Origin of the sequence: Dyadobacter sp. CY347, from assembly GCF_021502655.1 — a bacterium.
GTDB lineage: Bacteria > Bacteroidota > Bacteroidia > Cytophagales > Spirosomataceae > Dyadobacter.
Map to the genome: position 1 here is coordinate 230,687 of NZ_JAKFFT010000010.1, position 57,671 is coordinate 288,357.

The window sequence follows — 57,671 nt, forward strand, 5'->3', positions numbered from 1 at the left end:
AACGCGATATTTTTTTGAGATCGAATTTAAATTCTCTCCTCTTCTAACGGTATGTGTAGCTCTTTTTGTACGTGTCTTTTGTAAAACTATTTCGTCACGTTCCTCGTCCTGATCTTCATCATATTCAGACGTAGATTCCTGGCTGACCATTGTGGCATACGGGAATGCAGGATTTTTGCCCATTGAATCCAACGCAGCACTATCCAGCTTTGCCACCATCACATTCGGTTGCAAAAGCAGCCTGCGCGTGCAGGAATCCATAATGGAATTCCGGTTACTAACCAGGTAAGTGTATTGCATACTCGGCACTTTAAGTACGAAATCCCTGGTCTGATCTGGTAATGATGTTTTGGTGATCTGCGGGTTTAGTTTCTTAATGTCGTCAAAATTAATGTTGCTGTTTTTGCAGAATGCCAGCAAATCAATGTAGCCGTTGATGTGAATGGTGTCGTTCGGAATTTGGAACTCGGTTTGAGCCGGGTAAATGCCGTGGTCGTTACCGTAGTTCATCATGTAGTTCATCGCCACATATTGCGGAACATAGGAGCGGGTTTCGCGGGGAAGAACGTTGTAAATGGTCCAGAAAGTAGTTCCGCGTGAGCGGCGCATGGCGCGTTTGATATTGCCCGGGCCTGTATTATAAGAAGCTAATGCTAGCTCCCAGTCGCCAAAAATATTGTAAAGTTGTTTCAAATAACGGCAAGCCGCTTCAGTTGCTTTTACCGGCTCGAAGCGCTCGTCAATGTATTTATCCTGATATAGACCAAATTCGCGGCCGGTCGCAGGCATAAACTGCCACAAACCGCCTGCTCTTGCGTGAGAGATAACAGTGGGGTTAAGGCCGGATTCAATCATGGACAGATATTTGAGCTCTGTCGGCAAACCGTATTTTGCTAATGTCTTTTCAAAAATGGGGAAGTAGAGCGGCATCTTCTCCATCATTGTCTGAGTGAATTCTGCCTTTTTATAAATGAAATACTCTACAAACTCGTGGGAAGTTTTGTGGTAAGTGAGGGGAATTGATTTTTCCAGCTTGGCAAACCGTTCTTTCAACAGTTCTTCCGGAATCGCCGGTGTATTCCCAAATTCTTCAACAGCGGGCAAGGCGGGGATCGCCATTTCTTCTGCTGCTACTATTTTCTCCAGTGTATCCTGCTCGAATGCTAACTTCTCTTGTGGAATTATTGCCATAGCCGGCGCATATCCAAATCCTACACACATGGCTCCGAGCCACAATACTTTTTTCGAAATCCTCATCAATAAATGTTTTTTGAAGGTTATCAATTCCCGGTTTTCAATGGCTACTATTTGTAAATCAAAAGCTTACAAATAAAATTTCCTTGTTAAGATTTTCAACGTCCTGAAAATCTGCCTGATGAACTAGAATAATCTCTAATACATTTTACGCTTTACTCACAAAATTTCGCTTTGGAACAACAAATCTCAAATCGCCTGTCATCCCGGCACGATTATTTACTATTCAACTTGGAGACAGATACAAATACTTCTCAAAAAGCAAGAGCGTAAAAAAAAATGCGAATGCATTTATTTGACCCTCAATGATTTATATCTGATATCACTGCCGCTTTTTTGTTCAAATCGGTTAAATAATTGGCGAAAGCCAGCATTTTCAACTCGCCAAAATAAGGAGCCATTACCTGAATTCCAATAGGCATCCCGTTTTCATCCTGTCCATTTGGAATTGCAACGGCCGGATTTCCCACCACATTGGCCTGCACTGTGAAAATATCTGCAAGATACATTTGCAATGGATCTTCGGTTTTTTCACCGATCGTAAAAGCGGTGGTAGGCGTTACCGGTGAAATAAGGAAATCAAACTGATCGAAGAATCTGTTCGTTTCTTCCTGCACCAATCTTCTAACGCGTTGCGCTTTGGTATAGTATGCGTCATAATAATTTGCGCTCAGAACAAAAGTCCCCAGCAAGATCCGTCTCCTAACCTCCGCCCCAAAAGCTTCCGTACGCGTTTTTTTATATAAACTTTCCAAATCCGTCGCTTCCCCACTTCTGTGCCCATAACGGACACCGTCGAAGCGAGATAAATTGGAACTGGCCTCAGCAGTAGTCAATATGTAATAAGTAGGAAGCAACGAATCGACCAAAGGAATTTCTACCGGCGTCACCTCATGTCCCTCCGCACGCAAACGGTTAAGCAAATCCGAAGTCTGTTGGCGAATCTCCAAAGAAATTGCCTCGCTCTCAACACTTTCACGAATATAACCGACCCTGGCCTTTCCCGACCATTCCAGGCTTTTGGAATATGCAGGCACATCCTTATTAGAAACCGTGCTGTCGAAATTATCCGAACCAGCCATGATCTCGATCAGCAATGCTGCATCTGCAACGCTTTTGGTAATCGGGCCAATGCAGTCGAAAGAGGATGCGTAAGCAATAAGACCATATCTTGAAATCCTTCCATACGAAGGTTTTACACCCACAACGCCACAAAAAGCCGCAGGTTGCCGCACAGAACCACCCGTATCGCTTCCCAAAGAGGCATGACATAACCCGGCTTGCACCGCCACCGCCGAACCACCGGAAGATCCGCCCGGAACTTTGGTATTATCTGCAGCATTCAGAACCGGCCCAAATGATGAATTTTCATTAGACGAACCCATGGCGAATTCATCGCAATTTTGCCGCCCAATCACGATCGCATCTTCATCCAGCAGCCGCTGAACCGCTGTGGCCGTATAAGGAGCAATGTATGTATTGAGGATTTGACTGCCGGCTTGTAAACCGTGTCCTTTGTGCGAAAGTACATCTTTAAGTCCGATCACCATTCCGGCCAGCCTTCCGGCTGTTCCGTTGGCCAATTTTTCATCAACTGCAATGGCTGCTTCCCTGGCTTCGTCGGCATAAACATCAACGAATGCATTCAGGTGTTGATTGGCCTCTATATTCTGCAAATAATGACTCACTAACTCGACGCACGTCAAATTGCCTCCACGCAAATCTTCCTGAATCTCGGCCAGCGTCAGATACTCTTTCAATGTAATTTCTTTGTGGGGTTGTAAATAAAGAATCAGAGCCAATAAGTATACCTTAAAGGCTCTGTGTTATAACTTCAATAAGATGGAAGCGTTATTTGGGGTCTTCCATGCTTTTTTCAATATTTTCCTTAACGTCTTTAGTAGCGTTCTTGAATTCATTGATACCCTGCCCCAAACCGCGCATCAACTCAGGAATTTTCTTCGCACCGAAGAAAAGTAAAACGAACAAGGCAACCAAAAAGATTTCTTGTCCACCTAATCCCATAAATGCCAAAACGGTTACTGATTCCATGTCTGTTTCTTTTTTAATGTTTACAAAAATAAAAATTCTTTTCTACAGAAACTACTAAACGGTTCTGTTTTATCCTATGTTAATCGTTTTTTCACTCTTTTCCCACTGGCTGAATTTTGCAATATCACTGCCCAATGTCTTGATCAGCCAGGCGATCAATGCAACGTCGTCTGCGATGCCGATTACAGGCAGAAAGTCAGGAATCAGGTCAATGGGTGACACAAAGTAGATCAGCACCGCAACCACTGAAATTAAACTTTTCCATGGCAAGCCCTTATATTCTCCGGAAGCATAAGCTCGTACCATCCGGATCAAAACCTGGACACTGCCGGCCACTTCGGCCAGGCCGCCTTTGAACCCAACCTGATTCATTTTGCCCATTACGTCCTTCGCAAGTTCAAACAGCCGCGCTGAGTTTTGCACGTAACGGCCAGCCTTTCCGGTTGCCTTTTTGAAAAAAATTGACTTTAATATTCTAGATATCATTGACTCGTTGCTCATTGTATACAGCAAGAAAAAGTGGTTAATAATGCCGATATAACTATTAAGATACGTAAAAAATTGCATTTCGGATTGACCCCAAGACTTTTCAGGCAAAAAATTACATTCCGCTTGGTTTAAACAAATTATGTGTCCTACTTTTAGGAGAAAATTTAAAAAGCATTAATTTCTATACAATTAACCATATTTCTTTATGAAGATTACTGTTGTGGGAGCAGGCGCCGTTGGTGCAACTACTGCCGATAATATTATTCGTCGTGAGTTGGCTGAGGAGGTCGTTCTACTGGATATAAAAGAAGGCGTAAGCGAAGGAAAATCGCTGGATATGTACCAGACAGCAGCATTGCTGGGGTTTAATACCAAGCCTGTGGGCTCAACCAACGACTATGAAAAAACCAAGGGTTCCGACGTTGTTGTGATCACTTCCGGCTTGCCGCGTAAGCCCGGTATGACACGTGAAGAATTGATTGGCATTAATGCAGGAATCGTAAAAGGAGTTACTGAAAATATACTTAAGTATTCGCCTGACGCGATCATTATCGTTGTTTCCAATCCAATGGATACAATGACTTACCTGGCGCTGAAAGAATCGGGCATAGCAAAAGAAAAACTGATCGGAATGGGCGGAGCGCTGGATAGCGCGCGTTTCAAAACTTATCTGGCACTGGCCATGAATGCTTCGCCGCTGGATATCCACGGAATGGTGATCGGTGGTCATGGTGATACAACGATGATCCCGTTGACAAGATTGGCTACTTATAATGGTCTTCCGGTTAGCAATTTCCTGTCTACGGACGAACTGGAAAAAGTAGCAGCAGACACAATGGTCGGCGGCGCAACGCTTACCAAACTGATCGGAACTTCGGCCTGGTACGCACCGGGTGCGGCTACATTACTTTTGGTTGAAAGCATCGTGCGCGACCAGAAACGCATTGTTCCATGCAGCGTTTATCTGGAAGGCGAATATGGCCAGAACGATATCTGTATGGGTGTTCCGGTTGTATTGGGAAGAAAAGGCTGGGAAAAGATCATTCAGCTTGAATTAACGGATTCAGAAAAAGCTGCTTTCGAGAAATCAGCCGAAGCGGTTAGATCCATGAACGGCGCATTAAATTTATAATGCCAAAAAATTAAAAATTATTTTTAAACATTTCCGTCATCTTAAGATGACGGGTAAGCAGCGGTTAGATCCATGAACGGCGCATTAAATTTATAATGCCAAAAAATTAAAAATTATTTTTAAACATTTCCGTCATCTTAAGATGACGGGTAATTTTTTTGGGGATGTCATCAATGCGGGAATTGGGTTTCTGCATTGATGACATTTTTTTATTTAAAATTCATTAGATTGAAATCTGATATTGCAGCACGAATGTTCCTCGGCGCGTGTACGCAGTGAGCTCATTGGCCAACGTGCTGGCTTGGTAGACAGGCCGATTTTCGTAATTGAGTGAGATCTTGCCGGTATGTCCTTTGATCAGCCAGTTTACACCCACATTATAAACATTCAAAGCATCCTGCAAACGTTCATAATCAGCACGTTGCAAGGAAACATAAGGCATTAATGTGCCCTGACTCCCTAATAATCCGTCCTTGAATTTATAACCCGCCTGCGCATACACGACGCTCCCTGTCCCAAACATCGGGTAAGCATTGCCGTGCGTAGCGCCGACGCCCGGGATCGGTTGCGTAGTGCCCGTCGCTGGGTTCATGATTCCGTTATAACGCAGGTAACCTTTTCCATAATCCGTACTGAAATAGCCCAGGTAAGCCGAAACGGCTGTTCCCTTATCTTTATCCAAAGGCATGTCCATGAATGCCGCCACAGACCATAGCGTCATATTATTGTAAACCGTATCCGCATTCTCCCTGCGCCAGGTCGCATTTTTTTGAGAGATAATGCCCGCTTCAATGTTCAGGACTTTGCGCTTGCCGAGATAGGTTCCGGTCATATAACCCGGCGTGGTATTGTCTTCTGTGTCGAAAATGTTGTAAATCAATAAACCCTGGAACTGCTTGTGGTTCTTACGCTGGGCAAAAACGGAATTCAAGCCCGGTGCTGGCGGAACGGATCCGTTGGTTTCGACTGGGAAAGGATCCGCAACATCGACGCGGTAATTGAATTTACCAATCTGACCACGGCTGTAAACACTTAATTTCCTCGAAAACTGGTCAGTCTGATCGACCGTTGCCTGTGCGAAAACAGGGACGTCCATCGTCATAATGGTCCCGATGCTTGGCTGGGAAAAGCGGGAAAGACCGTTAACAACGGTCAGCCCGCCCCCGAAACCGATAAAGTTGGTCCCTTTTCGCTGCACTTCATATTCTCCCAAAGCATCATGAAAAAAAGCAGCGATTTTGCGGTTACTGGGCGTTCCGGCATTGTTATAGGAAGGGAATGCGCTAACCTTATTAAAATTGTTCATTCCAAATTGCGTGTAGAAGAAGATCCTATCGGTAATCTGGCCAAACAGCTGCACACGCGTCCGGCGCAGGCCAATGTCAAAAGTATTGGACTTGGCATCGCCTAAAACAGTCGTTCCGGGATTGCTTTCATCGAACCGGAGCCAGGTTTGGTTGGTAAAAGTGAATTTGACATAATGTGAGCCGGAATCGTTAAGATTGTAGCGGATATCGTTCCTAATATTGTCGTCGGATGGCTTCACTTGCGCCATGGTTACGGAAGCGCTGAGCAAGATGAGAGAGAGTACTTTTTTCATTAATTGACGTTATAGTTTCCAATAGCGAATAGCACGTTAAAAAGATGACACACTACCCATTTTTATATTTAACTAAAAATCATAAGGCTGCATTATGGACAGCTTTACTCCTTTTTTTTGTAATCATATTCGCCGCAAAGGCACAGGAAACCCCTCCGCTGATCAATTATTCGTCGGCAATTTACAAGGCGCATAATCAGAATTGGGCCATTGACCAGACTTCCGATCAGATCATTTATGCGGCCAATTCGGATGGCCTTATGGAATACGACGGAGCCGCGTGGAAGCTTTATCCCCTGCCCGACAGGCAAATAGTAAGAACCGTACTCTGCGATGAAACCGTTCCGAACACGCTTATGGGCAAAGATTTCAAACAAAATAGTCCCAAAGAGCAACGGATCTATGTCGGCGGCTTTTCGGAGTTTGGCTATTGGAAAAAAGAATTTGATGGCCAGCTCAGATATCATTCCCTCAGCAAGCGCGCGAACTTCGCCAGCCTGAAAACCGAGGAAATCTGGCACATTACCAAAACGCCTACACACATTTACTTCCAGTCCTTTTCCAGGATCTATCGCTATGATGGGCAGAATATTACGGAATTAAGCACGCCGGGTAACTTTATGTTTTTAAGATTCGTGCAAAACCGGCTTTTCCTGCCCACAATAGGCAAAGGAATTTATGAGTTGAAAGGGAAGAAATTTGAGAGGTTAGCAGGCACAGAACCGCTTTCGGCGGTCATAGTTTCGGCCATTTTGCCTTTTTCCAATGGTCAGATCCTGATCACCACATTCAAACACGGTTTGTTTTTATGGAAAGATGGCGTGCTGAATCCATGGAAAATCCCGCTTTCGGAAGAGCTCAAAACGAACATTATCAATAGGGCAGTCATGCTCAGGCAGGACAGCAGCCTTGTTTTCGGCACAATTCAGTCGGGGGTTTATGTGATTGAAAAAACCGGGAAGCTGAAATATCATTTCAACAAAGAAACCGGGCTTCAAAATAATACGGTTCTGGCGCTCACCGAGGATCGTCGCAATCAGCTATGGATCGGGCTTGACCAGGGAATTGATATGATCAAAATGTCGTCACCCGTCATTTCATATCAGACCAATGATAATCCGCTCGGGTCCACATATGCCGCTGCGATCTGGCGGGGCAAATTGTATGTTGGTTCTAACAAAGGTGTATTTGTAAAAAAATGGCTTTCCAATGATCCGTTTCAACCTGTTCCCGGCCTGGAAGGTCAGACCTGGAACCTGCAAGTTTTTGATGATCAGCTCCTTTGCGGACATAATGATGCCACTTACCGGATCGACGAAAATGGCATTACCAAGCTATCCAACATTACCGGCGGCTGGGTAATGCTGCCCATTCAATCCGGAAATGAATCGCTTTTATTACAAGGTTCTTATAATGGATTGCACGTTTACAAAAAGAATAACAATCGGCAATGGGCCTATGCTTATCCAGTAAAAGGCATCCCACCGATCCCGGTGAAGCAGATCGTTCAGGATCAAAAAGGCGCTTTTTGGCTCGGACATGCATATAAAGGCTTATTTATGGCCAAACTCACCCCTGCCCTGGACTCCGCCTATCAATGGAAAGAATTCAGTGCGCCAGCAGACTTGCCTGGTGAATTTGCTGTTGAAATTTTGCAATGGAAAAAGCGCTTATATGTTCGCTCGGGCTCCGTTTTTCTCGAACCGGATGCGAACAACAAACTGCAAGTCTCCCCGGATTTTGCCCAAAATAATGAAGATGAAGCATTCAAAGTCCGGACAGGCGTGAATGGTGACTGGTTCAAAGTTTTTATAAACAGAATTACCTATTACGCTTCGGATAACCAAGTCCATAACCTGCCGCTGGCGCTCATCAGGAACAGCGAAACCATCATTCCCGTGTCCGAAGATTACTATTTTTTCTGCCTGGATAACGGATATGCGCTTTATAACCGATCGTCCGGCGCAAAAAACATTGAACCGGCAGCTTCGCCCATTGTCAGAAAAGTTGCTAACCTCAGGAATTTGTCGCAATCATTCAGTATAACCGGAAAACCGGCGCTCCCGTCAAATGTGCGGTCGTTGCGGATCAACTTCGCATTGCCGGTTTATGGGCAGAGCACACAATATAAATACAGGCTTCGGGGACTTTCGGATCAATGGTCGGAATGGACGGACCAGAATTTTGTGGAGTTTACGAACCTCGAATCGACGAGATACATTTTTGAAGTTAAAAGCAGCTTGAATGATCGTATAACGGCATATCAGTTCAGTGTTCAGCCTTACTGGCGGGAGACAGTTATTGCCAAAATCATTTTCATTGCATTGATAGGCCTTGTGTTTGTAGGGCTGATCTTTTACCAGGAAAAACGCCTGCGCAGGCATAGGAACAGGCTAATGCAGGAACAGGAGGAAAAACTGCGCCAGCAACGCCTCGCCAGTGAAAGGCAGATTATGCAAATCCAGAATGAGAAATTGCAAAGTGATATTCAGGGTAAAAGCCAGCAACTCAGCAACATTGCCATTAATGTTGTGCGAAAAAATGAAATCCTGGAAGAGATCCGGGATGAATTAAAACAGGTAAAAGCCGAGATGGGCCAGCAGCTGCCTAACATTCACTATCAGAAATTATTGAACAGCATTGAGCGAAATGTCGCCGGAAAGGATGATTGGATGCTTTTTGAGCAAAACTTCGACGAAGTCCATGAGCAATTCTTCAAACGCCTCCGGCAGATCGCTCCCACCATTTCCCCTTCCGAACTTCGCCTTGCGGCATGTCTTCGTATGAACCTCTCGACCAAAGAAATGGCTCCTGTTTTAGGAATCTCGATTCGGGGTGTAGAAATAAAGCGCTATCGCCTGCGAAAAAAACTGGAATTAGGCTCAGATGGGAATCTTGTCCAGTTCATGATGGACATTTAAGCCCATTGTACTAATCTCCGATGAACCTTCTTTATTACCAATTATCCTTGCATTATTCTCATTGATGTAGTTGTGATGTAGTCCTTTATTTGATTCCTGGTTGTCTTGGAACTTAAATTTGAAGACAATTAAATCTTATAATAATTCAATCAACCAAATTATAACCTAAATGAAAACTATTGTACGATTATTGTACATGATGGTTTTCCTGTCTGTCAGCTTCGTTTGCTATGGACAGGAAATTAGTGTGTCAGGGAAAGTTACGGCTGGTGCTGACGGCTCCATCCTTCCCGGAGCCAGTGTTCTCATAAAAGGAACAACTACGGGAGTTCCGACCGATGCCGAGGGGAATTTTGCGATTTCGGTTCCTTCACCGCAATCAGTTCTGGTTTTCTCGATGATCGGAATGACGGCGCAGGAAGTTACTGTTGGGACACAAACGACGATTAATGTGGCGTTGGTAGAGGACGCGAAAGCGCTGGGTGAGGTTGTCGTGATCGGATATGGTACGGCCAGTAAAAGAGACCTTACCGGATCTATTGTAACGATTAAAGGCGCTGAGATCGCTGATAAGCCTTCCGCTAACCCCATTACATCATTGCAGGGAAAAGTGGCTGGTTTGTCTGTTGTAAACTCAGGACGCCCTGGCGAAGAACCGGATGTGCGGATCAGGGGAACGAACTCGATCAATGGTGTGAAGCCTGTCTACATTGTGGACGGGATTTTGAATGACAACATTAACTTCATTAACCCCGCTGATATTGAGTCTATTGAGGTTTTGAAAGACCCATCATCACTGGCCATTTTCGGGGTAAGAGGTGCGAATGGTGCCATCGCCGTCACCACGAAAAAAGCCAAAGCGGGCCAGCTGAATGTTAATTTCAACTCGTCCGTCGGTTTCAAGCAAGTTGCCGACCGAATTAGCATGACCAACGCGGCCCAGTTCAAAGAGCTTTACAATGAACAGCTCGCAAACCAGGGCAGTGCGCCATATAATTACACCAACTGGACCGGCGACACGGATTGGCAGGATCAGATTTTCCAGAGCGGTTTCCTGAACTACAACAACGTTAGCATATCAGGCGCGACAGAAAAAAACCGCTTCTATATGGGCATTGGAACTGTGCAGGAGGAAGGAAACATCAAGCATGAAAAATACGGAAAACTGACGCTGAACATTAATGACGAACTTCAAGTCAACAAAAACCTGAAATTCGGGCTTACGTTCAGCAGTTACCGCGCTACGCCTTTTGGTGATAAAAAGAAAAACGTGGGCGGCGCAATTCTCGCGGCTCCTATTGCACCGATTTTCAACGACCAATATGGCCTTTATCATACATTGCCCGATTTCCAGCGTGCGCAGGTGAACAACCCGCTTGTTGACGTAGAATTACAGAAACGCACAGAAATTCTAAGGGAATACCGCGCTGTCGGAAGCATTTATGGCGAACTTACTTTCCTGAAAGACTTCACATTCAGGGCATCGTTGTATGCGGATTACGGTTTCAACACTATTCGCAACTATCAGCCACTTGTGAACACATATAATCCGGAGATTGTAGGTGATGACAAAACGGATGCCGTTGTAAGACAAACAGTTGTCAACCAGAAGCAGAACATTTTCCCGAAGCTTCAACAGGATTATTTGCTGACCTATAAAAAAGCTTTTGGAGACCACGACCTGACGGTTTTGGGCGGTATAACCACTTATTACAGAGGTTTTGAAGAAACTGCCTCCACAGTAAGACAAGGAAGCAGCTTTGCCATTCCGAATGATCCGCGTTTCTGGTATACGGATAATGTTGGTGATGCAGCAACAAGAACTGGCTCTGGTTCTGCCTGGGAATCAGCAACATTGTCATATTTAGGACGTATCCTTTACAATTACAAAAGCAAATATCTGGTTAATGCATCTTATCGGAAAGATGGAAGTTCTGCTTTCCTCGGCAAAGGCAGATGGCAGGATTTCGGCGCAGTTGGTCTGGGATGGGTTGTTAGTGAAGAGGATTTCTTCAAAAACCAAAGTGTTTTCGATTACCTGAAAGTGAAAGGATCTTACGGTATTTTAGGTAACCAAAATATTGACGATAAATATCGTTACCCCGCCTACCCTACGCTTACGGCTGCCAATTCAGGCGTTTTTGGAGATAATATCGTAGCAGGACTTCAAAACGAATACATTGCCGATCCGAATCTGCATTGGGAAAAAGTGCTTGCATACGAAGGTGGCGTGGAGTTCAATATGCTGAAAAATCGATTAACGGTTGAAGCGAACTATTATAACAAACTTACAAAAGACATTCTGGTGCTGGTGCCCGGAATAGCAGGCACAATTCCTGGTCTAAGCAATCTTGGTGAAGTTAAAAACCATGGATTTGAATTCGCTGCAACCTGGAACCAGGACGTTACAGACGATTTCTCCTACTCGATCAGCGGTAATTTAACCACCATCAAAAACAAGGTTCAGAAGCTATCCACCAAGGGCTATGACATTATCAATGGTGCTTCACGGACAACGGAAGGCTTCCCGATCGGTTATTTCTGGGGCTATGTGCATGACGGGATTTACCAGTCGGAAGCTGAATTCATCAAATCTCCGGTAAGCTCGATTGGGGAAGTTTCACCGGGCGACATTAAATATAAGGATGTAAATGGTGACGGTTTTATCACAGAAGCGGACAGAACATTAATCGGGAACCCAACACCTGATTTCACCTACGGAGCGTCTGTTTCTGCGAGATACAAAGGATTTGATATGGGCGTTGATCTCAACGGTGTTTATGGAAACGAGATATTCCGTCAATGGAACCGTGGCACGTTCGCCCAATTCAATTACCAGACCGAAAGAATGGATCGCTGGAACGGGCCGGGCACTTCCAATTGGGAGCCGGTTTTGAACACTTCACGCGCCAATAACTATCTGCCTTCGTCGTACTGGATCGAAGACGGCAGCTTCTTCCGGATCAGGAATGTGCAGCTCGGTTACAATTTCTCATCACAGACGCTGAAAAGCCTGCGATTGAAATCCTTACGCCTGTATGTGAATGCGCAAAACCTGAAAACATTTACCAACAGCACTGGATTTACACCCGAAATCGGCGGTAATACAACTGCTTTCGGTGTGGACAACGGGACTTATCCTGTGCCAGTCATTTACACATTCGGCATCAACCTGAATTTCTAAAAATCTTATCTCATTGAAATATGAAAAGTGCATTCATAAATAAAATCTCTATTCTGACGGTTTTCAGCCTGCTGGTTCTGTCGGGTTGCAGCGACTTCCTGGATCGCGAGCCTTTGGGACGATATGTCGAAAAGGACATTCCCGCAGGATCATTTGACAGCCAGGTTTTTGGTGTATATGCCAAAATGCGCGCCTTCGGTGTTTCTTCCATGCCTTACCTGGCCATCCATAATTTCCGCTCGGATGATGCCGATAAGGGCAGCTCAACTACGGATGGCGTTGGGCAGGAAAGCTTCTATGACAACTTTCAATACACCCAGGACGAATGGCTGCTAAACAGCTATTGGTCTGACCATTACGCATTGATTATCGCTGCTAATGCAGTGATCTCTGACATTGATTCCGTGGGTGCTCAGGATGCAGGAACAATGGTTAATAAGGCCGAAGCGAAGTTTATGCGTGCAAATGCCTACTTCAACCTGGCCAGAACTTATGGTGATGTTCCAAAAATCGATTTCAAAGTGCGTGAATCTTCTGAGGCGAACATTCCTAAATCTCCTGTGGCTGAAATATTTACGCTTATTGATTCTGACTTGACAGAGGCGTCTGCACTGCTTCCGGTTTCCTGGGAATCCAAATACATTGGCAGGCTTACCAGCGGCACGGCTCATGCATTGCACGCAAAAACACACTTGTGGCGCAAAAACTGGCCTGCTGCACTGGCAGCGGCAAAACAGGTGATTTCATCCGGCAAATATTCCCTGGTAAGCGACTATGCGGGCATTTTCCGGGAAACGGGTGAGAACAATTCGGAGTCTGTATTTGAATTACAAGCATTTTATTCCATTACACAAACCTCATTGGGCATTGAAAACGCCATGCATCAGGGTGTTAGGGGATCAGGAGCATGGGATTTGGGATGGGGCTGGAATACGCCGAACAAGTCATTGGCCGATGCATTTGAAAAAGGTGACCCAAGAAAAGATGCTACTCTGCTTTATTCGGGACAGGTGAATACGCCTTATAATGAAAATGTGCCGCCTGCTACAACGAGTATTCCAAGAGCATATTGGAATAAAAAAGCATATACAAATCCTGCGACGAGAGAGGCAACCGCAAGCCGCTTCGGACAATGGATGAATGTCCGCATTATCCGTTATGCCGATGTGCTGCTGATGGCAGCCGAAGCTGCAAACGAAGTGGGGGGCGAGCAAAATATTACGGATGCGCTGGCATGGCTGGAAATGGTCCGTGGCCGTGCACGTGGGACGAATCCTGCTATTTTACCAAAAATTGTCACCAGAAATCAGGTGCAGCTTAGAAATGCGATCCGTCAGGAACGACGTGTGGAGCTGGGGATGGAGAATGAGCGGTTTTTTGACATTGTCCGGTGGGGAATCGCGGCGGACGTTTTGCATGCTGCCGGTAAAAATCTTTACCAAAACCGTCATCGCTATCTGCCGATCCCTCGTCCGGAAATTGATAAATCGGGTGGTGTCTTAGTTCAAAATCCTGAATATTAATGCAGCGGTTTTCCTGCAATTTTTTGATCACTATTAATCGCATTGAAATGAAAAATATAATATCGCGGCTATGGTTCCTGGGTTTGGCCATATGCATCTTTTCATGTCAGAATTTTGAAAGGCCCGAGCTGGTCCTGGTTTCTGACGATGATCCGTCCTTTAACGGGCCGCTGCAACGGTTATGGGCTTTTGAAGGCGTTGCGACCGATAGCATCTGGGGCAGCCGCGGCGTTGCAAACGGCGTTTCCTATGTAGAGGGCGTCAGCGGAAAAGCCTACCAGGGCTCTGCCAGCGGACAAATTGAATATGCTTCTGCGGGCAAGCTCGCAACGATGGAAAGCTTCACCATTGCTTTCTGGATGAACACAGAAAAACACGATGGCGGTGCGCAAAGTGTGTTTATGCTCCCGAATACCGAAGATTTTTGGGGAAACACCTTCATGCTTATTGAAGGAAATACTTCTAAAAGTGACTCGATGCTTGTGAAATTCAATTTCGCAGGAAACTGGATCACATTTGACGGGACAAAAAATGCGAATGGCTTGAATAAGTGGCCAAATGCATATGGCAAATGGAAGCACGTTGCGTACACATATGATGGAACAACTTCAAAATTTGCAGCTTATGTGGACGGACAGAAACTAGCTCTTGCCGAATCCGTAACCAACATTATGAAAGACAAACAGCCTTTCGGACCGTTGAAAATGACTAATGCTTCGAAATTTGTGCTGGGTGGATTTCAGCAGCACATTGGCATAAAAGCGCCTGCGGATGCCTGGATGCTGCATTATACAGGAAAACTGGACCAGTTCAGGGTTTATACAAAAGCATTGACTGACGCTGAGATCACAGAAATCTTCACGAAGAAAATGTAATGTTAGCGGGAGAGAAGCTTCGTAAACTTCTCTCCCGTTTTTCTATTCAAATCTGTATATCATGACCAAATGCTTCATCAAGCACGGGCTTTTATTGCTTATACTTTTTTTATCAGGTTGCGATAAAAAAGATTCTTCCGGTTCGGTAACGACGCCTGAAAAAGTCGATTCGACGGATAAATTTCCAATAATATCTGACGATGAGCTCCTTACACTTGTTCAAAAGCAAACATTCAAGTATTTCTGGGATTTCGGACATCCGGTTAGTGGACTTGCGCGTGAGCGGAATTCTTCGGGTGATATAGTAACCTCAGGCGGAAGCGGATTTGGCATCATGACCATTCCGATCGCGATTGAACGCGAGTTCATTACGCGGGAACAGGGTTTGGAAAGAATGCAGAAAATAGTGGCTTTCCTCAAAGACAAATCACAAAAATTTCACGGCGCTTTTCCGCATTGGCTCAATGGTGCAACCGGCGCTGCTGTGGCATTTAGTCAAAAAGATAATGGGGCTGATCTGGTGGAAACCTCTTTTCTGGTTCAGGGCTTGCTAACAGCACGGCAGTACTTTTCTGCGTCAACGCCAGCTGAAACGGCTTTGAGAAAAGACATTAATGTGATTTGGGAAGGTGTTGAGTGGGATTGGTTCAGGAAAGGCAATGAAAATGTGCTTTACTGGCATTGGAGCCCGGATTATAAATGGGAAATGAACCACCAGATCAAAGGCTGGAACGAATGCCTGATCACATATGCCCTCGCCGCTTCATCGCCTACGCATGCAATTCCTAAGATTGTGTATGACAAAGGCTGGACCAATGATGGCAGCTTTATGAATGGAAGCGCTTATTATGGACTCACGCTTCCGCTCGGCGAGCCGTCCGGAGGGCCGCTCTTCTTTTCGCACTATTCGTTTCTTGGGCTAAACCCGACCGAACTTACTGATCAATACACCAATTATTTTACCCAAAATAAGGCACATGCCTTAATCAACTACAATTATTGCAAAGCGGATCCAAAAGATTACGGATACAGCGACCAATGCTGGGGCTTGACTGCATGCGACATCCCAAATGGCTATAATGCCAATTCTCCAACCAACGATAGAAGCGTCATTGCGCCTACGGCTGCACTTTCCTCGTTCCCATACACGCCGAACGAGTCTATGCAGGCTTTGAAATACTTTTATTACAAACTCGGCGATCAGCTTTGGGGTGATTATGGCTTTTATGATTCATTTTCCATAAAAGAACAGTGGGTTGCCGACTCCTATCTTGCCATTGATCAAGGTCCTATCATCATTATGATTGAAAACCACCGCAGCGGCTTGCCCTGGAAGCTTTTTATGAGTGCGCCGGAAATCAAGTCCGGCATGAAAAAATTGGGATTTAGCAGTCCAAATCTCAATTAGACAATTATTTAATCAACGAAATCATGAAGATATCCTGCTATTGCCTTACCTGCATATGCCTGCTCCTCTTGTTTACACATGACGGTTTTGGACAAAAGAAAAAAAACAATGTTACCAAGTCAACTGCTTTTAATCCGGCAGAACGACCTAAAAATTTATCCGATACAGCACTATTAGAGTTAGTACAAAAACAAACATTCCGCTATTTCTGGGAATTCGGGCATCCGGTCAGCGGAATGGCACGGGAGCGGAGCAACATTGCTTATGACTATGGCGATGAAGTAGTAACAATCGGCGGGACGGGATTTGGCATTATGGCCATGATCGTGGCGGCAGAAAGAGGATGGCAACCGCGGGATTCCGTCTCAGCAAGGCTTTTGAAAATGATGAAATTCCTGTCAAAAGCAGACCATTACCACGGCATATTCCCACATTGGCTCAATGGTGCAACCGGCAAAATTGTGCCTTTTGGCCGCAAAGATGATGGCGGGGACCTGGTAGAAAGTTCTTTCCTTTTCCAGGGAATGTTAGCCGCCAGGCAATATTTTGACCGGGATAATGATGTGGAAAGAGATCTCAGGAACCGCATCCAGTGGATATGGAGCGAGGCTGAATGGAATTGGTATACAAGAGGAAATCCCAACCAGCTCTATTGGCATTGGAGCCCGAACAACGGCTGGGCGATGAATTTTGAGTTGAGAGGTTATAATGAGACATTGATCACATATGTTATGGCCGCTTCTTCGCCCCGCTATCCCATCACAGCGCAGGTTTACGACAAATGCTGGGCGCAAAGTGACCATTTCAAAAACGGCAAAGAATATCATGGTATAAAACTTCCCCTGGGTTTTGAATATGGCGGACCGCTTTTTTTCGCACATTATTCATTCTTAGGCCTCGACCCAAGAAAACTGAAAGACCAGTATGCTGATTATTGGGAGCAGAATGTGAATCACTCTTTAATTAATTACAAACATTGCGTTGCCAATCCCGGCAAGTTCAAAGGTTACGGCGAAAATAGCTGGGGACTCACAGCCAGTGACACCTACAACGGCTATAATGCGCATTCCCCGACGAACGATTTTGGCACCATCACACCGACGGCAGCGCTTTCTTCATTTCCTTACACGCCGGAGCAATCAATGAAAGCATTGCGTCATTTTTATGATGATTTGGGTGACAAAATTTGGAGTGAATATGGCTTTACAGATGCATTCAATGAAAGCCAGAACTGGTATGCCAAATCACATCTTGCCATAGATCAGGGGCCGATCATTGTAATGATAGAAAATTACAGGACGGGCTTGCTTTGGAAACTGTTCATGAAAGATCCGGATGTTCAGACCGGGCTTAAAAAACTGGGTTTTGAAAGTCCTGCGCTGGAAATAAGCAGCAAAAATTAACCCGTTATTTACTAAAATTGACAGAAAGACCGGCCCTATGCTGGTCTTTCTGTTTTATAAAATATGTTTGTACCTTGATGCATGTTTCCGGCTAAGTATTTCATCAAAAATGCTTCCCTAACCCACATCAAACAAGAAAAGATGAACGCAAATCTAAAAACCTCCTTATTCCTGATTGCCCTGAACCTACTGATCCTGCCTGCGTATGCACAGATCTGGACGGTGTCGGAACCGGAAAATCTTCCTGAAAAAAGGCATGAAAATGCGATGGCAACGGTAAACGGCAAATTGTATCTTTTAGGTGGCCGTGGTGTGAAACCCGTTGACGAATATGACTTCAAAAAAGATTCCTGGTCACATTTGAAAGAGACGCCGCTGGAAATGAGCCATTTTCAGGCAATTACTTATAAGAATGAAATTTACGTTCTAGGCGCATTTACAGGCGGTTATCCGCATGAAACACCGATTCCAAATATTTACATTTTTAACCCGATAAAAAATGAATGGCGTAAAGGAGCTGCGATTCCGGAGAATCGTTTGCGCGGAGCTGCGGGAGCATTTGTATTAAATGATAAAATCTACCTGGTATGCGGCATTCAGGATGGACATTGGGACGGACAAGTTACCTGGTTCGACGAATTTGACCCGGCAACAAACACCTGGAAAACACTTCCAGACGCACCCCGGCCAAGGGATCACGTACAAGTGGCTGTTTTAGACAACAAATTATATGTTGCCGGCGGACGCTTATCCACCGCCCGCATTAACCAGGTTTTGAATACAGTGATTAAGGAAGTAGATGTATATGATTTCAAAACTGGCAAATGGTCGACGATGGATGAGTCCAATAATCTGCCTACGTTGAGAGCAGGCAACACGACGGTGGTTTATGGCAACAAAATCCTGATCATTGGCGGCGAAAGTGACGCGCATGTGGAAGCCTATAAGGAAGTTGAAGCGTTTAATACGCAAACACAAAAATGGGAAAAACTGCCTTCACTGCATCAGGGACGTCATGGAACGCAGGCAGTCTCATTGAATAAGAAAATCTTTATTGCTGCGGGATCTGCCAACAGAGGCGGCGGTCCGGAGTTGAACGACATGGAAGTTCTGGACAAATAACATTGAAATTAACCTCGATACGAAAACATTTTTTAGATGCGGAAAATACTGGTTTGCTTATTCCTATTGGCCACTAACATAAGCTGGGCGCAAGACAAAAAATTCACTCATGCCGATACGTTGCGAGGCTCTGTCACGCCGGAAAGGGTTTGGTGGGATTTGACTTATTATCATTTAAGTGTGCGCCCCAACGCCCAGGACAGCACATTGACCGGCTCAACAAAAGTGGTTTATAAGGTTCTGAAACCGTCTCAAACCCTGCAAATCGACTTGCAGGAGCCGCTACAAATTACCAAGGTTACGCAGGATGGCGAATCACTCACTTACAAGCGTGATGGCAATGCTTTTTTTATCACATTGACAAAAAAACAAGAAGCCGGAAAAGCCGAAACCATAGAAGTGTTTTATTCAGGAAAACCACGATTGGCCAAACGACCGCCTTGGGATGGAGGCGTGCAATGGGTGCCGGACGGGAAGGGCAATACGATCATTTCAACATCCTGCCAGGGCTTGGGATCCAGCGTATGGTGGCCTTGCAAGGATCACATGTATGACGAGCCCGACAGCATGCTCATCAGCATTACCGTTCCCAAAAACATGATGGATGTTTCAAATGGTAACCTCAGGTCGGTTGTAGAGAACGATGACGATTCGCATACATTCAATTGGGCGGTTCAAAATCCGATCAACAACTATGGCGTGAATATGAATGTGGCTAATTATGTGAGCTGGAAAGAATCATACAAAGGTGAAAAGGGAGATTTAGCATTAAGTTATTATGTGCTGCCTCAAAACCTGGAAAAAGCGAAGCAACAATTCAAGCAGGCGCCTCAGATGTTGAAGGCTTTTGAGCATTGGTTTGGGCCATATCCTTTTTATGAAGACGGATATAAGCTCGTGGAAGTGCCATATCTAGGCATGGAGCACCAGAGTTCGGTAACATATGGAAATGCTTATAAAATGGGCTATTTAGGCAGAGATCTGTCCAACACTGGCTGGGGCTTGAAGTGGGATTTCATTATCATTCACGAAAGTGGCCATGAATGGTTTGCCAACAACATTACTTATAAGGATGTTGCCGATATGTGGGTCCATGAAGGATTTACGAATTATTCAGAAAATCTTTACACAGAATTTTACTTCGGCAAAGAGGCTGGCGCTGATTATGTGGTTGGAACAAGGGCATTGATTGCTAACGACATTCCTATTATCGGCACTCACGGCGTGAATCAGGAGGGATCGAGGGATATGTATTACAAAGGCGGGAATATGCTCCATACGATCCGGCAAGTTGTGAATGACGATGAAAAATGGAGAGGGATACTTCGTGGCCTGAACAAGACTTTTTATCACCAGACTGTTGACGGATCACAAATTGAAGCTTACGTAAGCGATCATGCTGGAAGGAACATTACCAAAATTTTCGATCAATATTTGCGCGATGTTCGGATTCCGGTTTTTGAATATTCGTTTGGTAATAAAGGACTTCAATATCGCTGGGCCAATGTTGTAGAGGGATTTGATATGCCAATTAAAGTGAAGATAGGCGGCAAAGACGAATTTCTTTATCCGACAAGCAATTGGCAAAACCTTAAAACAAAAGGCATTAAGACACTTATTGTTGACAAGAACTTTTATGTAGAGTCAAAGGAAACGAAGCAGGCGTCAATGTAGGTCCCAGCATTCCATAATCAAAAGATCTCCCTTTTTAGCCGAAACCCTGACCATTCCATCCACCTCAGCCTGATTGCTGTTCCCTGTGCGATGGCCCAAAGTCAGGGTTTCGTTATATAGGTTGTATTTCAATCCGCTGGTTTCAATGCCTTCAACTGCTCCAACGGGAATTAACGAAATTGGTGTTCCCGCCACATACCATTTTTCAAAAGTGCCTGATAATGGGAAGATTTTAGAATAATCATCAAACATAACCAACCGTATCCGATCCTTATAACGGACCATATTGGTAATGTTTGTAATTTCATGATCAGCCCGTCGGCCAGTTGCCCAGACAATGTTTGCAGCTGGAAAACCTCTGCCTATCAAAAAGTCAATTGCCTTTTCTAAATCTGTCTTCTCCTGGTCGGGCGTGCTGATTATTTCAATCGGGTGTTGTCTTTCGGAAATTGCGTCAAAATCATGCTCCTGATCAAAGTCACCCATCCAGACATCGACTTTAATCCCTAAATCAAGGACTCTGTAAATAGCATGATCCAAAACAACTATGAAGGGGCTCCATTCGAGCAATTGGCCCAGTAGTTCAGGAGAACAGGCTTCCCCATTAGCAATAATTAAAGCAGGTTCCTGCTTCTCCCGAACGATATGGTGAGATGACATTAGTTACAATTTATTCTTAACAAGGGTAACAAGCTCCGTAAGGACGGTGTGGATCTGCACGAAATGTCGTTCCTCGATCCGTGCCAAACGCTCTTCGATCTGTTGGAATCGTCTATCGATTTGATCGAATTTTACATTTGTCACAGCGATTTGCTTTCCGTGTTCATTGACAATGTTTTCCAGCATTTGCAATTTCTCTTCTAAGTACATAAAAATCTCGTTATATGTTAAACAATGAATACGACACTACAGCTTGTAGCGCGCCGTCTGTTTAGACGTCCATTAATCAAAAAAGTAACGAGAAACGTGAGTAAATTAAATCTTGATCGCCTTAGCTTCGTTCCAATATACATCCATTTCTTCCAATGTCATATCTGATAGCGACCGGCCTTTTGCGCGGGCTGCCTCTTCCAGATATTGAAAGCGCTTTATAAATTTTTTATTCGTGCGTTCTAGCGCCGTCTCCGGATTAATGTCAACAAATCTGGAATAATTGACCAGTGAAAATAATAGATCCCCAAATTCTCCTTCCGCCTCTTTCTGATCGATCACCTCGCCGTTTTCAATGTTGAAATTCTCTTTAAATTCTTGAAGTTCTTCTTCGACTTTATTCCAAACCTGCTGTTTTTCATCCCAGTCAAATCCTACGCCTCGTGCTTTTTCCTGAATACGCATGGCTTTGACCAGCGCAGGCAGCGAACCAGGCACACCGGATAAAACAGATTTATTTCCTTCCTTCAACTTCAGCTTTTCCCAATTCTGCTTCACAGCTTCTTCATCCTCGGCCACAAAATCTCCGTAAATGTGCGGATGCCGTGAAATAAGTTTTTCAGAAATGCCTTCTAAGACATCCTTGATATCAAAATGACCTGCTCCCTGGTTTTCAGAGGCTATTTTGGCATAAAAAACAATATGCAGCAAAACGTCTCCCAGCTCCTTTTTAATCTCTGGCAAATCATTTTCCAGGATCGAATCAGACAGCTCGTATGTTTCCTCAATAGTCAAATGACGAAGTGTATCCATTGTCTGCTTCCGGTCCCATGGGCATTGTTCCCGAAGCTCGTCCATAATGGTTAAAAGCCTGTCGAAGGCCATCAACTGCTCCTGACGGCGCGCTGGCAAATCATTAAATTGCTTTTCCATAACACAAAGATATGTCGCGCCAACATTAGTCAGCGGACGGGGCGGGAATTTTAAAACTGGTCTGGATCATGTTACTCGTGCATTTGGCCACAATTCGTCCATCGGCCTTATAAATCTGACCTTCTACATGAATGATATTTTTCCCCGTACGGATCACCTGGGACTTTGCAGTAAGGATTTCTCCGGGTAATGCAGGATTCAAAAAATCGCAATTCAGGTTTACCGAAGTAAATGCAAATTCCCTCCCGAGCGCATAAACCATTGTTCCGACGATATCATCCAAAATAGTCGATGCAATCCCTCCATGCAATGTGCCCATTGGGTTACACATATCTTCGCGGACCTCATATTCGATCTCCATCGCCCCTTCCGAAACGTCGATCAATTTCCCATTCAGCCATTTGGCAACCGGCGAAAAATTACTGACCATGTGTTTTCCCTTCAATTGCAGCAGTAATTCTATGCGACTGTTTGGCGGCAGATAGGGCGCATTAGCTTGTGGATCCATTCAAAAGTGATATGTTGATAGTTTGCAATGAGATGTTCTAAAAATAGTAATTATCATAGAAAGATGCATGGAAAAGAACCAATGATGTGGATTTAATTGCGACGTATCAAAGGTAATTACTACCTTTGCGGAAGTTTTTGCCAGAGATAAAAGCATACCCATATATGAATTTTACGTTATCGCAAGTTCCTGCCCGTTCCGAAAAGCCCAGGAAAAAAGGGATCACCATGGTAATGGATAAAGGACTCAGTGTCAGGGAGACAGAAGATATGCTATCCATTGCATCTCCATATATTGATATCGTAAAACTGGGCTGGGCGACGTCTTTTGTGAGTCCGAATCTCAATGAAAAACTTGCAGTCTACAAAAATGCAAACATTCCGGTTTACTTCGGCGGGACGCTTTTCGAAGCTTTCGTGGTAAGAAACCAGTTTGACGATTACCGGAAGCTGCTTGACAAGTATGATCTCAAATATGCAGAGGTTTCGGACGGTTCCATTGAGATGAACCAGGATGTGAAATGTGAATACATTCGTACGCTGGCCCAGCAGGTTACCGTTCTTTCGGAAGTGGGTTCAAAGGATGAGAATAAAATAATTCCTCCTTATAAATGGATCCAGCTGATCAAATCGGAGTTGGAGGCGGGTGCCTGGAAAGTGATCGGTGAAGCACGTGAGTCGGGTAATGTCGGTTTGTTTCGTGCGAGCGGAGAAGTGCGGCAGGGTTTGGTTGAGGAGATCCTGACCGAAATCGCATTCGAAGATATGCTTTGGGAAGCTCCCCAGAAATCACAGCAGGTTTGGTTTGTAAAGCTTTTAGGTGCAAATGTAAATCTGGGTAACATTGCTCCCAGTGAGCTGATCCCCCTCGAAACGATCCGCCTGGGATTGCGTGGTGATACATTCAATCACTTTCTGAACGCAAAGACCAAACAGAAATGGAAAATTGATTCCAAATAGCTTTAGGGCCCTTCAAAATATTAGTTCACAAAAAACATAGCTATGGAATTTTTAACGCAGTTCGTCGATTTCTTCCTTCATCTCGACAAGCATTTGTTCAATATTGTTGAGGAATACGGCACATTAACTTACGTGATCCTATTCCTGATTGTTTTCACAGAAACAGGCCTTGTGATCATGCCACTGTTGCCCGGCGATTCACTTTTATTTGCTGCGGGTGCCATTGCGGCGAATGAAGGAACCGGCCTGAATGTATGGCTGATCATCCTCATTCTCATTATTGCTGCGCTGATGGGCGACAATGTCAATTATTTTATGGGAAGGAAATTTGGAGGAGAAATCAAAAAACGGGAACGCATTCTATTCCTGAAAAGAGAATATCTAGAAAAAACCGAAGCATTTTACGAAAAGCATGGCGGTAGCACTGTAATTATGGCGCGTTTTATTCCTATTGTTCGCACTGTTGCGCCTTTCGTTGCTGGTGCGGGTAGTATGAACTACTCCAAATACATTATTTACTGTGTGATCGGCGCACTGCTTTGGGTGCCTTCCCTTACATTATTGGGCTATTTCTTCGGGAATATGGACATTGTTAAAAACAACTTCGAACTGGTCATTTTCGGAATTATCGGATTCTCGATCCTGCCAATGATTTTCCAATATCTTAAAAGCAGGTTTGCAAAGCCGTCGGCTGCGTAGTTGAGCATTAATTCCTGTTAGCATTAGCATATTGATATAATTTAAAAGGCCTCGTGACAATGTCGCGAGGCCTTTTAAATATGTTTTAACTAAACTAAAATCGTCGCTTAGGACTTAGAAGAATAGTTTGGCGCTTCTTTCTGGATCATTACATCGTGTGGATGGCTTTCTTTCACTCCTGCTGATGTAATCTTCACAAACTGTGCTTTCTGAAGAGATGCAATGTCTCCTGCTCCGCAATAACCCATTCCCGCTTTCAGCCCTCCTACCATTTGATATACGATCTCTGAAACCTTTCCTTTGAATGGGACACGGCCTACAATCCCTTCCGGAACCAGCTTTTTAACATCATCCTCAGCATCCTGGAAATAGCGGTCTTTGGAACCATCTTCCATGGCTTCAACCGATCCCATTCCGCGGTAAGCTTTAAATTTCCGTCCTTCATAAATAACAATCTCACCCGGAGCTTCATCGCTTCCTGCCAACATAGAGCCGATCATGATTGTGCTTGCGCCGCCGGCCAGTGCTTTCGTCATATCGCCGGAGAAACGAATTCCGCCGTCCGCGATAACTGGAACGTCTGTGTCTTTCAATGCCTCAGCTGCCCACATTACGGCAGTAAGCTGCGGTACACCAATTCCGGCAATGATACGCGTTGTACAAATACTGCCAGGCCCAACACCCACTTTCACTGCGTCGGCGCCAGCATCTGCCAAAGCCTTCGCTCCCTCACCGGTTGCCACATTACCTGCAATGACATCCAGCTTAGGAAACTGCTTTTTAACAGATTTCAATGCTTCGATAACACCATATGAATGTCCATGTGCCGTGTCCAGGCTGATCACATCCACGCCAGCTTTTACCAACGCTTCAACTCTTTTCAAAAGATCCGCTGTTACGCCAACCGCAGCGCCTACGCGTAACCTGCCGTATTCATCTTTGCAAGCATTAGGGTGAGATTTCCGTTTCAGGATATCCTTATACGTAATCAGTCCTGTCAGCCTGTACTCGGAATCGACGATAGGAAGTTTCTCGATTTTGTACTCTTGCAAGATTTTTTCAGCATCGTCCAGCGACAACCCGTCGGATGCCGTGATCAGATTGTCTTTTGTCATGATATCTGTAACAGGTTTTGCCATTTCTCTTTCGAAACGCAAATCCCTGTTAGTCAGGATGCCAATAAGCTTGTGATCTTTGTCGATAACGGGAATTCCGCCGATTTTAAACTCGCGCATAATCTGGTGCGCGTCACCTAATGTAGCCGTGTCCGAAAGCGTGATGGGATCCAGGATCATGCCGCTTTCGGAGCGTTTTACTTTCCGAACCTGCTCAGCCTGGGCTTCGAGGCTCATATTTTTGTGAATAATCCCGATCCCGCCTTCCTGGGCCATCGCAATGGCCAGGTCGAATTCGGTAACGGTATCCATTGCAGCAGAAACAAGTGGAATGTTCAGCTCAATGTTACGTGTCAGCTTGGTTTTTGTTGTTGTGTTGCGAGGCAGAATTTCTGAATAACCAGGTATTAGAAGAACGTCGTCGTACGTTAACGCCTCGAAGAGGACTTTGGATGGGTCTGTGCTCATAGCAAATAAACTATTGTTATTTGCCGGGCAAAATTAAGAATAAGTTTCAAGGAAATAAAATCAATTGCACTTTTGGAGTAAAAAAACTTTGTAAGACTTTGCGGGCAAACTTTCAAAGCATTCAAATTTCAGCAGAAACGTTACCTGAATTTCGCCAAAAGAATGCATAAAAGGCTGGTTAGGCCCTTCTGTCAACAGAATGCCTAGGAAACCAAAACCCGCACTTTTTTAATTCGCTTTTTATCCGCCGATTGTACTTTAAAAGTAACGCCCCTGTGCGTCGCTAATTCTCCCGGGCGGGGCAGTCGGGAAAATAATTCAAGCAGCAGGCCAGCCAATGATTCATTGTTACCCCTTACTTCATCGAAATAGTCTGTTTCGAGATTCAGCAATCTGCAAAGGTCATTGATCAAAACCCTACCTTCAAACACGTAAGTATTTTCGTCAACCTGGGTGTAATTCACTTCATCGTCTTCATCATACTCATCATTGATATCACCAAAAATCTCTTCAATGATGTCTTCCAATGTGATTAACCCGCTTGTTCCGCCGTATTCATCAACGACAATGGCCATATGCACGCGGCGATTTTGGAATTCCTTCATCAGGTCATCCAAATGCTTGCTTTCCGGAATAAAATAGGCTGGCCGGAGCAGTTTTTGCCAGTTGAAATGCTCGTCCTGATGAATGTTGGGAAGCAAATCTTTTACATTAAGAATCCCTTCAATATGATCCAGGTCATCACGATAAACCGGAACGCGTGAATAGCCGGACTTATTAATTTTATCCATTAACTCATGGAAATTCAGCTCGATATCAAACGCTGTAATGTGAAGCCGCGCCTGCATTGCCTTTTTTGAATTGGTCTGCCTGAAATTGGCAAGTCCTCTCAGGAGATCCGTTTCTTCTTCACTTTCTGCCTTTGCTTCAAGCATTTCTGTCGTGATTTCGGCACCTTCCGGCGTTAACACACCAAAAGAATATCCCAGCTTCATGATCGGCTGCGCGAGAGGCTGACAGACTTTGATCAGAAACCTGGTAATGCCGGAAATTTTAGGAACGAGTTCAAGCGCGCGGCGGGCGCTGTTATAGCGGACCATGGCATCGAGCCATATCCAGAGCGCAAGACAACCTATTGAGATCCATTGAAACAAATTTCCAGGATCACTTTGGATGTGGATCCACGCGAGCCGTGCAGCCAGGATCAATGCCAATAATGTGATCCCACGCTGAATAAGGGAAAGCGCAAGCTGTTGTAATCGGCTTGGCAATGTGCTTTCTGCATCATTTTTACGCTCCCAGGGATTCTCCATGGCGCCCGAGGCAGCATATGCGGCCCGGATTCCGGAAAGGGAAAGGGAAATAATAAAAAGGAAAATAACCAGGATCAGGTCGTATGGCGCAAGAAAATCAGTGGGTATAATGACTCCTGCAAATAAGGTTTGCGTACATTTTTGGGGGAGTAGAATCCCCGTACGCGTTCGGGGAAGCGGATCGTCGCTGTCTGCTGTTTCTTTCACAAATGGTCTGGAAAAGTTTGCAATAAACTTTTGTTTAAATAAATGTAGCGATTCTGTTCAAAAATATTATTCCAATGCGCCCTAAATCGTGAAATAAATACTTTTGAACAGAACTGCCTTATGTTGCCGATATAATTAGAATGGCAAGTCGTCATCATCGTTTCCTGCTGCCAATGATGGCGGGATCGGGTCAGATGACCTTGGTGCCTGGTTTGCTCTTGGCTGGGAAGATTGTGCGTAACCGCTTCCGCCGCTGCTCTCTCCGCCACCGCCAGAACCAGCCGGACCGCCCAGCAATGTCATGCTGTTTGCGCGAATGGTAACGCCGGTTTTTTGCTGTCCTTCTTTATCCGTCCAACTGTCTGTACGGATCCGGCCTTCAATGTAAACCTGATTGCCTTTTTTCAAGTATTTCTCAGCGACTTTGGCCAATCCTTCCCAAAGCTCAATGCGGTGCCACTCTGTATTATCGACGCGTTCACCGCTTTTGTTGGTATATGACTCTGTTGTGGCAATATTAAATTTTGCAACTGCCGAGCCGCTTTCCAGATATCTCACCTCCGGGTCGCTTCCCAGATTGCCTATCAAAATGACCTTGTTAACACTTCCTGCCATGATTTCTTATTTGTGGATGATTATTATAGTTTATTTTAAAGATACAGATGTAAAAGCACTTTATAAATCCTGCTCGCTGATTTTGCCCGTTATTTTATGTTTAAGTATTAATTTATTCCGGCCATCATGCGTCATTTCCTGTTTAATTAAATAATATTCTTCATTGTAAGAAGTGTAATTTGACGGTTTGGTCACACCCTCCTGCCCACGCCACACAGGAAGTTCTACTTTCTCCCAAAGCTTGGTTTTGGCCGATTTATATGCCGCATCAATAACAGCATTGACCACATAACCATCGTAAAAAGTTTCTGCTGCCTCAGTCCCATTTTCAACCGCATTGAACATATCGGTGAACATATGGTTATAACCCAGATCATTCACTTCGTCACCCACCGGAAATAGCCAGCCTGTGTTGCTTTCGGCCTTTTCTGCCACATAGTCCTCTCCTTTTCCATCCGCATTCTGGCCCGTTGTGAACATCTCAAAACCGGTTCTCAGGAAATTATTGATCCAGATCGTTCCTTCGGTTCCCATGACCTCATCGCGCAGGTCCATTCCGCCGCGGAACGTCCAGCTCACTTCAAACTGGCCGATGGCGCCATTTTCATATTTAACCAATGCGATCGCATGATCCTCAGCATCAATAGGTTTCACCTGCGTATCCGCCCAGCACATGACTTCGACCGGCTTAATGTCCTTACCAATAAAATTGCGTGAAATTTCAATGCAATGGCATCCAAGGTCAAGAATACATCCGCCGCCTGCTTGTTCAATGTCCCAGAACCATTCACTATGCGGACCCGGGTGTGCTTCACGGGATTTTGCCCAGATTATCCTCCCTAATGATCCGTTTCTGACACTTTCCATGGATTTCAAAAACTTCGGCGTGTAGCAAAGGTCTTCCAGATAGCCTGCAAAAATCCCTGCTTCCTCCGCTGCTCTCATCATTCTTAACGCCTCTGCTCCATTTCGGCCCAGCGGCTTGGTGGAAACAACCGCTTTTTTATGCTTTGCGCACAACATTACGGCTTCTTCGTGAATGTTGTTGGGCAGTGCAATGCACACCATATTCACGTCCGGATGCGCAATGACTTCCTCCATATTGGACGACCAAAAATCGCATCCGTAGTCGGTCGCGAACTTTTGCGCACTCTCTTCCCGTCGAGCATAAATTGCAACAACCCTATCCCGGCCCCGCTGACCATGAATGGATTCAGCATAAAAACGTCCGATAAAACCGGAACCTAACATCGCAATTTTCTGCATAAGAATAATATCATTTAAGTTTTAGGATAGTCGTAATGTCAGGTCGTTTTCACTTCACTTTCCCAGCCGGTCGTTTTTAATGCTGGATCATTTTCTTTTTTCAAAAAGTCGGCATCACCAAATGATGCAGCATCCCATTCCAGAAGCGCCCGGTCGGGCACAATTGAAACCGGAACTCGCCACGATGTGGAAGTTTCGGCATAGGCAATGTTGGATTGTGAATTATAGCAGGAGATCAGCGACCATCTTGGATGATCCGACAAATTGGCTTCGGACCTGTGCATGAGGTTACTATGAAAAAACAACGCGTCGCCCGGCTCGATCTCGCAATAAACAAGATCCATCGTTTTCAATGCGTGATTGACCATTTCCATGTCCGCACCCACCTGTTCGCCTGCGAAGCCATGGTTTACGCGGCCCATTTTGTGTGAGCCTTTAATGACTTGCAAACAACCATTTTCCTTGTTAGCAGGCGTCAAAGCGATCATTACGCTCATTAACTGGTCGGGATAAATAAATTGATTTTTATACCAATAACCATAATCCTGATGCCACTCCCAGGCACCGCCGACCTTCGGTTCTTTTTGCATTAGTTTGGTATGAAAATGACAAACCGGGCTTTCCTGCCCCAGCAACTGCCTAACGGAATTGACCATTCGCTCGCTCCGGATCAAATAGCCAAAAACATCATCTCCCGGCGTAAACCACAAGGAAAGTTTCGTCTTTTTCCCCGACTGATCATTCAGGTCCATCGCGTTATTCTGCATGACCGAATTCTCGACCGCCGTTTTATATAACTTATCGGTCTCTTCCTTTGAAAATAGTCCTTTGACAACCAGGTAACCATCCTCCTCAAATGTCTTGATCTGATTTGCATTCAAACTAAAACTCGTCATAACTGCGTCGTTTTACATGTTTAGTACAAAAATATATTACTTAAAATACAATTCCTTAAACTTGATCAAGTTTAAAATCATTTAGACGGAATTCGTTTGAACTGGTCACAAATATTTTTCTTCATTTAGCAAAGTATTTATCAAAATCGGCTTTGGAAGCGCCTCAATGGCATTTTTTGAGAAAAAATAAATATTTGGGGGTAAGTCAAACGGCACATTTTCAGGAATAGTAACCCACCAGAACTGAACATGTAATTTTTGATGGGTTAACAAATGGACGTACGTTTTCGAAATCTGACGAATACTGCCCTTGCCTAGCAGCGCAAACAATGTTTCATTCCCATCCAGATCATCCGGCGATTCAATCTGACCGGCTGATTCTACGAGAAAAAAATCATAAAGTCCTTTCCAGATGTCTTTTGAGCTCCTTTCCTGCATGGCTAATTTTTCGCCTTGCTGAAAAATGAAATAATTCAAAAACCGGTTTTTGGCTTTTTGCTTTTTTGCTTTTACCGGAAGTTCATTTTGCACATTGAAAGCGTATGCATAACAAATGTCATTGAAAGGACATATTGTACAGTTTGGCGAAACAGGCACACATTGGATCGCGCCAAACTCAATCATAGCCTGGTTATAAGTCGCCGGATCTTCGTGGGAAATCAGCGTTTTTGCAACTTTGGCAAACTCCTTTTTCCCTTCATTGCTGAGCATGTCTGACTTGATTCCAAAAATGCGCGACATGACCCGGTAAACATTGCCGTCAATGGCTGCAACTGCTTCATTAAAAGCAAAAGATGCGATGGCCGCCGCCGTATAATGACCCAAACCCTTTAACTTTGAAAGGGTTAATGCAGTTTCAGGGAATTTTCCACCAAACTCGCTAACGACCTGTCGGGCCGTATAATGCATGTTCCGCGCCCTGGAATAATAGCCCAGGCCCTGCCACAACCTCAGGACATCGCGCTCGTCGGCATTAGCAAGATCAAATACGGTTGGATAATTGGCTGTAAATTTCTCATAATAAGGCATTCCCTGTGCGACCCTTGTTTGCTGTAAAATGATCTCGGACAGCCATATTTTATAAGGGTCTGTGGTTTGTCGCCAGGGCAAAGGACGGTGGTTTTTGAGATACCAGGATTTAAGTTTTTTGTTAAAATCAATTGCCTGTAACTGATCTGATATCATATTAATTGCACTTATGTACGCTGTTATTTAACCAATTAGAAAAAAAATGAAAACGCCTTCCTTTTAAATCTTGGTAAAATTAGCGTACCTTTGTGTTCCCAAAATTTAGAGGAGTAAGTAAATAAATGAAATAATATCCACTTAAAGTAAACAATCAAAGTGACTAAGGCAGACGTAATCGCACAGATTTCTGAGAAAACAGGTGTAGACAAGGGCGATGTTCAGCAAACGCTCGAATCGTTCTTCACCGTGGTAAAGGACTCACTTTCTGAGGGAGAGAACCTTTATGTAAGAGGTTTTGGTAGTTTCATCAATAAAAAACGTGCGCGTAAAGTTGCCCGTAATATTTCGAAGGGAACTTCAATGATCATTGACGAGCACTTTGTACCGAGCTTCAAACCTGCAAAAGTATTTGTTGAGCAGGTTAAGGAAAGTGACAAACTTAAAGCTGTTGCTGAAAAGTAATTTACCTGAAAAGGTTTGGGTTATAACAGTATGAAAAAGTCTATCTTTCTTTCTTGTGTACTTGCAGTCGCTCTGGTTGGAACGCTTTTCAGCCTTCCCAAGGTCGTTGTGAATACGAAGGGAAAAGAAGTAGGCAACGAAAGAAGCCAGTCCCAGGCAGCTGCAACCGTAGCTGCTCCGGACTCTTCCGTTCAGTCGCCATCACATGAAGCCACCATCGCGCCGGATCAGCAAAAAATCGTCGATCAGCTCAGAAATGGCTTTGAAAATGCGAATGATAAGGAAAAGGTTGCAGCGGGCTTGAAATTGTCAGATAAATTTGCTCAGTTGCAGAAGTTTGACAGTGCAGCATTTTATGCTGAAAAAGCAGCGCTTTTGTCTCCAAATGTTGAAAATCTTGTCAGGACCGGTGATCGTTATTACGAAGCTTACGGATTTGCCATTGATGATCATAAAGCAAAAAACCTTGGAGCCAAAACTCGCGAATACTACCAGAAAGCACTTGACCAGAATCCTGGCCTGTTAGCTGCCAAAGCCAACATGGCGATGACTTACGTGAACACAGAAAACCCGATGCAGGGAATTTTAATGTTGCGCGAAGTGATTGACACCGATCCTACCAACGAATTGGCATTGTTCAATTTAGGGATCTTGTCCATGAGATCTAACCAATATTCAAAAGCTGCCGACAGGTTCAGACAGATTTTGACCAATAATCCGGCCAATACAAAAGCGAAGTTCTATTTAGGATTAACGCTCGTGGAACTGGGAAACAAAGAAGAGGCCCGCAAGGTCCTTTCCGAAGTTAAAAAGGAGGAAAAAGATCCTGTAATCCAGCAAGCGATTGGCGAATTGGAAGGTCGTCTGAACAATTGATAAGCAGAAAAAACAATCAATTTTTATTTTAAACGACATAAAACATGCCTTGCGGAAAAAAAAGAAAGAGACATAAGATTTCAACTCACAAGAGAAAGAAAAGACTTAGAAAAAACAGACATAAGAAGAAATAATATATCATGACCGGATTTTCTTTAAAGTCCGGTCATGCCTTCTTCCCCTCGTATGTATTGCCCCTTTCGATCAGAAAGCGGAGGTTAAGTATCAACATTATATAGCCATTCAGTTGGTTGAACATTGAGTAACGAATTACTAATCAATTCTACTCAAAAGGGAGAACGTATAGCCCTTTTGCAGGATAAACGTCTTTTAGAATATCACGTCGAAACACCGGATCAGAGCTTTACCGTTGGGGATATTTACCTTGGTACGGTTCGCAAGCTGGTAGCGGGGCTTAATGCCGCGTTTGTTGATGTCGGTTTTGAAAAAGATGCGTTTCTGCATTATCTTGATTTAGGGCCAAATATTAATTCTCTCAACAAATTAACGAAGGACGTAATATCCAAGCGTCAGACTTCCGGGAAGTTGAATAACTTCAAAATGGAGCCTGAAATTGAAAAGCTGGGTAAGATTGATAAAGTCCTTTCGAAAAACCAACCTATTCTTGTTCAGATTGTTAAGGAGCCTATTTCTACAAAAGGACCAAGACTTTCCTGCGACATTTCGATTGCCGGCCGTTACATTGTATTGGTCCCCTTCTCAAATTCTGTAAACCTTTCCAAAAAGATCACCGACAAAGCGGAACGAAACCGTCTGCAACGTCTGATGTCTTCCATTAAGCCTGCCAACTTCGGTGTGATCATTCGCACTGTTGCAACTGGGAAGGATGTGGATGAGCTGAATAAAGATTTGCAGGATTGTCTTGATAAGTGGGAAAACGGCATTAAAATGCTCCGCGACGCCAAACCGCGTGATCGCGTCATTGGTGAAATGAACCGCGCTTCTTCGATCATCCGCGACATGCTGAATGAATCATTCGATAGCATTACGGTCGATTCAAAAGACGTTTACGACGACATTAAGGCTTACATTCACAACATTGCGCCGGATAAAGAGAACATTCTGAAACTGCATAATGGCAAGAATAAGCTGTTTGAACAATTTGGTCTTGAAAAGCAGATCAAGTCGTTATTTGGCCGTTCTGTAAGCTTGCCAAATGGCGGTTACCTGATCATTGAACATACTGAGGCGCTGCACGTTATTGACGTCAACAGTGGTAACAAGTCCAATTCAGAAGAAGATCAGGAAGCGACTGCATTGAGCGTAAACCTTGAAGCAGCCAAAGAAATTGCCCGCCAGTTGCGTTTACGCGATATGGGTGGAATTATCGTTGTCGATTTTATCGATATGAAAAAAGCGGAAAACAAACGCGTTCTTTTCGATACAATGCGCGACGAAATGAAAGGCGACCGTTCCAAATACACGGTGCTGCCGCTTTCAAAATTTGGTCTGCTGCAAATTACCCGCCAGCGCGTAAGACCTGAAATGAACATTGTCACTCGCGAAACATGCCCTACTTGCGGCGGAACGGGCACAATTCAGGCGAGCATTTTGGTTTCAGATGTGATCTCAAATAATCTGGATTACATTCTTACCAAGCAAAATGAACGTGGAATTACCATTTCACTTCATCCATTCCTGCATTCTTATTTCACAAAGGGATTAATTTCCGAGCAAGTAAAGTGGCTTTTCCATTACAAAACGTGGGTGAAGCTGATCAAAGATACTTCGCTGGGTGTGGTCGATTTTAAATTCCACAACCGTTACGGTGAGGAAATTGAGATTGTTCCGGGTAATTAGTAGCTGATTTTAAATTTCAGCATTCATCATCATTTTCCTTTCCAATTCAGGCTTCTTTTTTCTTTAAAAGCTTGCATTCCCTCTTTTGCATCTTCGGATTTTAGGATCTGATCGAGTTGTGCTTTAAGGAAACTGTGCTGCTCATTTCCAGGGATATCCTTTAACCTTAGAAATGCGCTCATGCCTTGCTGGATCGCATAAGGAGCGTTTTGGGAAATTTGTGTAGCCGTAAGCTGAACTTCGTCGGCAATATTTCCGGCGAGTGCAATGTATGTTACCAGGCCTAATTGAAGCGCTTCTTCTGCATCGTAACGTTTGCCAGTAATACACATTTCCATAACTTTTCTAGGCGAAATGATCTGGTTAAGTGACGCCATAACCTGCATCGGCCAGATTCCACGCTTTACTTCCGGCAAGCTGTAATTTGCGTCAATTACACTAAAAACAAATGTGCAGCCGCAAATAATCAGAAATCCTCCCGCCAAAACTGGCCCTTCAACTTGCGCAATGCTTGGTTTGCAAACTTCATTGAAAGCATCGCCTAACTTCGCTTCTTCCCGGATCGCGGGCAATGTTGTATTTTTCGTATCAGCAGAAAGGTCATGAAAAGCATTCAAATCCGCCCCTGCACAGAAAACGGGACCTTCTGCATTGACGATCAAGCAACGCACTTCGCTATTGTAATGTGCGTAAGCCAATGCGAAAATGATTTCCTCCGCCATAGTCGGCGTGAAAGCGTTGCGCTTTTCGGGACGGCTTAGCGTGATGGTGAAGATATGATTGGATAAAGAAGTTTTGATATATAAAAACTTCACTGCGTCGAAAGCCTGCACGTCTTCCTCTGTGTAAAATCGCATAAATCGCCAGTTAGCGTTTGGAAATGCAGAATGTTAAGATATTAAAACACCTTCCAGCATGGTTATATACTGCTTAATTCCCGCCTCGATCTCATGAAGATAGATAAATTCATCCGCACTATGGGAACGGCCCGAATGTCCCGGTCCCATTTTCAATGACGGGCAATCCAGCAGCGCCTGATCAGAAGTCGTAGGCGAACCATATGCTTCTCTTCCCAACTTCAAACCTTCCAAAACAATCGGATGATCCATCGGAATGCTTGAAGGGCGTAACCGAATGGATCTTGCAGAAACTTCGGATTCAATGTTGGCTTGAATCACTTCAATTACTTCTTCCAAAGTATATTGATCCGTTACTCGAACATCAATGGTGAAGTTACAGGCATCTGGAACGACATTATGCTGCGTCCCTGCATTAATGATTGTAACAGACATCTTAACCGGTCCCAACGTTGGGGAGACTTTCGGAAACTTGTATCCCTGAATCAAGCTAATGTCTTTTAATGCTTTGTAAATCGCATTATCGCCTTCCTCGCGTGCAGCGTGACCGGATTTTCCTGTTGCCGTGCAGTCCAGAACCAGTAAACCTTTTTCAGCGACTGCTAAATGCATTTCCGTAGGCTCTCCTACAATGGCAAATGCGATTTCAGGCAATTCTGGAACGACGATTTCCAAGCCTTCTTTTCCCGAAATCTCTTCCTCGGCAGTTGTGGCGATGGCAATGTTGTAAGCGAGATCCGCTTTATCAAAAAAGTAGCAGAATGTTGCAATGAGCGAAACCAGGCATCCGCCGGCATCATTACTGCCTAATCCAAACAATTTATCGTCCTCAACTATTGCCTTAAACGGATCTAATGTCCAAGATTTGTTTGGCTTGACTGTGTCGTGGTGAGAGTTTAAAAGCAATGTGGGTTTCTGGTTGTCAAAATGACGGTTATAAGCCCAGAGATTGTTCTTTTTTTGTTGGTAAGGAATATTTTTGGATTCGAAAAAATCGGCGATTAGTTGCGCTGTGCCGGCTTCTTCTTTGCTGAAAGAAGCTGTCTCGATTAAGCTTTTCAGCAGCGCGATCGCTTCGTTTGTTAATGTTTGTATATTTTCCAATGCACTTACCATCTTACCTGTCCGTCCCCTTTTACAATCCATTTTTCTGTCACGAGCTTTTCGAGTGCGAAAGGCCCGCGTGCGTGCAGCTTTTGTGTTGATATGCCAATTTCCGCTCCTAGTGCGAAAACTGCACCATCGGTAAAGCGCGTTGACGCATTGGCATAAACTGCGGCTGCATCCACTTCTCTTAAAAACCTTTCGATCTTGGCTTCGTCTTTCGAAATGATTGCTTCGGAATGTCTGGAAGAATGTGCCCGAATGTGTTCCAGAGCTTCATCCAATCCATCAACAACCTTTACAGAACATTTATAATCTAAAAATTCTCTTCCAAAATCGTCTTCCTCAGCACGTTGCAGCATTGGATAACCGTCTTTTTCAAAAATGTCATAAGACGTTTCATCCGCAAAAACTTCAACATTCCATTTGATAAAATCTTCTTTCAATTTTGGTAAAAGTTCAGCAGCAACTTCTTTATCGACTAAAATCGTGTCCAAAGAATTACAAACGGACGGCCGCGAAACCTTAGCATTCACAATAATCTTGGCCCCTTTTTCCAGATCGCCTGTTTTTTCAATATAAGTATGACAAACGCCAGCGCCCGTTTCAATCGTGGGAACCAGTGAATTTTCCCGCACAAACTTGATCAGGCTTTCAGAACCTCTTGGGATGATAATGTCCACGAATCGGGTTGCAGTAAGCAATTCTGCAACAAACTTCCTATCTGTCGGCAATAGCATTACGGCCTCGGAGTTAATGACGAATTCAGCGAGTGTTTCGTGGATCAGCCCCACCAGGAACAAATTGGAAAAATGTGCTTCCTTACCGCCTTTTAAGACACAAGCATTTCCCGAACGCAGGCAAAGCGACGCAACATCCAATGTGACATTGGGCCTGGATTCATAAATAACACCCACCACGCCCAGCGGAACGGCAATTTTGCGCAGTGATAAACCTTGCTCAATCGTACGCTCCATCAGTACTGCACCACTCGGGTCGGGCAATGCTGCTACATCGCGAAGACTCTCTGCCAGGCCCTGAATTCTTTGTTCATTGAGCAACAGCCGGTCTTTTTTCGGATCGGCGTCGTCCATCACATCAAGGTCTTTCTTGTTCTCGGCGATAATGTTGGCAACATTGGCCAAAACTTTATCTGCCAAACTGAGCAAAAGTGCCGAGCGCTGCTGATCGGATAAATTCCGGACAGCGGCGGATGCCTTTTGGGTTTGTTCTAATAGGGGTAAAATGGATTCCATTATAATAGTACGATGTCGTTGGCATGCGCCACTTCAAAATTCACTGTTTTCATGTTGGCACGGATAGCAGCCGAAGTTTCCCTAGCCCGCGCCACCGCGATCATTTCTTCCAAAGGAGAATATATTTCAATAATTTCACCGGATTCAAAATCGCCGATCACTTCCACCACGCCCACGGCCAGCAAGCTTTTTCGCTTTAATAATGCTTTCGAAGCGCCTTCGTCAATTTGTAAACTTCCCGAAACCAATCCACCGCTTCCTAACCACCTATTTCGGGCCGAAAGCGTGCTTTTTCCTGGATTAATAAGCGTTCCGGCATTTCCTTTCAATGCTTCCAGTAATTCATTTTCCTGCTTCATGCCGAAAATGACAACCTTAATCGCCATGCGTGCAGCCAGTTTGGCAAATGTCAGCTTTGAAGCCATTCCGCCCAAACCGAGGAAAGATTTATCGGTCCTTACAAACTTGAAAACCTCGTTCACATTCGATACGTTCCTCAGAATGTTCCCGTGCTCATCCAGCAAGCCTCCGACTGACGTGCAGAACATTAATGATTCAGCACCGAAACCAACTGCCAGCAATGTCGCCAGTTCATCATTGTCCGAAAATTTCAATTCACGGTCACTCACAACGTCATTCTCGTTTACAATCGGAATAATGTTGTTTTCCCACAATTCTTCGAATGTTTCCTTTAATTGCAGAAACTTGGCGCGGTTTGCAAAATGCTGTCTTTCACAAAGACTCTGGGCAATGTAAATTTTATTGGGGGCAAAATAAGTTGCATATAAGCCCACCAATAACGGATTACCCACAGACGCAGCCGCTTTCCGCTGCGTCATTGTTCCTTTGTAATCCTGAATATAAGCTTTTCCCGCACCCACCGCGCCGGAAGAAACAATGATAATCCTGTATTGCGAATGAATGGATGAAACCTGCCTCGCTATTTCCGAAATAATCCTGACGTCAGGCTCACCCGATGGAAGCGTTATCGAAGCGGTCCCGAATTTAATGACGAGTATTGGTTTTGACACTTTGAAATATGGCTTGAACGGGACGCTTGCCATCAGGCGGTCCCAAGTCTGAAATCTGAGCCTAAAAGTAGAAAATTATTCAAAGAATGTCTTCCAGCACTTTGCCACTGAATCTCCTTTTCAACTTTAATGCTTGTTGTAACTGGTCGAGATAGGCGTCACGCGGAATTTCGATTGCGCCATATCGTAGCACATTATCATTAATAAATTGCGTATCCAGCAAAGCAAAACGGTTCATCCGCAAGATTTGGATCAAATAATGAAAGGCCACTTTGGATGCATTGCTTTCAAAGGAAAACATGGATTCACCGAAGAACACACCATTGATCGAAACGCCGTAAAGCCCTCCTATCAGCTTGTTTTCGCGATAAGCTTCCACGCTATGCGCATATCCCAGTTCATGCAATGCCGTGTAGGAAGCGATAATTTCCTCTGAAATCCACGTTCCCGGCTCCGTCGTCCTTGGAGTCGCACAGCCACGCATCACGCCTTCAAAATCCCAGTTAACCCTTATTTCGAAGTATTTTTTGTTTAAAACAGGACGTAAAGATTTGGAAGGTTTATATGTTTCAATTGGAATGATGGCCCGTGGATTTGGAGAATACCAATAAATGGTTCCGTCTGCCTCTGCCATTGGGAAAATACCATTGATATATCCATTCAAAAGGTCATCTGTACTAATCGCAGACATGAAAGTCATATTTTAAAAAGTAATGTGCCTCGGTTTTGTCCAAACGCGAGCTGGTAAGTAATGAAAACTTTCAATCAGAAACGAACCATAAAAATATATCTTCTGTTTCTTTGGTGTGACATTTTTTTTTCTAAAATTTGCACCCTATTAGACGCATTCGCAAGTCAATGAACGACAACGGCATACATACAGTTCTTCATACTACGCCTTTTCGATTCAGGTCCCCCAGGACCGCATAATTATCTTTTACCTACGTGGTAAAACTTTTATACCCCCAAACTTTTCCAATTTTCAAAACGTCCCATCGTTTTCTCTGGGTGTAGTAATTATTGTTTCGAATATTTTTGTCAGCAATCAATGAAAAATACCGAAGTAGTGGGCAGTAAGTTTATAGTTCAGACTGCCAATGAAAATCATCTTCACTTTGCGGAAACAATTTGCGCAGAGATGGAAGAGAGCGCTAAAAAGCGTGGTACTGGTATCGCCAAACGTTCTCCTGTATATATAATGGAAAAAATGGTGGAAGGTAAAGCCATCATTGCCACCACAGATTCCGGCGAATGGGTTGGTTTTTGTTACATCGAAACATGGGAACATGGCAAGTTTGTAGCAAATTCCGGACTGATCGTGCACCCCGATTTCCGTAACAGCGGAATGGCAAAAGCCATCAAGCAAAAAGCATTTGAATTATCACGCCAGAAATATCCTGATGCAAAAATCATTGGCATAACCACCAGTTTGCCAGTCATGAAAATCAATTCAGACTTAGGTTATGAGCCGGTAACATTCAGTGAGCTGCCTGCTGATGATGCATTCTGGAAAGGATGCGCGAGCTGCGTTAATTACGATGTTTTGACCCGGACCGGCAGAAAACATTGCTTATGCACAGGAATGATGTACAATCCTGAGGATAAAAAGAAAGAAGAAGTGGCGGTTACAGCAGGCGTTGAGCCAGAAAAACATTCCTGGGATTTCTTGAAAGAATCCAGCCTTTACGAGCGCTGGATGCGTATTAAGCAACGCATTTTATTGCGAAGGGAAGAACGCGCCAGAAAGAAAAACGCCGGGACCGTGCTCGTACATTAAAGTACAGCCTTTATTTACAGATTTATATATCTCTTAAATACCTCGCCCGGCAGCCGTTTTTTGGCCTGAGGCGAGGTATTTTTTTGTTACTGCATTATTCAACGTCAAGGAAAAATACGATTAGCTTCCCATTCCGGGAATGCATTCAATGAAACTTACGTACTTTTGCAGTCGAATTATGAGGATTTTTACCCGGGCTACTTTGAGAGAATTCTGGAATTTAACCCCAGATGCGAGACCCGCACTTGAATTTTGGTATGATTCCGTTGAGAAAAGGGACTTCGCAAATCCGAATGAGGTGATTGATTTTTTTAAGAATGCGGACACTGTTGGAAATGGTCGGATCGTATTTAACATCGCTCATAATAAATACCGGTTGATTGCGAAATTTGAATACGAGAAGCGATTGGTGTTTGTTCGATTTATAGGGACGCATCGAGAATACGATAAGATCATTGATATCAAGAATATTTAACTCATTCAAAACACATGAAAGCATTAGCAATTAGTTTGGATGACATAAGAATAAAGCCAATCACAAATGAGGCAGACTTTGAAGAGGCCGGAAAAATAATTGATTCCCTGATTGACGCCGACCTGATAGCAGATCCTTTGGAACGAAAAAGGGCATTGGATACATTGGAAGCAATAACGGTTCTTGCCATTGATTATGAAAAACGTCATTTCCCAATTCCAAAACCCGATCCGATCGAAGCTATAAAGGAAAGAATGGAGCAGTTACATCTATCAAGGAAGGATGTTGCACCCTATTTTGGCGGAGAGAACAGAGTGTCTGAGGTCCTCAATAAAAAAAGGAATTTAACTATTAAAATGATCCGGGAATTAAGCAAAAACCTGGGCATTCCAGCCGACACACTTTTAGCTGCTAGTTAATATAGCAGCGCTTAAACGAGTTATTTACCAAGCATTTATATACATAATGTCACAGCCCAAAGTAGTTTTAGCGTTTAGCGGGGGATTAGATACCTCTTTTTGTGTAAAATATTTAGCCGAAGACAAAGGTTATGAAGTCCATTCGGTTTTGGTTGATACAGGTGGTTTTTCTGCGGAAGAACTGAAAACGATTGAGGCCAATGCGTATGCTTTGGGTGTGAAACAACATGCTACAATCACGAAGACAAGCGATTATTACAATGATTGCATCAAATATCTGATCTTCGGAAATATCCTTAAAAACAATACATATCCGCTTTCTGTAAGCGCTGAGCGCGTTTTTCAAGCAGTTGCTGTTGCAGAATATGCTAAAGAAATCGGGGCAAATGCAATTGCACACGGAAGCACAGGCGCCGGAAATGATCAGGTTCGTTTTGATATGGCTTTCCGCATTATCATTCCTGAGGCTGAGATCATTACTCCGATCCGCGACCTGAAACTTTCGCGTGAGGCAGAAATTGAATATTTGACAAACAAAGGCGTTGGCCGCGAATGGGCCAAGGCTGCATACAGCATTAACAAGGGCCTTTGGGGCACATCGGTTGGTGGCAAAGAGACATTAACCTCAGAGCAATATCTTCCGGAATCTGCATGGCCAACACAGATTACCAAAACAGAACCGGAAAAAATCACACTGGAATTTGAAAAAGGTGAATTAAAAGGCGTTGCTGGTGAAAGATTCGAGAATTCAGTGGAAGCGATTCAAAAGCTTGCTGCTATTGCACAGCCGTTTGGAATTGGTCGTGACATTCACGTGGGTGACACAATCATTGGAATTAAAGGGCGTGTAGGCTTCGAAGCTGCGGCTCCCTTGATCATCATTAAGGCACACCATACATTGGAAAAACACGTGCTGAGCGAGCAACAGCTTTATTGGAAAGAACAACTTTCAAACTGGTATGGAAGCTTGCTTCACAAAGGACAGTTTGTAGAGCCAGTCATGCGCAATATCGAAACGTTCCTTACTGATACACAGGCACATGTAACTGGAAAAGTGCACGTTTACTTGGCACCTTACCGCTTCCACGTGGAAGGAATCGAATCCCCATTTGACTTGATGTCGTCTAAATTCGGCAGCTATGGTGAAATGAACAACGCCTGGACCGGCGACGACGTAAGAGGATTTTCAAAAGTGGCTTCCAACCAGGTGATGATATATCAGAAGGTGAGTGAGTCGGCCGGAATCTAAATAGTGCATACCAAATCATTGTGTTATGACTAAGATCGAGTTGCAAAGTCAAATTCAGCGAAAAGCGCAGGAATTACCCTTGGATTTACTTCAAGAGGTTTATGACTATATGGAATTCATTTTAGAGAAACGCAAAAGAAAGCCTTATTCAAAAACAGAAGACTTGGAAAACTGGTGGCAAAACATCTCTAATTTTTCCGGAGATTTTATGGAGCAACGCAGTCAGCCGCCACTTGACAAGAATGAAAATCTTTTTGAATGAAATATCTGCTGGACACGAACATTGTTGCTTACATCATTAAAAGAAAACCTGTCGAGGTTTTTGAGAAATTGTCGGCTGTTCATTGGGATGAAATAAGCATCTCTTCGATTGTAGTGGCTGAACTTTGGTATGGAGTTGCGAAAAGTCAGCACAAAGAGCGGAATAAAATGGCCTTGGAAAATTTTTTAGCGCCATTTACGATTCTTGACTTTGATGCTCAGGCTGCTGAAAAATATGCTTTGGTTAGGGCCGACCTCGAAGCGAAAGGAACAATTATCGGAGCAAATGATTTATTGATTGCTGCCCACGCGTTGAGTCACGACTTAATTTTGGTGACAAACAATGTCAGAGAATTCGAGCGGGTAGAAAATTTGAAAATTGAAAATTGGGTTACGGAATGAACAACATTAATATAGGAATAATCGGTGCGGCTGGTTACACAGGCGGAGAGTTGATCAGAATATTGCTTAATCATCCGAATGCGGTCATTGCTTTCGCGCATAGCAAAAGTCAAGCTGGAAAACCGGTTTATGCGACGCATACGGATTTGTTGGGTGATACGGAATTGACTTTTTCCGGAGACGACATTCAAACGCTTTTGAATCAGGAAAACTTGAATGTTATTTTTCTATGCTCCGGCCATGGTGAATCTCAAAAGTTTTTGAACGAGTACAATGTTCCTGAATCTGTTAAGATCATTGACCTAAGCACGGATTTTCGTAACGAATCCAATGGCTTCGTTTACGGATTGCCAGAGTTGCAACGTGAAAAGATTGAGACCGCAACTAAAATCGCAAATCCAGGCTGTTTTGCCACAAGTATTGAATTGGCGGTTTTGCCGTTGGCTCAGGCTGGATTGATTAAGGACGACATTCACGTAAGCGCGGTTACGGGCAGCACAGGCGCAGGTCAGGCTTTGAGCGCGACGACGCATTTTTCTTGGAGGAGTAATAATATTTCCATTTACAAAGCATTCACGCACCAGCATCTGACTGAAATCAAAATGAGTCTGGGCAAGTTGCAGGCTGGTTTTGACAAAGCTGTAAACTTTGTCCCTTATCGCGGCGATTACACGCGCGGCATCATGGCGAATGTTTACACAGCATTTGATGGCACATTGGAGGAAGCAAAAAGCATTTACAAAAGCTTCTACGCCTCCCACCCCTTCACACACGTAAGCGACGCGCCGATTGACTTGAAGCAAGTTGTAAATACAAATAAATGCTTCATCAACCTGGAAGTGCATGATGGACAACTGCTGATTACGAGCATTATTGACAATCTTACAAAAGGCGCTTCTGGGCAGGCGGTTCAGAATATGAATTTGCTATTTGACTTGCCGGAAGATGCTGGATTAAGATTGAAAGCGCCGGCGTTTTAACATTATATTTTTCTAAATCGTAAATCCATTGCTATGAACGATTTGATGCAAACATTTAATCAACTAAGCGAGTCTCAGCAAAAACAGCTGCTGGCATACGCAGATGGACTTTTGCTGCAACAAAAAGCAAAGAAGGATGATGGAGATCTTACGACTTGGAAAGAAAAAATAATGAATGTTTCAACTTGGAATGATGCGGATATTGCAGCACTCGAAGAAAATATGAAGCGTATAGATAATTGGAAAATCCCACAATGGTAGTTGATACAGGACTGTTCATCGAGCATTTACGCAAATCAGATAAGTCGAAGACGACTTTGGCTTCTTTGCCAAACGACGCGTCGATTTTTGTCTCAGCTGTAACAGTTTATGAATTAATGATGGGCGCAACTGACAATTAGAAGAAGACGGATGTTGAAACACTCTTAAATGGATTACCGATTCTGCCTTTTAATGATGAAGTTTCATTGAAAGCTGCTGAAATTTACCATAACCTTCGAAGGCGGAACTCGCTTATAGAATTTCGGGATATTTTCATTGCCGCGACGGCGCTAACATTTCAATTACCAATCAAAACATTGAACCAGGGACACTTTCAACGGATTGAAAATCTTGAACTTGCCTGATAAACTATATTTATAATGTCACACTTATTCGATGTTTACCCCATCTACGATATAGAGCCTGTCAAGGCTCAGGGGAGTTATTTGTGGGACCAGCATGGGACCAAGTATTTGGATCTTTATGGTGGGCATGCGGTGATTTCTGTTGGGCATTGCCATCCATACTATGTGGATATGCTCACGAAGCAGCTGAATGCGATTAGTTTTTATTCCAATTCAGTGAAAATTTCTTTACAGGAAGAACTGGCGGAAAAGCTGGGTGAACTTTCGGGTTATCCGGATTATAAGCTGTTCTTATGCAACTCGGGTGCTGAGGCAAATGAGAATGCTTTGAAACTGGCTTCGTTTCATAATGGTCGGAAAAAAGTGATTTCTTTTACTAAATCCTTCCATGGCCGGACGGCTGGGGCTGTTGCTGCGACGGACAATGCGTCTATCGTTGCGCCGGTGAACTATAAGGAGCACGTATCTTTTTTGCCATTTAATGATGTGCAGGCTGCTGAAAACGGCATTACGGATGAAGTTTGCGCGGTAATTGTTGAGGGAATCCAAGGTGTGGGCGGGATTAATGTGAGCTCTGATGAATTTTTGCAAACATTAAGACGCAAATGTGATGAAACGGGTGCGGTTTTGATTCTTGATAGCGTGCAATGTGGTTATGGACGGACGGGAAAATTCTTCTCGCACCAGTTCAGTGGCATTGATCCGGATATAATGTCGATGGCTAAGGGAATGGGCAATGGTTTCCCGATTGGTGGAATCTTGATTTCTCCTAAGTTCAAAGCAAGTTATGGCATGTTAGGAACCACTTTTGGTGGGAATCACTTGGCTTGTGCTGCTGGCGTCGCGGTGCTGGACATTATGAAAAATGAAAATCTTTTGGAAAACGCAGCCGAGATCGGCGACTATCTTTTCAAGGGAATCGAAGAAATTGGCGGATATAAAGAGTTAAGAGGACGAGGGTTGATGATCGGGATTGAGTATGATTTTCCGGTTAAAGACCTTCGGAACAAACTTTTATTCGATTATAAAATGTTCACTGGAGTGGCGGGCGCTAACACCATTCGATTGCTGCCTTCGCTTGCTTTGGGCAAGGAAGAGGCTGATCAATTTTTGGAAGTTTTGAGAAAAGAGACGTCCGTTACAATTTAACATTAACCTAAACGCCGCAGAAATTACCAAACTGAATGAAACACTTTCTTTCCATTAACGACGTAACCGACCTGAATCAGCTGATTTCAAATGGCATCGCCGCAAAGCGTAATCCATTTGCTGACATTGAGTTAGGCAAAAACAAAACCATCGGACTGCTATTTTTCAATTCAAGTTTGAGAACAAGGATCAGCACGCAGAAAGCTGCGCAAAACCTTGGTCTTAATGTGATTACGATGAATGTCGGGCAAGATGGCTGGGGTCTAGAAATGGAAGAAGGCGTGATCATGAATGGTGACAAAGCGGAGCACGTGAAAGAGGCGGCTGCTGTGATTGGCAGTTATTGCGATATCATTGGGATCCGGTCGTTTGCTGGTTTGCAGGATCGGGATAAGGATTATGCTGAGATTGTTTTTCAGCAATTTAAAAAATACGCTGAGGTTCCGATCATTAATCTGGAATCTGCGACAAGGCATCCTTTGCAGTCACTTGCGGATTGCATTACGATTGAAGAATTTAAGATAAAACAGCGCCCTAAGGTCGTTTTGACGTGGTTGCCGCATTTCAAAGCATTGCCGCAAGCCGTTGCTAACTCATTTTGCGAGTGGATGAATCCGATGGATGTGGAACTTGTGATTACGCATCCGGAAGGTTATGATCTTGCGCCTGAATTTGTTGGAAAAGGCCAGGTTATTCATGATCAGGATAAGGCGTTAGAAGGCGCGGATTTTGTATACGGGAAAAACTGGTCATCTTACCAGCATTATGGTCAAGTTTTGACGAGCCACCCTTCGTGGATGATTACGGAAGCAAAAATGTCTTTGACGGATAACGGAAAATTTATGCATTGCCTTCCGCTGCGTCGTAACATGAAGGTTGCTGATGAGGTTTTGGATGGCCCAAGATCACTTGTTATTGAACAGGCTGCCAATCGTGAATGGTCGGCGCAGGCAGCATTGCGCGAGGTTTTGCTAAATATTTGAACAAAAAAGAATGAATACGGAAACGCTGGCTCAGCCACATATTTCAACAAAATCAGTTCGTAAAACGGGCGTCCTCATCGTAAACCTGGGAACGCCGGACAGCCCATCCGTTCCGGACGTGCGCAAATATCTGCGTGAGTTCCTGATGGACGAGCGCGTGATCGATATCCCCTATCTGAACCGCTGGATGCTCATTAACCTGATCATTGCGCCTTTTAGAGCACCTAAATCTGCTAAAATTTACAAGCAATTGTGGAGGCCGGATGGCTCGCCGTTGAAGATTTACGGCTTTTCCGTTAAAGAAAAATTGCAGCGTGTGCTAGGCGATGACTATGTTGTTGAACTTGCGATGCGTTACCAAAGTCCAAGCATTGAAAACGGATTGAAAGAACTGAGAAAACAAACACTTTCAGAAATTATCATTGTTCCGTTTTTCCCACAATATGCCTCTGCGTCAACAGGTTCTGTTTATAAAGAAGTGATGCGCGTGGTGCAGGATTGGGAAGTTTTGCCTGAGATCAAGTTCATCAACCGCTTCCTGGATCATCCAAAATTCATTGAAGGTTTTGTAAATCTTGGTAAAAAATACATGGCGCAGCAACATTACGACCATGTAGTTTTCAGTTATCATGGTTTGCCTGAAAGACAGATCACAAAAGGCGATGTTACCGGAAGTTTTTGCCAATTCGGTTCTTGCTGCGATCATTTGGATGCGAGAAACCAGCATTGCTATCGTGCGCAATGTTTTGAAACAACGCGTTTGTTGGTAAAAGGCTTAGGGCTTGCGGAAGGCACTTACACAACTTGCTTTCAATCCCGTTTGGGCAAAAATCCATGGATTAAGCCTTATACAGATGAAGTGATTCCCGAATTGACCAAAAAAGGCGTAAAAAGTGTGCTGGCATTTTCGCCCGCATTCGTTGCCGATTGCTTGGAAACAGAAATTGAAGTGGGTGAGGAATATAAAGAGATTTTTGAAAAAGAAGGTGGCGTTCACTGGCAGCTGGTTGAGAGCCTGAATGACAGTGACATTTGGATCGAAACTTTGGAAGACATCATAAAAAAAGCGGTTTAACAACCGCTTTTTGCATTTTAAAAAATCACACTTTCCTTTTTATATAACTCCGCTAATGTCTGAGCGGCGTAATCAATTTCTTCTTCCGTATTATATTTTCCAAAAGAAAAACGGACATTAGCGCGGTTCTCATCAATTTTTAGCTCATTCAAAACGTGTGAGCCGATCTCTGTTCCACTGGCGCAGGCACTTCCTCCTGAGACTGCTATGCCTGCAATATCCAGGTTAAACAACAGCATATCACTAATGTCAGAAGGCGGTAAGCTCACATTCAAGACTGTGTAAAGACTTTTATCCAAATCCGAAGAATTCCCGTTAAATGTGATGCCTTCAATGCTGTTCGTCAACTTGTCGATCATCCGCAGTTTCAAGCTTTCAATGTGCTTGCGGTGTGCGTCCATATCGCGGTAGGAGATTTCCAATGCTTTGGCAAGTCCTACAATTCCGTAAATGTTTTCCGTGCCGCCTCGCATGTTGCGCTCCTGCGCGCCTCCGTGTACAAAGGGAGCAATTTTAAGTCCGGGTCTGATATATAGGAAACCTACGCCTTTCGGGCCATTGAATTTGTGGGCCGCACCGACGATGAAATTGGATTTCATCTTCTGTAAGTCATGTCTATAATGACCCATTGTTTGCACGGTGTCACTATGGAAAACAGCATTGTATTTTTCACAAATGTCGCCTACTGCTTCCAGATCCAGCAGATTACCGATTTCATTGTTGCCATGCATTAACGAAACCAATGAGCGCGAATTGGATTGAAGCAATGTTTCCAGATGCTCTAAATCAACTTCACCTCTTTCATTAAGATTAACGAAACTCAACTGGATTTGCCCCGTTTTTTGCAAATGTTCGAGCGTGTGCAAAACGGCATGGTGCTCGATACGGGACGTTATGGCGTGTTTGAGGCCTAATGTTTCAATGCTGGAACGGATGGCTGTGTTATCTGCCTCGGTTCCGCCTGATGTGAAAAAGATTTCCGCAGGAGCTGCATTCAAAATTCCTGCAATGCTTTTCCTGGCTTTCTCAATAGAAGACCTGACTGCCCGGCCAAAGGAATGTATGGAAGAAGGATTGCCAAATTGCTCGGTCATGAGCGGCAACATCACTTCCAACACTTCCGGATCAAGGCGCGTGGTGGCAGCATTGTCCAAATAGGCTTTCATTTTTGACTGTTTTTTGGCTCCGAAATAATCTCCTTAATGTCGGAAATGATCTTATTAGCCAGATTGATCGCGGTTGTCTGCGTTTCTGATTCGGAATAGATGCGGATGATAGGCTCTGTATTCGACTTGCGCAAATGCACCCATTCTCTATCGAACTCAATCCTAACGCCATCGATGGTGTTCAAAGGCTGTTTAGAATATCTCGTTTGAATGCGGCTGAGAATGTTATCCACATTGATATCCGGCGTCAGCTCAATCTTATTTTTTGAAATATAATAACCTGGATATGAGCGGCGTAACACCGAAGCTGTTTTACCAAATTTGGCCAAATGCGTTAAAAATAATGCAATTCCAACCAAAGCATCCCGTCCATAATGGCTTTCCGGATAAATAACCCCGCCATTTCCTTCACCGCCAATGATCGCCTGATTGGCCTTCATCATATTTACCACATTCACCTCGCCAACTGCCGAAGCAAAATATTTTCCACCAGCCTTTATCGTCACATCGCGCAAAGCTGCTGTTGATGATAAGTTGGAAACTGTGTTACCGGGCGTATTTTTCAAAACATAATCCGCAACGGCAACCAATGTATATTCTTCGCCAAACGGAGTTCCGTCCTCACACATTAATGCAAGCCGGTCCACATCGGGATCCACAACAATGCCCAGATTGAAAGAACCATCATTCAATTCTTTGCTGATCTCACGCAAATGTTCAGGAAGCGGCTCAGGATTATGGGCAAAATTTCCGGTAGGTTCGCAATTTAACTTTTTAATGTTCTTTGTAGGAACGCCTAATGCTTCAAGGAGCATCGGAACAACGATTCCACCTGTTGAATTGACCGCATCGACAACGATCCGGAAGTTAGCATTCGTTATGGCTTGCACATCTACAAGTGGCAATGCAAGAACCTGATCTATATGCTTTTGTAAATATGTATCATCCGCAGTGTAACTTCCCAGTTTTTTAACGTCAACAAAAACAAAATCTTCCTCGTCTGCAATTCTCAAAACTTCTGCACCTTCTTCTTCTGAAATAAATTCACCGTCGTGGTTCAGCAGTTTAAGCGCATTCCATTGAATCGGGTTGTGGCTTGCTGTCAAAATAATCCCTCCTGCTGCTCCTTCGGCCGTAACCGCAATCTCAACAGTAGGCGTAGTGGAAAGGCCGAGATCCGTTACATGAAGTCCTACTCCCTGCAATGTCCCGGCAACAAGGCGACTTACCATTTCACCGGATAAGCGAGCGTCCCTGCCAATAATAACCTTTAAATTTTGTGGATTTGTACGCCTCAGCCATGTTCCGTATGCCGCTGCAAACTTAACAACATCAATCGGAGTCAGCGCCTCACCCGATTTCCCACCCACGATACCTCTGATTCCTGAGATAGATTTAATTAACGTCACGATCTAGAATTCCTCTTTTTGTTTGGTTGCAAAAATACTAAATTTCCCTCTCTGCACGCCGATTTTTCTTGAAACAAAAGTAACATTTGACTTATCGTTAGTACTAGCCTTGCAGTAACTGAATGTCTACATTGGTCGAGAGCCGGGAGGTTGTGTATCCTAAAAATGAACCCATCACGGGTGCCAGCTGGTCGTAATCGGCGGATGTCCCCATGCTGATATGATTGTTAATCACTGCCTTACCCTCCGTCGGGTCAAATCCCCGCCATCCGGCTCCTGGTAAAAAAACTTCCGCCCATGCATGCAGTTCATGCGCCTGCTGCGGGTTCCCGTATAAATATCCGCTCACGAATCTTGCCGCAATGCCGAGGCTCCTGCAAGCGCCAATGAACAACCGGGCAAATTCCCTGCAGGATCCACTCCTATCGCGCAATGTATCATCCGGCGGATAAGCGTTCCCATATTCACGGTGCTGATACACAAAGTTTTGGCTGATATACTGACTCATTTCCACCAGGAAAGGAATGGTTGCATAATTGACATGCGCAGCGATTTTTCGGGCAAATTGCTCGACCTGCTGCGTGGCGTCCGTTTTATCCAGATAAGGGATCAGATATTTATAAATCCGGTTATCGTACAAAAACGGGATTTTGCTGGTTTCGAAAGGATAAAAGACAAAATCGAAAACATTCACCGGTTCCGAGCTCACAGTTATAGAAGCTTCTACAAAAAGTCTGCTATATGGCTGATTATAGAAATAAATCAAATGCTGCACATTGCCTTCGACATCCACATTTTTTACAATTTTTGATGGCTGCGGCTCAATGGTCAGGTTGTATTCCAGCAGTCGCTGGTGCGGGTAAGACCTCGGATATAAATACAATGTGTGCATTTCCAGGACGACCGGAAAATTATACTGATATTCCAGAGCGTGCCGGACTTTTAAATTCATGAAGTTTCCGGTCAGTAGGTTTTGAAAATGATGTTCAGTTCATCCATTGGGTTTTGAATTGCCCGGATGATTGGCTTTGCGACTGACTTTGGGAATGTCCTTGTGACTGACTTTGCGACTGACCTTTTTCCAGGCCAAAATACATGTCGAATATCGCATTGTCTACCTCGTTGTTTTTTGTCTGAAATTTATCCAGATATTCATGGAGGCCCATCTTAAAAACGTCTTCTACGTCCGTAAATTCAAGTTCGGTGCGGATTTTACTTAATGCACGTTCAGCAGGGTTGGTGTGGCCGCGTTCGGGAATTGATCCGGCAATTGCATACAAGGAAAGCTCCGCCTGCCGCACACAATAAGCAATGGATCTTGGAAACAATTTATCCAGAATAAGGAACGCGACAATGTTCATCGGCGTCAGCGCGCGGTGCGTCTGCCTGTACATATTATATGCACTTACCGATTTCAAAACCGCCGTCCAGAGCATTAGATCAAGCGTGGAACCTGAGGTTCCGGAGTCTTGTAATAGTGTAAAATACTTCACATCCAGGAAGCGCGAACATTTATCGGCGCGTTCTATATGCCGGCCCAGGCGACCAAAATGCCAGGCTTCATTGCGCGTAATGGACGAATCTACAACGCCGTGAAAAAGCTGGCAACTTTTACGGATGTCCGTAAAATAGGACTGCATATGGTCCATATTCCGGAAGTTATCCGGATTTGTGCTGCGGATCGAGAGATAAAAAGTATTGATACTCTCCCACATTTCCTTGGAAATCGTTTCCCGGATCGTCCGCGCGTTTTCACGTGCTTCGTACAAGCAGCTAATGATGGAGTTCGGATTTCTTTTATCAAACGTCATAAAATGTATAACGTCCTCTTTTGTAGGCTTTTCGTAAAATTTATAAAACAAATAATGATCAGCAGTTGCAATCAGAAGCGGTTCCCACTGCTCGTCCACATCGGGCGGCAGATCCAATGCCAGATTAAAATTAACTCCCACAAACCGAGCGTAATTTTCTACCCGTTCTATGTAACGATTCATCCAGTATATTGAATTGGCAACTCGGCTAAGCATAAATTGAAATTGTTGTCTCTAAATTGTTTAATCAGAATAATTGCTAAGTAATCAAACCAAAATACCTAATAAAATTTTGCAAATACAAGAACCTACGAAAAGTAATATAAGTTCTCGAAAGAATATTATTAGAGGAAAATATTGGCCGATTATGCGAAAACTTCCTGAAACATTTAATTTTTGTAAATTAACAATCCATAAACATAACCTTTATTCCCGTGTCAAAAAAAGAACAATTTGTTGCAGCCATCCAAAAATCATATCATACCGACAAACCTGTGATCCATTTGGGTTCCGCTATTCTTGAAGGCGAAATCATTGGGGAAGCAAGGGTTAATCTGCCTTTGCGCATGATGAACCGGCATGGATTGGTGGCTGGCGCAACAGGATCGGGAAAGACAAGGACCTTGCAAGTGCTTGCAGAACAGCTCTCCGCGGCGGGTGTGCCGGTTTTTATGTCGGATATAAAAGGCGACTTGTCCGGCATTGCGCAACCCGGTCAAACCAATGCGGCATTGCAGGAAAGGTCAGCAGCATTAGGAACGGTGTTTGAGCCGAAAGGTTACCCGGTTGAACTTTATTCATTAAGCGGCAACAAAGGCGCCCAGATGCGTGCTACGATCCTGGAATTCGGACCGATATTGCTTTCCAAAATATTTGAATTAAACGACACGCAGTCAGGCGTTTTGGCTATTCTCTTTAAATATGCCGATGACAAAGATCTTCCTATGGTGGATCTCAACGATCTGAAAAAAGTGCTGAACTATCTTTCCGAAGGACCCGGAGCGGCAGAAATCAAAGCAGATTATGGCAGCATTTCGACGTCCACGGCTGGGACTATATTGCGCAAAATCGTTGCCCTGGAACAGCAGGGCGTAGGAACGATCTTTGGCGAAAAATCCTTCGACATTACAGACCTGATCAACCGTGTGGACGGCCAGGGCGTGATCAGCTTGCTTAACATTTCAGACGTCCAGGACAAGCCAGCGTTGTTTTCAACATTCATGCTCAGCCTGTTGGCAGAACTTTATACGAAGTTGCCCGAAGCAGGAGATCTTGATAAACCCAAACTTGTCTTCTTCCTCGACGAAGCGCATTTGTTATTTAAAGACGCACCAAAAGCATTTCTGGACCAGATTGAGCAGGTTGTACGGCTTATCCGTTCCAAAGGCGTAGGAATTTTCTTTTGCACACAAATGGCGCAGGACGTCCCTGTATCGGTTTTGTCGCAGTTAGGAAATCGTGTGCAGCATGTTTTAAGGGCATTCACGCCGCAGGATGCAGATGCTTTGAAACAAACGGTTAAAACTTACCCGAGATCGGATTTCTATGCTATCGACCAGATATTGACCACATTAGGGATCGGACAGGCATTGATTACGGTTTTGAATGAAAAAGGTATCCCGACAGAAGTGGCCGCAACACATTTGCTCCCGCCTAACTCGGTCATGGGGCCAATGGTGCAGGCCGATTACGATAACCACGTCAGACAATCAGACGTTTACCTGAAATACAAAGATCCGATTGATCCCGAAAGTGCTTATGAAATGCTTACCAAGCGCATGGAAGCGCATGCACAGGTCGAGGCAAAAGCCCAGGAAGAAGTTGCGGAAGTAAAAAAAGGAAAAGAGGAAAAAGGAATTCTTTCCGAAGCGCTTAACTCACCCCTGGCGAAACAAATCGGCAGAGAGGTCGTGAGAGGCGTTTTTGGAATGTTATTTGGCAAAAAAACAACGAGCACCCGCAAGAAAAGCGGCGGTTTTTTTGGCTTCTAGTCTGTAAGCTTCACATTAATTTTCTGTCCCGGATCTTTGAAAACGAATTCACAATCTTCAAATTTCGGGGCAGAAAACTTTGGCCGGAAGTTCTTGCTGAAACCGTATGGCTCTTTTGGAATGCCGACAAAGTTTTTATCCAGGACACCATTGCTGTTTAAGTCATGGTAAGCGGCCAATGCATAGCGGCCAGGAGCAAGGTCAAATGCTACGAGCTGAGGCGCAGCACCTTTCACGTCGACGATCCTGTAAATTTTAGGTTTTTCCTTACTGGCAAATTTCTCCTCCGGCTTGTAAATGGCTATCCAAAGTTTGCCTTGGCCCTTTTTTATATTGGTAAACTCGATATTCAATGTCATTGCCGGTTCCGTAAACCAGCCTAACATGCAACTCACAATCCATACAAGCATCATTATTTTCTATTTTTCTGTTTCCCAACCAATTACGCAGCGCTGTTTCGACAGCTTGTGCAAGTTATCCTGCACATCCATTCGTGTTTTTGCATTATCAAATGCATCCTTGTAATTCTCCTTCAATTCGCGGCGTTTGATCGCTTCCAGAAACCTGCGTGCATCGTCCTCATTTTCAAGCAGTAATTCAGGCACAACAGTGGGCTTATCATCATCTCCCTTGGCAACCATGGTTACGTAAGAAGTATTTGTATGCCGTTGCGTCCCGTTCTTCACATTCTCGGCAATCACCCGGATTCCAATGACGAGCGAAGTCCTGCCGACAAAATTTACGGATGCATGCAGCGAAACCAGGTCCCCCACTTCAACCGGCTCTAAAAAATCCACGCCATCGACTGAAACGGTTACGCAATAAGTGCCGGCATGTCGGGCGGCACATGCATAAGCGACCTTGTCAATCAACGACAATAAGATGCCCCCGTGTATTTTTCCGCCGAAATTAGCGTAAGACGGAATCATGAGTTCCGTTAATGTGGTCTGTGAAAATCGGACTGAGCGAGCTTCCAAATGCTTAATTTTTGGTTATTTCTTCAAATAAACGGTTTTTCCCGATTTAGCCGACTCTTTCGCCGTTTCTAATATTTCTACAACCGTGACATTTACCGGCAATCCGTACAAATCATTCTTTTCAAGCTTTAATCTGCCCTGGACTACATCTGCCAATACAGAGAACGGATCGGTGAATGGTGCAGGACGCGGATCGAGCTTGATCGTTTCTTCGGGTGTCTTTTCCGAAAAGCGCTGCCGCACGGTTGTAGCATTCACTGCGACTGCATAACCTTTATTTCCGAACACTTCCATGTCTTTCCGTGCGAAAGACCAGTTCCAGGACCCCTGAATGATACATTGTGCTTTGGGATATTGTAAAATAATGGAAGCTTCGTCATCCACTTCCTTATAAATCTCCGGCTTATTCTGGTGCGTAACCGCCGTGACAGACAATGGACGTTCGCCTTTCAAAAGCCACGTCATCAGATTGGCCCCATAACAGCCAAAATCAATTAATGCACCAGCCCCATTTTTCAAAGGATCGGTAAGAATGGCGAGAAATTCTTTGCTAACACCGATTTCTTTGGGTCCCTGGTGCCCGTCATTCACCATTACTTTCCTGATTTCACCCAATTTTCCCTGCTCCACCAGGTCACGGACATGCTGGTTGCTCGCATACCAGGAAGTTTCATAATTGGTAAGCACCTGGATGCCATTCTGATCCGCCAGTTTCTGAATTTCCTTTGCGTCTGCGAATGTTGTTGCCAGCGGCTTCTCCACCATTACGTGGATTTTTTTCGGCGCACAGGCGCGTACAATGGCAATGTGTTCATTTATCGCCCCAAATGCCGAAACCGCTTCCGGCTTGGCCTCTTCCAGCATTTTATTCAAATCCGTATAAAAAAGTTTCTTGTCCAGCTTGTACTTGGTCATGAACAAATTAACGAGATCCGGATTGGTCTCATAAATGCCCACAATTTCAATATCCTTCTTATCCGAACGATTGAAAACCCAGCCAACGTGACCGTGGCTCAGCCCGGCAACCGCGATTTTTAAAGGTGCTTGTGCCATAGATTGAATGCTAAAAAGCGCTAATAAACAAAGCAGCAATGTTTTCATATTCGATTTGGTTTAGGATAACTTATCAATAATGTCTTTGATCACCTCTTGCAAATAAGCACCATTATAAGGGCCGTACCAGCTCATGGTTTTGGTTTCGTAAAGGTCTTTATCAAAATGTTTATCATGCGTAATGTAACCGATATAGCCTCCATTAAAGCTGGTAACCAATAAGTTAAGGCCTTTTGTCCTTGCATAAGCGTCTAATCCTGCGACTAATTCACCGGAAAAATCACACGGCATCCCTACCATGAGCATGTTTCCGATCCGTAACGCTTTCACAAACACAGGATAATCTCCAAAAGCCTTTTTAAAAACCCAGGAACGCAGATTAATGCCCATCGTCAGCCTCGGCGACGGGTCGCGCAGGGGCAACGGCAATGTTATCGCCTGCAACATTGCACCGCTTGATTTTTCCTTTATTGCTGAATCGGATAACAATGCTTTTTGCACTCCATATGCCTGGTTTTTCAACTCATCGAAATCATCCGAGCCTTTTTCAATCGGACCCATGCTGCCTACTGCGCCAGCCATGTACATGGCAAAATCATATCTGCCTTTTTCGAGCGAATCCACCAGGATGCCGGGATAATCTCTTGACAAAACAATATTACCCGAATTCAGGATCGTTGAATGTGCCGCATAGGAGCTCAAAATCGCCCTTTTCCCACTTTTTGTAACAAATGCAGCCGAGCGGATCTCCGGATCGACCTCGCCTTCCTCTCCTACGAGCCTGTTT

54 protein-coding genes and 1 pseudogene (2 of these 55 running past the window's edge) are annotated in these 57,671 nt (G+C 44.2%); 27 read left to right on the plus strand and 28 right to left on the minus strand.

Annotation, left to right across the window (positions count from 1 at the left end; genetic code table 11):
* The 4 genes from L0659_RS23960 to L0659_RS23975 form a co-directional block, all read right to left on the minus strand.
* Positions 1-1,257 carry the 5' portion of a lytic transglycosylase domain-containing protein gene (locus tag L0659_RS23960; RefSeq protein ID WP_235129104.1) on the minus strand. It extends 315 nt beyond the left edge of the window, so the window shows 1,257 of its 1,572 coding nt (coding positions 1-1,257); it begins with the start codon at positions 1,255-1,257; its stop codon lies off the left edge, out of view.
* 299 nt (positions 1,258-1,556) lie between these two features.
* A complete protein-coding gene (gene gatA, locus L0659_RS23965; RefSeq protein WP_235129105.1) occupies positions 1,557-3,014 on the minus strand; it encodes an Asp-tRNA(Asn)/Glu-tRNA(Gln) amidotransferase subunit GatA in 1,458 nt (485 codons plus the stop codon).
* A 91-nt stretch (positions 3,015-3,105) separates the two neighbouring features.
* Entirely contained in the window at positions 3,106-3,306 is a 201-nt protein-coding gene (locus tag L0659_RS23970; RefSeq protein ID WP_026631334.1) for a twin-arginine translocase TatA/TatE family subunit, read from the minus strand.
* Between the two features lie 69 nt (positions 3,307-3,375).
* Positions 3,376-3,792, minus strand: coding sequence for a YkvA family protein (locus L0659_RS23975; RefSeq protein WP_235129106.1), 417 nt, complete (start codon positions 3,790-3,792; stop codon positions 3,376-3,378).
* A 208-nt stretch (positions 3,793-4,000) separates the two neighbouring features.
* On the opposite strand from L0659_RS23975, the gene mdh reads away from it, so the two are divergent.
* On the plus strand, positions 4,001-4,927 hold the full coding sequence (mdh, locus tag L0659_RS23980) for a malate dehydrogenase (protein WP_234654808.1): 927 nt from the start codon (positions 4,001-4,003) through the stop codon (positions 4,925-4,927).
* A gap of 223 nt (positions 4,928-5,150) precedes the next feature.
* Here mdh and L0659_RS23985 read toward each other — a convergent pair whose 3' ends face one another.
* Entirely contained in the window at positions 5,151-6,527 is a 1,377-nt protein-coding gene (locus L0659_RS23985; RefSeq protein WP_235129107.1) for a hypothetical protein, read from the minus strand.
* A 44-nt stretch (positions 6,528-6,571) separates the two neighbouring features.
* Here L0659_RS23985 and L0659_RS23990 point away from each other — a divergent pair, with 44 nt between their 5' ends.
* From L0659_RS23990 to L0659_RS24025, 8 genes are all read left to right on the plus strand, one after another.
* The gene (locus tag L0659_RS23990) at positions 6,572-9,448 is read left to right on the plus strand and encodes a triple tyrosine motif-containing protein (RefSeq protein WP_235129108.1); all 2,877 of its coding nucleotides are present in this window, start codon (positions 6,572-6,574) and stop codon (positions 9,446-9,448) included.
* A 169-nt stretch (positions 9,449-9,617) separates the two neighbouring features.
* Complete coding sequence (locus tag L0659_RS23995) at positions 9,618-12,632, plus strand: TonB-dependent receptor (protein ID WP_235129109.1); 3,015 nt, start codon at positions 9,618-9,620, stop codon at positions 12,630-12,632.
* A 20-nt stretch (positions 12,633-12,652) separates the two neighbouring features.
* On the plus strand, positions 12,653-14,155 hold the full coding sequence (locus L0659_RS24000; RefSeq protein ID WP_235129111.1) for a RagB/SusD family nutrient uptake outer membrane protein: 1,503 nt from the start codon (positions 12,653-12,655) through the stop codon (positions 14,153-14,155).
* Positions 14,156-14,202: 47 nt separating this feature from the next.
* Positions 14,203-15,030 carry a LamG domain-containing protein gene (locus tag L0659_RS24005; RefSeq protein WP_235129112.1) on the plus strand — a complete coding sequence of 276 codons (828 nt, stop codon included), beginning with the start codon at positions 14,203-14,205 and terminating at the stop codon, positions 15,028-15,030.
* 61 nt (positions 15,031-15,091) lie between these two features.
* Positions 15,092-16,438, plus strand: a complete 1,347-nt coding sequence (locus L0659_RS24010) for a glucoamylase family protein (protein WP_310590712.1) — start codon at positions 15,092-15,094, stop codon at positions 16,436-16,438.
* Positions 16,439-16,461: 23 nt separating this feature from the next.
* Positions 16,462-17,841: a glucoamylase family protein gene (locus tag L0659_RS24015; protein ID WP_235129113.1), complete on the plus strand. Its 1,380-nt coding sequence runs from the start codon at positions 16,462-16,464 to the stop codon at positions 17,839-17,841.
* Positions 17,842-17,982: 141 nt separating this feature from the next.
* Positions 17,983-18,963 carry a kelch repeat-containing protein gene (locus L0659_RS24020; protein ID WP_235129114.1) on the plus strand — a complete coding sequence of 327 codons (981 nt, stop codon included), beginning with the start codon at positions 17,983-17,985 and terminating at the stop codon, positions 18,961-18,963.
* Between the two features lie 36 nt (positions 18,964-18,999).
* Positions 19,000-20,637, plus strand: a complete 1,638-nt coding sequence (locus L0659_RS24025; RefSeq protein WP_235129115.1) for a M1 family metallopeptidase — start codon at positions 19,000-19,002, stop codon at positions 20,635-20,637.
* Here L0659_RS24025 and L0659_RS24030 read toward each other — a convergent pair.
* The 4 genes from L0659_RS24030 to L0659_RS24045 all read right to left on the minus strand — a co-directional run bounded on the left by L0659_RS24030 (position 20,629) and on the right by L0659_RS24045 (position 22,948).
* Positions 20,629-21,297 (minus strand): thiamine diphosphokinase, encoded by a 669-nt coding sequence (locus tag L0659_RS24030; RefSeq protein WP_235129116.1) that lies wholly within the window; start codon positions 21,295-21,297, stop codon positions 20,629-20,631. The genes L0659_RS24025 and L0659_RS24030 overlap by 9 nt on opposite strands.
* 3 nt (positions 21,298-21,300) lie before the next feature.
* On the minus strand, positions 21,301-21,507 hold the full coding sequence (locus tag L0659_RS24035; protein WP_235129117.1) for a hypothetical protein: 207 nt from the start codon (positions 21,505-21,507) through the stop codon (positions 21,301-21,303).
* Between the two features lie 105 nt (positions 21,508-21,612).
* Entirely contained in the window at positions 21,613-22,440 is an 828-nt protein-coding gene (gene mazG, locus L0659_RS24040; RefSeq protein ID WP_235129118.1) for a nucleoside triphosphate pyrophosphohydrolase, read from the minus strand.
* A gap of 25 nt (positions 22,441-22,465) precedes the next feature.
* The gene (locus L0659_RS24045) at positions 22,466-22,948 is read right to left on the minus strand and encodes a PaaI family thioesterase (RefSeq protein WP_310590713.1); all 483 of its coding nucleotides are present in this window, start codon (positions 22,946-22,948) and stop codon (positions 22,466-22,468) included.
* 164 nt (positions 22,949-23,112) lie between these two features.
* Here L0659_RS24045 and L0659_RS24050 point away from each other — a divergent pair, with 164 nt between their 5' ends.
* Entirely contained in the window at positions 23,113-23,907 is a 795-nt protein-coding gene (locus tag L0659_RS24050) for a phosphosulfolactate synthase (protein ID WP_235129119.1), read from the plus strand.
* A gap of 42 nt (positions 23,908-23,949) precedes the next feature.
* Positions 23,950-24,606, plus strand: a complete 657-nt coding sequence (locus L0659_RS24055) for a DedA family protein (protein WP_235129121.1) — start codon at positions 23,950-23,952, stop codon at positions 24,604-24,606.
* A gap of 107 nt (positions 24,607-24,713) precedes the next feature.
* Here the strand turns inward: L0659_RS24055 and guaB are convergent, their stop codons facing one another.
* The 6 genes from guaB to mutY form a co-directional block, all read right to left on the minus strand.
* The gene (guaB, locus tag L0659_RS24060) at positions 24,714-26,189 is read right to left on the minus strand and encodes an IMP dehydrogenase (RefSeq protein WP_235129123.1); all 1,476 of its coding nucleotides are present in this window, start codon (positions 26,187-26,189) and stop codon (positions 24,714-24,716) included.
* A 203-nt stretch (positions 26,190-26,392) separates the two neighbouring features.
* The gene (locus tag L0659_RS26435; RefSeq protein WP_235129124.1) at positions 26,393-27,709 is read right to left on the minus strand and encodes a transporter associated domain-containing protein; all 1,317 of its coding nucleotides are present in this window, start codon (positions 27,707-27,709) and stop codon (positions 26,393-26,395) included.
* A 135-nt stretch (positions 27,710-27,844) separates the two neighbouring features.
* The gene (locus tag L0659_RS24070) at positions 27,845-28,324 is read right to left on the minus strand and encodes a single-stranded DNA-binding protein (protein ID WP_235129127.1); all 480 of its coding nucleotides are present in this window, start codon (positions 28,322-28,324) and stop codon (positions 27,845-27,847) included.
* A 60-nt stretch (positions 28,325-28,384) separates the two neighbouring features.
* The gene (locus L0659_RS24075) at positions 28,385-29,590 is read right to left on the minus strand and encodes a Gfo/Idh/MocA family protein (protein ID WP_235129128.1); all 1,206 of its coding nucleotides are present in this window, start codon (positions 29,588-29,590) and stop codon (positions 28,385-28,387) included.
* 38 nt (positions 29,591-29,628) lie between these two features.
* A complete protein-coding gene (locus L0659_RS24080) occupies positions 29,629-30,486 on the minus strand; it encodes a phytanoyl-CoA dioxygenase family protein (protein WP_235129130.1) in 858 nt (285 codons plus the stop codon).
* A 105-nt stretch (positions 30,487-30,591) separates the two neighbouring features.
* On the minus strand, positions 30,592-31,671 hold the full coding sequence (mutY, locus tag L0659_RS24085) for an A/G-specific adenine glycosylase (protein ID WP_235129131.1): 1,080 nt from the start codon (positions 31,669-31,671) through the stop codon (positions 30,592-30,594).
* A 159-nt stretch (positions 31,672-31,830) separates the two neighbouring features.
* Between mutY and L0659_RS24090 the strand changes: the two genes are divergently transcribed.
* From L0659_RS24090 to L0659_RS24100, 3 genes are all read left to right on the plus strand, one after another.
* Positions 31,831-32,136 (plus strand): HU family DNA-binding protein, encoded by a 306-nt coding sequence (locus L0659_RS24090; RefSeq protein WP_026631310.1) that lies wholly within the window; start codon positions 31,831-31,833, stop codon positions 32,134-32,136.
* Positions 32,137-32,166: 30 nt separating this feature from the next.
* The gene (locus L0659_RS24095; RefSeq protein WP_235129133.1) at positions 32,167-33,012 is read left to right on the plus strand and encodes a tetratricopeptide repeat protein; all 846 of its coding nucleotides are present in this window, start codon (positions 32,167-32,169) and stop codon (positions 33,010-33,012) included.
* A 258-nt stretch (positions 33,013-33,270) separates the two neighbouring features.
* Positions 33,271-34,833: an Rne/Rng family ribonuclease gene (locus L0659_RS24100; protein ID WP_235129135.1), complete on the plus strand. Its 1,563-nt coding sequence runs from the start codon at positions 33,271-33,273 to the stop codon at positions 34,831-34,833.
* Between the two features lie 29 nt (positions 34,834-34,862).
* Here the strand turns inward: L0659_RS24100 and L0659_RS24105 are convergent, their stop codons facing one another.
* From L0659_RS24105 to aat, 5 genes are all read right to left on the minus strand, one after another.
* Entirely contained in the window at positions 34,863-35,690 is an 828-nt protein-coding gene (locus tag L0659_RS24105; RefSeq protein ID WP_235129137.1) for an enoyl-CoA hydratase/isomerase family protein, read from the minus strand.
* Between the two features lie 33 nt (positions 35,691-35,723).
* Positions 35,724-36,836, minus strand: a complete 1,113-nt coding sequence (locus tag L0659_RS24110) for a M20 family metallo-hydrolase (RefSeq protein WP_409019419.1) — start codon at positions 36,834-36,836, stop codon at positions 35,724-35,726.
* Positions 36,800-38,050: a glutamate-5-semialdehyde dehydrogenase gene (locus tag L0659_RS24115; RefSeq protein ID WP_235129138.1), complete on the minus strand. Its 1,251-nt coding sequence runs from the start codon at positions 38,048-38,050 to the stop codon at positions 36,800-36,802. The genes L0659_RS24110 and L0659_RS24115 overlap by 37 nt, the downstream gene beginning before the upstream one ends.
* The gene (gene proB, locus L0659_RS24120; protein ID WP_235129139.1) at positions 38,050-39,081 is read right to left on the minus strand and encodes a glutamate 5-kinase; all 1,032 of its coding nucleotides are present in this window, start codon (positions 39,079-39,081) and stop codon (positions 38,050-38,052) included. Before proB ends, L0659_RS24115 begins: the two co-directional genes overlap by 1 nt.
* Positions 39,082-39,160: 79 nt before the next feature.
* Complete coding sequence (gene aat / locus L0659_RS24125; RefSeq protein WP_235129140.1) at positions 39,161-39,772, minus strand: leucyl/phenylalanyl-tRNA--protein transferase; 612 nt, start codon at positions 39,770-39,772, stop codon at positions 39,161-39,163.
* A gap of 357 nt (positions 39,773-40,129) precedes the next feature.
* On the opposite strand from aat, the gene L0659_RS24130 reads away from it, so the two are divergent.
* From L0659_RS24130 to hemH, 12 genes and pseudogenes are all read left to right on the plus strand, one after another.
* The gene (locus L0659_RS24130) at positions 40,130-40,858 is read left to right on the plus strand and encodes a GNAT family N-acetyltransferase (RefSeq protein ID WP_235129141.1); all 729 of its coding nucleotides are present in this window, start codon (positions 40,130-40,132) and stop codon (positions 40,856-40,858) included.
* Positions 40,859-41,036: 178 nt separating this feature from the next.
* Positions 41,037-41,333, plus strand: coding sequence for a type II toxin-antitoxin system HigB family toxin (locus tag L0659_RS24135; RefSeq protein WP_235129142.1), 297 nt, complete (start codon positions 41,037-41,039; stop codon positions 41,331-41,333).
* Between the two features lie 14 nt (positions 41,334-41,347).
* Positions 41,348-41,752 carry a type II toxin-antitoxin system HigA family antitoxin gene (locus L0659_RS24140; protein ID WP_235129143.1) on the plus strand — a complete coding sequence of 135 codons (405 nt, stop codon included), beginning with the start codon at positions 41,348-41,350 and terminating at the stop codon, positions 41,750-41,752.
* Positions 41,753-41,798: 46 nt separating this feature from the next.
* Entirely contained in the window at positions 41,799-43,001 is a 1,203-nt protein-coding gene (locus L0659_RS24145; protein WP_235129145.1) for an argininosuccinate synthase, read from the plus strand.
* Between the two features lie 25 nt (positions 43,002-43,026).
* Positions 43,027-43,263, plus strand: a complete 237-nt coding sequence (locus tag L0659_RS24150) for a DUF2281 domain-containing protein (protein WP_235129147.1) — start codon at positions 43,027-43,029, stop codon at positions 43,261-43,263.
* The gene (locus L0659_RS24155; RefSeq protein ID WP_235129148.1) at positions 43,260-43,664 is read left to right on the plus strand and encodes a type II toxin-antitoxin system VapC family toxin; all 405 of its coding nucleotides are present in this window, start codon (positions 43,260-43,262) and stop codon (positions 43,662-43,664) included. The genes L0659_RS24150 and L0659_RS24155 overlap by 4 nt, the downstream gene beginning before the upstream one ends.
* Positions 43,661-44,644 carry an N-acetyl-gamma-glutamyl-phosphate reductase gene (argC, locus tag L0659_RS24160; RefSeq protein ID WP_235129149.1) on the plus strand — a complete coding sequence of 328 codons (984 nt, stop codon included), beginning with the start codon at positions 43,661-43,663 and terminating at the stop codon, positions 44,642-44,644. Before L0659_RS24155 ends, argC begins: the two co-directional genes overlap by 4 nt.
* Positions 44,645-44,677: 33 nt before the next feature.
* Complete coding sequence (locus L0659_RS24165) at positions 44,678-44,905, plus strand: hypothetical protein (protein WP_235129150.1); 228 nt, start codon at positions 44,678-44,680, stop codon at positions 44,903-44,905.
* A pseudogene (locus L0659_RS26575) lies at positions 44,899-45,270 on the plus strand (type II toxin-antitoxin system VapC family toxin). The gene L0659_RS24165 and the pseudogene L0659_RS26575 overlap by 7 nt, the downstream one beginning before the upstream one ends.
* A 15-nt stretch (positions 45,271-45,285) precedes the next feature.
* Positions 45,286-46,419 (plus strand): aspartate aminotransferase family protein, encoded by a 1,134-nt coding sequence (locus L0659_RS24175; RefSeq protein ID WP_235129152.1) that lies wholly within the window; start codon positions 45,286-45,288, stop codon positions 46,417-46,419.
* Between the two features lie 35 nt (positions 46,420-46,454).
* A complete protein-coding gene (locus L0659_RS24180) occupies positions 46,455-47,402 on the plus strand; it encodes an N-acetylornithine carbamoyltransferase (protein WP_235129153.1) in 948 nt (315 codons plus the stop codon).
* Between the two features lie 10 nt (positions 47,403-47,412).
* Positions 47,413-48,477 carry a ferrochelatase gene (hemH, locus tag L0659_RS24185; RefSeq protein WP_235129154.1) on the plus strand — a complete coding sequence of 355 codons (1,065 nt, stop codon included), beginning with the start codon at positions 47,413-47,415 and terminating at the stop codon, positions 48,475-48,477.
* 17 nt (positions 48,478-48,494) lie between these two features.
* Here the strand turns inward: hemH and L0659_RS24190 are convergent, their stop codons facing one another.
* The 4 genes from L0659_RS24190 to L0659_RS24205 all read right to left on the minus strand — a co-directional run bounded on the left by L0659_RS24190 (position 48,495) and on the right by L0659_RS24205 (position 53,079).
* Positions 48,495-49,643, minus strand: coding sequence for a cysteine desulfurase family protein (locus L0659_RS24190; RefSeq protein ID WP_235129156.1), 1,149 nt, complete (start codon positions 49,641-49,643; stop codon positions 48,495-48,497).
* Positions 49,640-51,052 (minus strand): phosphoglucosamine mutase, encoded by a 1,413-nt coding sequence (gene glmM, locus L0659_RS24195; RefSeq protein ID WP_235129158.1) that lies wholly within the window; start codon positions 51,050-51,052, stop codon positions 49,640-49,642. Before glmM ends, L0659_RS24190 begins: the two co-directional genes overlap by 4 nt.
* 103 nt (positions 51,053-51,155) lie before the next feature.
* Positions 51,156-52,004: a transglutaminase family protein gene (locus L0659_RS24200; RefSeq protein WP_235129159.1), complete on the minus strand. Its 849-nt coding sequence runs from the start codon at positions 52,002-52,004 to the stop codon at positions 51,156-51,158.
* Positions 52,005-52,038: 34 nt separating this feature from the next.
* Positions 52,039-53,079: an alpha-E domain-containing protein gene (locus tag L0659_RS24205; RefSeq protein ID WP_235129160.1), complete on the minus strand. Its 1,041-nt coding sequence runs from the start codon at positions 53,077-53,079 to the stop codon at positions 52,039-52,041.
* 218 nt (positions 53,080-53,297) lie between these two features.
* Here L0659_RS24205 and L0659_RS24210 point away from each other — a divergent pair, with 218 nt between their 5' ends.
* Entirely contained in the window at positions 53,298-54,854 is a 1,557-nt protein-coding gene (locus L0659_RS24210) for a helicase HerA-like domain-containing protein (protein ID WP_235129161.1), read from the plus strand.
* Here the strand turns inward: L0659_RS24210 and L0659_RS24215 are convergent.
* The 4 genes from L0659_RS24215 to L0659_RS24230 form a co-directional block, all read right to left on the minus strand.
* Positions 54,851-55,267 carry a DUF2141 domain-containing protein gene (locus L0659_RS24215; RefSeq protein WP_235129162.1) on the minus strand — a complete coding sequence of 139 codons (417 nt, stop codon included), beginning with the start codon at positions 55,265-55,267 and terminating at the stop codon, positions 54,851-54,853. The genes L0659_RS24210 and L0659_RS24215 overlap by 4 nt on opposite strands.
* A 6-nt stretch (positions 55,268-55,273) precedes the next feature.
* Positions 55,274-55,783, minus strand: a complete 510-nt coding sequence (locus L0659_RS24220; protein ID WP_409019424.1) for an acyl-CoA thioesterase — start codon at positions 55,781-55,783, stop codon at positions 55,274-55,276.
* A 63-nt stretch (positions 55,784-55,846) separates the two neighbouring features.
* Positions 55,847-56,932, minus strand: a complete 1,086-nt coding sequence (locus L0659_RS24225) for a Gfo/Idh/MocA family protein (RefSeq protein ID WP_235129164.1) — start codon at positions 56,930-56,932, stop codon at positions 55,847-55,849.
* Positions 56,933-56,944: 12 nt separating this feature from the next.
* On the minus strand, positions 56,945-57,671 hold the 3' portion of the coding sequence (locus L0659_RS24230; protein ID WP_235129165.1) for a neutral/alkaline non-lysosomal ceramidase N-terminal domain-containing protein. 626 nt of this gene lie beyond the right edge of the window; 727 of the gene's 1,353 nt are visible here — the last part of the coding sequence; its start codon lies off the right edge, out of view — the gene reads right to left on this strand; it ends in the stop codon at positions 56,945-56,947.

Excerpts from the sequence above, each read along its gene's own strand:
- L0659_RS24030 (WP_235129116.1), bottom strand. The coding sequence starts at position 21,297 with ATGTCATCTCACCATATCGTTCGGGAGAAGCAGGAACCTGCTTTAATT.
- L0659_RS24020 (WP_235129114.1), top strand. The coding sequence starts at position 17,983 with ATGAACGCAAATCTAAAAACCTCCTTATTCCTGATTGCCCTGAACCTA.
- L0659_RS24135 (WP_235129142.1), top strand. The coding sequence starts at position 41,037 with ATGAGGATTTTTACCCGGGCTACTTTGAGAGAATTCTGGAATTTAACC.
- aat (WP_235129140.1), bottom strand. The coding sequence starts at position 39,772 with ATGTCTGCGATTAGTACAGATGACCTTTTGAATGGATATATCAATGGT.
- L0659_RS24015 (WP_235129113.1), top strand. The coding sequence starts at position 16,462 with ATGAAGATATCCTGCTATTGCCTTACCTGCATATGCCTGCTCCTCTTG.
- argC (WP_235129149.1), top strand. The coding sequence starts at position 43,661 with ATGAACAACATTAATATAGGAATAATCGGTGCGGCTGGTTACACAGGC.
- L0659_RS24025 (WP_235129115.1), top strand. The coding sequence starts at position 19,000 with ATGCGGAAAATACTGGTTTGCTTATTCCTATTGGCCACTAACATAAGC.
- L0659_RS24190 (WP_235129156.1), bottom strand. The coding sequence starts at position 49,643 with ATGAAAGCCTATTTGGACAATGCTGCCACCACGCGCCTTGATCCGGAA.
- L0659_RS24075 (WP_235129128.1), bottom strand. The coding sequence starts at position 29,590 with ATGCAGAAAATTGCGATGTTAGGTTCCGGTTTTATCGGACGTTTTTAT.
- guaB (WP_235129123.1), bottom strand. The coding sequence starts at position 26,189 with ATGAGCACAGACCCATCCAAAGTCCTCTTCGAGGCGTTAACGTACGAC.
- L0659_RS24165 (WP_235129150.1), top strand. The coding sequence starts at position 44,678 with ATGAACGATTTGATGCAAACATTTAATCAACTAAGCGAGTCTCAGCAA.
- L0659_RS24225 (WP_235129164.1), bottom strand. The coding sequence starts at position 56,932 with ATGAAAACATTGCTGCTTTGTTTATTAGCGCTTTTTAGCATTCAATCT.
- mazG (WP_235129118.1), bottom strand. The coding sequence starts at position 22,440 with ATGGAAAAGCAATTTAATGATTTGCCAGCGCGCCGTCAGGAGCAGTTG.
- L0659_RS24105 (WP_235129137.1), bottom strand. The coding sequence starts at position 35,690 with ATGCGATTTTACACAGAGGAAGACGTGCAGGCTTTCGACGCAGTGAAG.
- L0659_RS24055 (WP_235129121.1), top strand. The coding sequence starts at position 23,950 with ATGGAATTTTTAACGCAGTTCGTCGATTTCTTCCTTCATCTCGACAAG.
- mdh (WP_234654808.1), top strand. The coding sequence starts at position 4,001 with ATGAAGATTACTGTTGTGGGAGCAGGCGCCGTTGGTGCAACTACTGCC.
- L0659_RS24200 (WP_235129159.1), bottom strand. The coding sequence starts at position 52,004 with ATGAATTTAAAAGTCCGGCACGCTCTGGAATATCAGTATAATTTTCCG.
- L0659_RS24050 (WP_235129119.1), top strand. The coding sequence starts at position 23,113 with ATGAATTTTACGTTATCGCAAGTTCCTGCCCGTTCCGAAAAGCCCAGG.
- L0659_RS24220 (WP_409019424.1), bottom strand. The coding sequence starts at position 55,783 with ATGATTCCGTCTTACGCTAATTTCGGCGGAAAAATACACGGGGGCATC.
- L0659_RS24145 (WP_235129145.1), top strand. The coding sequence starts at position 41,799 with ATGTCACAGCCCAAAGTAGTTTTAGCGTTTAGCGGGGGATTAGATACC.
- L0659_RS23990 (WP_235129108.1), top strand. The coding sequence starts at position 6,572 with ATGACACACTACCCATTTTTATATTTAACTAAAAATCATAAGGCTGCA.
- L0659_RS24005 (WP_235129112.1), top strand. The coding sequence starts at position 14,203 with ATGAAAAATATAATATCGCGGCTATGGTTCCTGGGTTTGGCCATATGC.
- L0659_RS24010 (WP_310590712.1), top strand. The coding sequence starts at position 15,092 with ATGACCAAATGCTTCATCAAGCACGGGCTTTTATTGCTTATACTTTTT.
- L0659_RS24150 (WP_235129147.1), top strand. The coding sequence starts at position 43,027 with ATGACTAAGATCGAGTTGCAAAGTCAAATTCAGCGAAAAGCGCAGGAA.
- L0659_RS24180 (WP_235129153.1), top strand. The coding sequence starts at position 46,455 with ATGAAACACTTTCTTTCCATTAACGACGTAACCGACCTGAATCAGCTG.
- L0659_RS24045 (WP_310590713.1), bottom strand. The coding sequence starts at position 22,948 with ATGGATCCACAAGCTAATGCGCCCTATCTGCCGCCAAACAGTCGCATA.
- L0659_RS24110 (WP_409019419.1), bottom strand. The coding sequence starts at position 36,836 with ATGGATTGTAAAAGGGGACGGACAGGTAAGATGGTAAGTGCATTGGAA.
- L0659_RS23985 (WP_235129107.1), bottom strand. The coding sequence starts at position 6,527 with ATGAAAAAAGTACTCTCTCTCATCTTGCTCAGCGCTTCCGTAACCATG.
- hemH (WP_235129154.1), top strand. The coding sequence starts at position 47,413 with ATGAATACGGAAACGCTGGCTCAGCCACATATTTCAACAAAATCAGTT.
- L0659_RS24000 (WP_235129111.1), top strand. The coding sequence starts at position 12,653 with ATGAAAAGTGCATTCATAAATAAAATCTCTATTCTGACGGTTTTCAGC.
- L0659_RS24155 (WP_235129148.1), top strand. The coding sequence starts at position 43,260 with ATGAAATATCTGCTGGACACGAACATTGTTGCTTACATCATTAAAAGA.
- L0659_RS24215 (WP_235129162.1), bottom strand. The coding sequence starts at position 55,267 with ATGATGCTTGTATGGATTGTGAGTTGCATGTTAGGCTGGTTTACGGAA.
- L0659_RS24115 (WP_235129138.1), bottom strand. The coding sequence starts at position 38,050 with ATGGAATCCATTTTACCCCTATTAGAACAAACCCAAAAGGCATCCGCC.
- L0659_RS24070 (WP_235129127.1), bottom strand. The coding sequence starts at position 28,324 with ATGGCAGGAAGTGTTAACAAGGTCATTTTGATAGGCAATCTGGGAAGC.
- L0659_RS23970 (WP_026631334.1), bottom strand. The coding sequence starts at position 3,306 with ATGGAATCAGTAACCGTTTTGGCATTTATGGGATTAGGTGGACAAGAA.
- L0659_RS24095 (WP_235129133.1), top strand. The coding sequence starts at position 32,167 with ATGAAAAAGTCTATCTTTCTTTCTTGTGTACTTGCAGTCGCTCTGGTT.
- L0659_RS24140 (WP_235129143.1), top strand. The coding sequence starts at position 41,348 with ATGAAAGCATTAGCAATTAGTTTGGATGACATAAGAATAAAGCCAATC.
- L0659_RS24205 (WP_235129160.1), bottom strand. The coding sequence starts at position 53,079 with ATGCTTAGCCGAGTTGCCAATTCAATATACTGGATGAATCGTTACATA.
- L0659_RS24080 (WP_235129130.1), bottom strand. The coding sequence starts at position 30,486 with ATGACGAGTTTTAGTTTGAATGCAAATCAGATCAAGACATTTGAGGAG.
- L0659_RS23995 (WP_235129109.1), top strand. The coding sequence starts at position 9,618 with ATGAAAACTATTGTACGATTATTGTACATGATGGTTTTCCTGTCTGTC.
- L0659_RS23975 (WP_235129106.1), bottom strand. The coding sequence starts at position 3,792 with ATGATATCTAGAATATTAAAGTCAATTTTTTTCAAAAAGGCAACCGGA.
- L0659_RS24130 (WP_235129141.1), top strand. The coding sequence starts at position 40,130 with ATGAAAAATACCGAAGTAGTGGGCAGTAAGTTTATAGTTCAGACTGCC.
- L0659_RS24175 (WP_235129152.1), top strand. The coding sequence starts at position 45,286 with ATGTCACACTTATTCGATGTTTACCCCATCTACGATATAGAGCCTGTC.
- mutY (WP_235129131.1), bottom strand. The coding sequence starts at position 31,671 with ATGATATCAGATCAGTTACAGGCAATTGATTTTAACAAAAAACTTAAA.
- L0659_RS24035 (WP_235129117.1), bottom strand. The coding sequence starts at position 21,507 with ATGTACTTAGAAGAGAAATTGCAAATGCTGGAAAACATTGTCAATGAA.